This is a genomic window from Acinetobacter lactucae, from assembly GCF_001605885.1.
GTDB classification, from domain to species: Bacteria; Pseudomonadota; Gammaproteobacteria; order Pseudomonadales; family Moraxellaceae; genus Acinetobacter; species Acinetobacter lactucae.
The window spans coordinates 1-57671 of record NZ_LRPE01000011.1 but is presented as its reverse complement, the minus strand read 5'-3'; the positions used below and the strand labels follow the sequence as shown (position 1 = coordinate 57671).

Annotated in this window: 47 protein-coding genes (1 of these 47 running past the window's edge); 19 read left to right on the top strand and 28 right to left on the bottom strand. The window is 39.7% G+C overall.

Annotated elements, in window-relative coordinates; genetic code table 11:
- Positions 1-1240, bottom strand: partial view of a gamma-aminobutyraldehyde dehydrogenase gene (locus AWW73_RS05710; RefSeq protein WP_062849038.1) — the 5' portion only. Its footprint begins 191 nt before the window's first position; the window shows 1240 of its 1431 coding nt (coding positions 1-1240); the start codon lies at positions 1238-1240; its stop codon lies beyond the left edge, outside the window.
- A gap of 328 nt (positions 1241-1568) precedes the next feature.
- On the bottom strand, positions 1569-1991 hold the full coding sequence (locus tag AWW73_RS05705) for an Lrp/AsnC family transcriptional regulator (RefSeq protein ID WP_002120489.1): 423 nt from the start codon (positions 1989-1991) through the stop codon (positions 1569-1571).
- Between the two features lie 135 nt (positions 1992-2126).
- Here AWW73_RS05705 and AWW73_RS05700 point away from each other — a divergent pair, with 135 nt between their 5' ends.
- The 6 genes from AWW73_RS05700 (at position 2127) to AWW73_RS05675 (ending at position 7991) form a co-directional block, all read left to right on the top strand.
- Positions 2127-3362 (top strand): aspartate aminotransferase family protein, encoded by a 1236-nt coding sequence (locus AWW73_RS05700; protein WP_062849037.1) that lies wholly within the window; start codon positions 2127-2129, stop codon positions 3360-3362.
- The gene (gene astA / locus AWW73_RS05695) at positions 3359-4453 is read left to right on the top strand and encodes an arginine N-succinyltransferase (RefSeq protein ID WP_062849036.1); all 1095 of its coding nucleotides are present in this window, start codon (positions 3359-3361) and stop codon (positions 4451-4453) included. Before AWW73_RS05700 ends, astA begins: the two co-directional genes overlap by 4 nt.
- A 400-nt stretch (positions 4454-4853) precedes the next feature.
- Positions 4854-6317 (top strand): amino acid permease, encoded by a 1464-nt coding sequence (locus tag AWW73_RS05690; protein ID WP_062849035.1) that lies wholly within the window; start codon positions 4854-4856, stop codon positions 6315-6317.
- Positions 6318-6589: 272 nt separating this feature from the next.
- A complete protein-coding gene (locus AWW73_RS05685) occupies positions 6590-6925 on the top strand; it encodes a hypothetical protein (protein ID WP_081409515.1) in 336 nt (111 codons plus the stop codon).
- A gap of 73 nt (positions 6926-6998) precedes the next feature.
- Positions 6999-7445 carry a DUF4265 domain-containing protein gene (locus AWW73_RS05680; protein ID WP_062849033.1) on the top strand — a complete coding sequence of 149 codons (447 nt, stop codon included), beginning with the start codon at positions 6999-7001 and terminating at the stop codon, positions 7443-7445.
- 207 nt (positions 7446-7652) lie between these two features.
- A complete protein-coding gene (locus tag AWW73_RS05675) occupies positions 7653-7991 on the top strand; it encodes a hypothetical protein (protein WP_062849032.1) in 339 nt (112 codons plus the stop codon).
- Between the two features lie 178 nt (positions 7992-8169).
- On the opposite strand, the gene AWW73_RS05670 is transcribed toward AWW73_RS05675, so the two are convergent.
- Complete coding sequence (locus AWW73_RS05670; RefSeq protein ID WP_062849031.1) at positions 8170-9630, bottom strand: coniferyl aldehyde dehydrogenase; 1461 nt, start codon at positions 9628-9630, stop codon at positions 8170-8172.
- Between the two features lie 129 nt (positions 9631-9759).
- On the opposite strand from AWW73_RS05670, the gene AWW73_RS05665 reads away from it, so the two are divergent.
- On the top strand, positions 9760-10830 hold the full coding sequence (locus tag AWW73_RS05665; protein ID WP_062849030.1) for an AraC family transcriptional regulator: 1071 nt from the start codon (positions 9760-9762) through the stop codon (positions 10828-10830).
- Between the two features lie 14 nt (positions 10831-10844).
- Here the strand turns inward: AWW73_RS05665 and AWW73_RS05660 are convergent, their stop codons facing one another.
- The 3 genes from AWW73_RS05660 to AWW73_RS05650 form a co-directional block, all read right to left on the bottom strand.
- Positions 10845-11741, bottom strand: a complete 897-nt coding sequence (locus AWW73_RS05660; RefSeq protein WP_062849029.1) for a DMT family transporter — start codon at positions 11739-11741, stop codon at positions 10845-10847.
- A gap of 126 nt (positions 11742-11867) precedes the next feature.
- Entirely contained in the window at positions 11868-13415 is a 1548-nt protein-coding gene (garD, locus tag AWW73_RS05655) for a galactarate dehydratase (protein WP_062849028.1), read from the bottom strand.
- Positions 13416-13485: 70 nt separating this feature from the next.
- Positions 13486-14844: an MFS transporter gene (locus AWW73_RS05650; RefSeq protein WP_016143255.1), complete on the bottom strand. Its 1359-nt coding sequence runs from the start codon at positions 14842-14844 to the stop codon at positions 13486-13488.
- Between the two features lie 284 nt (positions 14845-15128).
- Here AWW73_RS05650 and gudD point away from each other — a divergent pair, with 284 nt between their 5' ends.
- The 4 genes from gudD (at position 15129) to AWW73_RS05630 (ending at position 20214) form a co-directional block, all read left to right on the top strand.
- Entirely contained in the window at positions 15129-16463 is a 1335-nt protein-coding gene (gene gudD / locus AWW73_RS05645) for a glucarate dehydratase (RefSeq protein WP_062849027.1), read from the top strand.
- Positions 16464-16729: 266 nt separating this feature from the next.
- Complete coding sequence (gene kdgD / locus AWW73_RS05640; protein ID WP_009387806.1) at positions 16730-17641, top strand: 5-dehydro-4-deoxyglucarate dehydratase; 912 nt, start codon at positions 16730-16732, stop codon at positions 17639-17641.
- A gap of 30 nt (positions 17642-17671) precedes the next feature.
- A complete protein-coding gene (locus AWW73_RS05635; RefSeq protein WP_062849026.1) occupies positions 17672-19258 on the top strand; it encodes an aldehyde dehydrogenase (NADP(+)) in 1587 nt (528 codons plus the stop codon).
- A 242-nt stretch (positions 19259-19500) separates the two neighbouring features.
- On the top strand, positions 19501-20214 hold the full coding sequence (locus AWW73_RS05630) for a FadR/GntR family transcriptional regulator (protein WP_005042034.1): 714 nt from the start codon (positions 19501-19503) through the stop codon (positions 20212-20214).
- Positions 20215-20281: 67 nt separating this feature from the next.
- Here the strand turns inward: AWW73_RS05630 and AWW73_RS05625 are convergent, their stop codons facing one another.
- From AWW73_RS05625 to AWW73_RS05590, 8 genes are all read right to left on the bottom strand, one after another.
- Positions 20282-22033, bottom strand: a complete 1752-nt coding sequence (locus AWW73_RS05625; protein WP_062849025.1) for a tannase/feruloyl esterase family alpha/beta hydrolase — start codon at positions 22031-22033, stop codon at positions 20282-20284.
- 33 nt (positions 22034-22066) lie between these two features.
- Entirely contained in the window at positions 22067-22456 is a 390-nt protein-coding gene (locus AWW73_RS05620; RefSeq protein ID WP_062849024.1) for a PaaI family thioesterase, read from the bottom strand.
- Between the two features lie 40 nt (positions 22457-22496).
- On the bottom strand, positions 22497-23033 hold the full coding sequence (locus AWW73_RS05615) for a DUF3237 domain-containing protein (protein ID WP_062849023.1): 537 nt from the start codon (positions 23031-23033) through the stop codon (positions 22497-22499).
- A 57-nt stretch (positions 23034-23090) separates the two neighbouring features.
- Positions 23091-24341 (bottom strand): OprD family porin, encoded by a 1251-nt coding sequence (locus tag AWW73_RS05610; protein WP_016143262.1) that lies wholly within the window; start codon positions 24339-24341, stop codon positions 23091-23093.
- Positions 24342-24422: 81 nt separating this feature from the next.
- Positions 24423-25562, bottom strand: a complete 1140-nt coding sequence (locus AWW73_RS05605) for an acyl-CoA dehydrogenase family protein (RefSeq protein ID WP_062849022.1) — start codon at positions 25560-25562, stop codon at positions 24423-24425.
- Between the two features lie 75 nt (positions 25563-25637).
- Positions 25638-27524 (bottom strand): feruloyl-CoA synthase, encoded by a 1887-nt coding sequence (locus AWW73_RS05600; protein ID WP_171254636.1) that lies wholly within the window; start codon positions 27522-27524, stop codon positions 25638-25640.
- 81 nt (positions 27525-27605) lie between these two features.
- Positions 27606-29057 carry an aldehyde dehydrogenase gene (locus AWW73_RS05595; protein WP_062849020.1) on the bottom strand — a complete coding sequence of 484 codons (1452 nt, stop codon included), beginning with the start codon at positions 29055-29057 and terminating at the stop codon, positions 27606-27608.
- A 37-nt stretch (positions 29058-29094) separates the two neighbouring features.
- Positions 29095-29934 (bottom strand): p-hydroxycinnamoyl CoA hydratase/lyase, encoded by an 840-nt coding sequence (locus tag AWW73_RS05590; RefSeq protein WP_171254635.1) that lies wholly within the window; start codon positions 29932-29934, stop codon positions 29095-29097.
- Positions 29935-30182: 248 nt separating this feature from the next.
- Between AWW73_RS05590 and mhpT the strand changes: the two genes are divergently transcribed.
- The 3 genes from mhpT to AWW73_RS05575 all read left to right on the top strand — a co-directional run bounded on the left by mhpT (position 30183) and on the right by AWW73_RS05575 (position 32757).
- Positions 30183-31415 (top strand): 3-(3-hydroxy-phenyl)propionate transporter MhpT, encoded by a 1233-nt coding sequence (mhpT, locus tag AWW73_RS05585; protein WP_016141799.1) that lies wholly within the window; start codon positions 30183-30185, stop codon positions 31413-31415.
- Positions 31416-31485: 70 nt separating this feature from the next.
- Positions 31486-31941 (top strand): MarR family winged helix-turn-helix transcriptional regulator, encoded by a 456-nt coding sequence (locus AWW73_RS05580; protein WP_057106149.1) that lies wholly within the window; start codon positions 31486-31488, stop codon positions 31939-31941.
- A 123-nt stretch (positions 31942-32064) separates the two neighbouring features.
- Positions 32065-32757, top strand: coding sequence for a GntR family transcriptional regulator (locus tag AWW73_RS05575; RefSeq protein ID WP_081409507.1), 693 nt, complete (start codon positions 32065-32067; stop codon positions 32755-32757).
- A 41-nt stretch (positions 32758-32798) separates the two neighbouring features.
- Here the strand turns inward: AWW73_RS05575 and AWW73_RS05570 are convergent, their stop codons facing one another.
- The 5 genes from AWW73_RS05570 to AWW73_RS05550 form a co-directional block, all read right to left on the bottom strand.
- Positions 32799-33743 carry a PDR/VanB family oxidoreductase gene (locus AWW73_RS05570; RefSeq protein ID WP_062849017.1) on the bottom strand — a complete coding sequence of 315 codons (945 nt, stop codon included), beginning with the start codon at positions 33741-33743 and terminating at the stop codon, positions 32799-32801.
- 12 nt (positions 33744-33755) lie between these two features.
- Positions 33756-34832, bottom strand: a complete 1077-nt coding sequence (locus AWW73_RS05565) for an aromatic ring-hydroxylating dioxygenase subunit alpha (protein ID WP_062849016.1) — start codon at positions 34830-34832, stop codon at positions 33756-33758.
- Between the two features lie 234 nt (positions 34833-35066).
- Complete coding sequence (locus tag AWW73_RS05560; RefSeq protein ID WP_062849015.1) at positions 35067-36254, bottom strand: OprD family outer membrane porin; 1188 nt, start codon at positions 36252-36254, stop codon at positions 35067-35069.
- 12 nt (positions 36255-36266) lie between these two features.
- Complete coding sequence (locus tag AWW73_RS05555) at positions 36267-37220, bottom strand: formylglycine-generating enzyme family protein (protein WP_081409514.1); 954 nt, start codon at positions 37218-37220, stop codon at positions 36267-36269.
- Positions 37221-37245: 25 nt separating this feature from the next.
- Positions 37246-38931: an arylsulfatase gene (locus AWW73_RS05550; RefSeq protein WP_061874800.1), complete on the bottom strand. Its 1686-nt coding sequence runs from the start codon at positions 38929-38931 to the stop codon at positions 37246-37248.
- A gap of 372 nt (positions 38932-39303) precedes the next feature.
- Here AWW73_RS05550 and AWW73_RS05545 point away from each other — a divergent pair, with 372 nt between their 5' ends.
- The 3 genes from AWW73_RS05545 (at position 39304) to AWW73_RS05535 (ending at position 44413) form a co-directional block, all read left to right on the top strand.
- A complete protein-coding gene (locus AWW73_RS05545; RefSeq protein ID WP_062849013.1) occupies positions 39304-40650 on the top strand; it encodes an MFS transporter in 1347 nt (448 codons plus the stop codon).
- 31 nt (positions 40651-40681) lie between these two features.
- Complete coding sequence (locus AWW73_RS05540; protein ID WP_062849012.1) at positions 40682-41962, top strand: OprD family outer membrane porin; 1281 nt, start codon at positions 40682-40684, stop codon at positions 41960-41962.
- 252 nt (positions 41963-42214) lie between these two features.
- Positions 42215-44413, top strand: a complete 2199-nt coding sequence (locus tag AWW73_RS05535) for an OsmC domain/YcaO domain-containing protein (RefSeq protein WP_062849011.1) — start codon at positions 42215-42217, stop codon at positions 44411-44413.
- A gap of 63 nt (positions 44414-44476) precedes the next feature.
- Here the strand turns inward: AWW73_RS05535 and AWW73_RS05530 are convergent, their stop codons facing one another.
- From AWW73_RS05530 to AWW73_RS05515, 4 genes are all read right to left on the bottom strand, one after another.
- Positions 44477-46147: a GMC family oxidoreductase gene (locus AWW73_RS05530; protein ID WP_062849010.1), complete on the bottom strand. Its 1671-nt coding sequence runs from the start codon at positions 46145-46147 to the stop codon at positions 44477-44479.
- Between the two features lie 27 nt (positions 46148-46174).
- Positions 46175-47068, bottom strand: a complete 894-nt coding sequence (locus AWW73_RS05525) for an alpha/beta hydrolase (protein ID WP_062849009.1) — start codon at positions 47066-47068, stop codon at positions 46175-46177.
- Positions 47069-47138: 70 nt separating this feature from the next.
- On the bottom strand, positions 47139-47993 hold the full coding sequence (locus AWW73_RS05520) for an SDR family NAD(P)-dependent oxidoreductase (RefSeq protein ID WP_062849008.1): 855 nt from the start codon (positions 47991-47993) through the stop codon (positions 47139-47141).
- 44 nt (positions 47994-48037) lie between these two features.
- Entirely contained in the window at positions 48038-49525 is a 1488-nt protein-coding gene (locus tag AWW73_RS05515) for a flavin-containing monooxygenase (protein WP_062849007.1), read from the bottom strand.
- Between the two features lie 135 nt (positions 49526-49660).
- On the opposite strand from AWW73_RS05515, the gene AWW73_RS05510 reads away from it, so the two are divergent.
- The gene (locus AWW73_RS05510) at positions 49661-50674 is read left to right on the top strand and encodes an AraC family transcriptional regulator (RefSeq protein ID WP_081409506.1); all 1014 of its coding nucleotides are present in this window, start codon (positions 49661-49663) and stop codon (positions 50672-50674) included.
- A gap of 10 nt (positions 50675-50684) precedes the next feature.
- Here AWW73_RS05510 and AWW73_RS05505 read toward each other — a convergent pair whose 3' ends face one another.
- The 4 genes from AWW73_RS05505 to AWW73_RS05490 all read right to left on the bottom strand — a co-directional run bounded on the left by AWW73_RS05505 (position 50685) and on the right by AWW73_RS05490 (position 55078).
- Positions 50685-51560 carry a class I SAM-dependent methyltransferase gene (locus tag AWW73_RS05505; protein WP_062849005.1) on the bottom strand — a complete coding sequence of 292 codons (876 nt, stop codon included), beginning with the start codon at positions 51558-51560 and terminating at the stop codon, positions 50685-50687.
- Positions 51561-51673: 113 nt separating this feature from the next.
- Positions 51674-53197: a flavin-containing monooxygenase gene (locus AWW73_RS05500; protein ID WP_061874757.1), complete on the bottom strand. Its 1524-nt coding sequence runs from the start codon at positions 53195-53197 to the stop codon at positions 51674-51676.
- Between the two features lie 22 nt (positions 53198-53219).
- On the bottom strand, positions 53220-54053 hold the full coding sequence (locus AWW73_RS05495) for an SDR family NAD(P)-dependent oxidoreductase (protein WP_062849004.1): 834 nt from the start codon (positions 54051-54053) through the stop codon (positions 53220-53222).
- 65 nt (positions 54054-54118) lie between these two features.
- Positions 54119-55078: a metal-dependent hydrolase gene (locus AWW73_RS05490; protein WP_016141779.1), complete on the bottom strand. Its 960-nt coding sequence runs from the start codon at positions 55076-55078 to the stop codon at positions 54119-54121.
- Between the two features lie 524 nt (positions 55079-55602).
- Here AWW73_RS05490 and AWW73_RS05485 point away from each other — a divergent pair.
- Positions 55603-56223, top strand: a complete 621-nt coding sequence (locus tag AWW73_RS05485; RefSeq protein WP_062849003.1) for a TetR/AcrR family transcriptional regulator — start codon at positions 55603-55605, stop codon at positions 56221-56223.
- Between the two features lie 78 nt (positions 56224-56301).
- Here the strand turns inward: AWW73_RS05485 and AWW73_RS05480 are convergent, their stop codons facing one another.
- Positions 56302-57024: a pirin family protein gene (locus AWW73_RS05480; RefSeq protein ID WP_062849002.1), complete on the bottom strand. Its 723-nt coding sequence runs from the start codon at positions 57022-57024 to the stop codon at positions 56302-56304.
- Positions 57025-57671 lie beyond the last annotated feature (647 nt).

Sequence of the window (57671 nt, the reverse complement as noted above, 5' to 3'; positions counted from 1 at the left end):
TGGTCCAAACACTTGAAGCTAGGCCATATTCAACGTCGTTGGCTTTTTCAATCGCATCATTTTCATCTGTAAATTTTTGAACAGTGATGACTGGCCCGAAAATTTCATTTTGGATGGCTTCGTCGTGTTGTTCTAAACCACTAATCACAGTTGGTTCAAAATAGAAGCCTGGGCGGTCTGCTTGCTTGCCACCAGTTTCAACTTTGGCGTGAGCAGGTAAGTTATCAATAAAGGCTTTAACATTCTTTAATTGATTGGCGTTGTTGAGTGGACCATAAAGTGCGTCTTGATCATCTGGTTCACCAAAACGTGTATTTTTTGCTGCTTCAATTAATTTACCTAAAAATTCATCGTGAACTGCTTCAGCAACAATCACGCGCGTTGCCGCAGTACAGTCTTGTCCTGCATTGAAATAACCCGTTAAAGCAATCATTTCAACTGCTTTATCAAGGTCAGCATCTTCAAAAACCACGACAGGTGCTTTACCACCAAGTTCAAGATGCGCTTTAGCTAAATTTGCTGCGGCAGAAGCTGCAACTTGTAATCCGGCACGAACCGAACCTGTAATAGAAACGAGTGCAGGGGTTTTATGTGATACAACTTTTGAACCAACCTGAGCCTGACCTAACACTACGTTAAATGCACCTTTCGGGAAAAATGGTGCAGCAATTTCTGCCAGTAAAAGTGTACTTTCAGGCGTGGTATCACTTGGTTTAAGTACTACTGTGTTACCCGCAGCCAAAGCTGGAGCAATTTTCCAAACAGCCATCATGAGTGGATAGTTCCAAGGTGTGACTTGGCCAACTACACCGACTGGTTCGCGGCGAATAGAAGAGGTTAAACCTTCTAAATATTCACCTGAAGCTGTGCCATTGAGTAAGCGGGCAGCGCCTGCAAAGAAACGAACCTGATCTGCTGAGGCACCCACTTCTTCAGATGCAATTAAGTGTTTTAACTGACCGGTATTACGGCTTTGAGCTTCAATTAAACGCTCTGCATTTGCTTCAATCGCATCTGCCAAATTTAATAATGCTTTTTGACGAGTCGAAGGTGTACTACGTCCCCAAATTTTAAATGCTTCTTTTGCAGCAGCATAAGCTGCATCAACTTCTGCCTCGGTTGCATTCGGTGATTGTGCATAAACTTCACCAGTCACTGGGCTTACCAAATCGAAGTAATCAGATCCTTTGCTAGCAACATATTCGCCGTTAATAAAGTGTTGTAGTTGAGTTTTAGCCATTTTTTATACCTTGTCCTTAGGTTTTAACATATAACATATAATACTATATGTATTATGTTTTAAATTTTCTGTCAAATGCTTTGATAAGGGGAGTGGTGGAAAAAGTTGGAATTTAAATCAAATTAGATTTTAAGTTTTTGATTTGATTATTTAAAAAAAATTAAAAATTTATTGAAGATTTTTAGGTAAGGTTGATTGTCTTAATAGCTTTGTAGATTTGAGGAAAGACAATAGAGGAATTTTTATAATCGAGAGCAGTTTGATGAGCTAAACCATATGCTTAGCTCATCAGTTTTTTGTTTTTATGATTTGAAATTCAAACAGATGATTAGGTCTTATGACTCGCAAGCAGAATGCTGGTTTCACTGTTATAAATACCTGAAATATTTCTAATTCTCTCTAAAACTTTATCGAAGTTTTCTAAAGTGTCAGAGCGTAGCTCAACCAAAATGTCCCATTTACCATTGGTTTTATGCAAACATTCCACGGCACTTTCTAGGCGTAGTTCTTTAATTACGGATTGTGCCTTGGTGCCTTCAACCATAATGCTCATCCATGCACGGATGACGTTGCGTTCAGCATTGGGTTTAAACCGTACTGTATATCCGGTAATGATGCCCGAAGACTCTAAATATTCGATTCTCTTTTTGACCGTTGCGCGTGAAACGTGAACTTTTTCGGCTAACTCGGTAACAGACATCCGTGCGTTATCTTTAAGTAAACCTAAAATAATTTGATCAATGTTATCCATATTGTAATTGTCAATTATCAGATTGGTAAAAAATAATTCATTTTTTACTGAATTACAAATTTTGTGAATCAACTTGATTTTGAATAATAGGGTTATCAGTTAAGCCTAATAATTCAATTTAATGGATTAGATAAGATGAATAATTTTGCAGTTTCTCGTAATGACTTTAACGAGTGGATGGTTCCCCTTTTTGCACCGGCAAATTTCATTCCGGTACGTGGTGAAGGTTCACGTATTTGGGATCAAGAAAATAAAGAATATATCGATTTTGCAGGCGGGATTGCAGTAAACGCATTAGGTCATGCGCATCCAGTGGCAGTGAATGCTTTAACAGAACAAGCAACAAAACTTTGGCATGTAGGCAATGGTTATACAAATGAACCCGTTCTACGCCTTGCAAAACAACTCACGGAAAATACATTTGCAGATAAAGTATTCTTCTGTAACTCAGGTGCAGAAGCCAACGAAGCGGCACTAAAACTTGCACGTAAGGTGGGTTTAGACAGCGGCGTTGCTGGAAAAAGCGGCATTGTGGCATTTAACAATGCTTTCCATGGCCGTACTTTATTTACCGTTTCAGCAGGTGGTCAACCTAAATATTCACAAGACTTTGCACCACTTCCAAATGGCATCAACCACGTTGCGTTTAATGATTTAGACGCTGCAAAAGCGGTAATTAATGAGCACACATGTGCAGTCATTGTTGAACCGATCCAAGGTGAAGGCGGTGTTATTCCTGCTGACATTGAATTTTTAAAAGGCTTAAGAGCACTGTGTGATGAGTTCGGTGCCTTGCTAATTTTTGATGAAGTACAAACGGGTGTAGGCCGTACAGGTGCACTTTATGCCTACATGAACTCTGGTGTTATTCCAGATGTGTTAACGACTGCAAAAGCACTAGGTGGTGGTTTTCCAATCGGTGCAATGTTAACAACAGATAAGTTTGCTCCGCATTTTTCAGTGGGTACACATGGTACGACTTATGGTGGTAACCCGTTAGCGAGTGCGGTTGCGGGTGCAGTATTTGAATTTATTAATACGCCTGAAGTGCTTGAGGGTGTGAAAGAGCGTCATGACTACTATAAAAACGCTTTAAATCAATTAAATGAAAAATATGAAGTCTTTAAAACGATTCGCGGTGAAGGTTTACTCATTGGCTGTGCTTTAAAAGCCGAATTTGCAGGTAAAGCAAAAGATATTAATAACCTTGCGGGTGAAGAAGGTTTGCTGAGTCTGATTGCTGGTCCAAACGTTGTACGTTTTACACCATCTTTAATTATTCCATTTGCTGACATTGATGAAGGTTTGCAACGCTTTGAACGTGCACTTGCTCGCTTTGTTGAAATTCAAAAGGATGAACAAGCAGCATGATGATTATTCGCTACATTGAACCTAAAGATGTTAATGACCTTTACCTGTTGGCGCAAAAGGCAGGTTTTGGTTTGACATCTTTGCAGCCAAATATGGAAAAACTTGCTGCTCGTATTGAGAGGGCGTGTAAGACAGTCGCAGGCGAACTTCCAAAGGCAGATCAGGTTTACTTATTTGTTTTAGAAGATACTGAACTTAATAAAGTTGTCGGCGTTTGCGGAATTGAAGTCGCCCTTGGTTTAAAAGAGCCTTGGTATAACTTCCATGTAGGAACACAAGTTCATGCCTCGGAACCGCTAAGTGTTTATAAAGCTTTACCAACACTATATTTGAGTAATGACCACACCAATTGTAGTGAGCTTTGCACTTTGTTTTTAGACCTGGACTATCGCTTAAATAAAAATGGCAAATTTTTATCTAAAGTTCGCTTCTTGTTCCTGTCTGCATTTCGCCAATATTTTGAAGAAACCATTGTGGCAGAAATGCGTGGCTATTCCGATGCAAATGGGCAGTCACCATTTTGGAATGCGGTAGGTCATAAGTTTTTTGATATTGAATTTACCAAAGCCGATTATTTAAGTGGAGTCGGGCAAAAAGCATTTATTGCAGAGCTGATGCCAAGACATCCACTCTATGTCGATATGTTGCCAGATGATGCTAAAGCAGCGATTGGTATTGTTCATCCAAATACTCGACCAGCCTACAATCTCTTGCTAGAAGAAGGCCTGCGCTATAAAGGATATGTCGATATTTTTGATGGTGGGGCGACATTGCAGGCCGATATTGAAAACTTACGAGCGATTAAAGAAAGTCAATCTGTAGTGGTCCAAATTGAACAACCTGAAAATATTGCGGTAGGGGATGAACCTTACATTGTAGCCAATGATGACTATGAAAATTATCGCGCCATTCTTGTGTATAGCAAACCTTATAAAGAAGAGCTGCAATTAACTAAAGAACAGGCAGAACAATTGAATGCCGAAAATGGTTGTTTAGTTCGTGTGCTAAGTGTTCAAGCTAAACACGTTTCCAATCCAAAAGCGGTAAACAAACTCAAAGAGACTGATCATTTGCGAATGGCTGTTAATTAAGCAGGAATACTATACATTTCACCAAATTTAAGAAGGAATACTATATTATCGCTAACGCAAGATTGGTATATGGATAAACACAATCTTGTTCGCTGAGCTGGAATTCATTAGCCTGCCGCTATTCTATAAAAGTCAGACAATTAAAATATTTAATTAATTCATATATTTTAATTCTCTACCGAAATTATATTGATAGAGATCAGGCTAATATAATAATGAAGGAAAGGATTTATGATTAATTTTTATTGTTATAGGTAATAGCTTTTAAAAAGGAATTTATAAGGTTTTAAATGATTTAATAATATTTTTAACATGATTTAATGGACTAAATTGATAATCATATAATTTATTTATTATTAAAACATTTACAACGATTGCTATAAATTGGAGTAAATATTACATGAGTAAGAATAACGGAAAGCAATTCCTGGAAGGAGATCTTCTTGGTAGTCAACATATGACTGAGCAAGAAGAAGAGAAATTGCAACGCTCATTAACCAATCGTCATATTCAGATGATCGCAATCGGTGGTGCAATTGGTACTGGATTATTTATGGGTTCCGGTAAAACATTAAGCATTTCAGGAACTTCAATTGTTTTAACCTATTTAATTATTGGTTTCTTCTTTTTCTTCGTAATGCGAGCAATGGGCGAGTTGCTGCTGGCGAATACTAATTTTAAAACATTCGCAGATTTTGCAACGGCTTATTTAGGTCCGTGGGCGGGATTCTTCCTTGGTTGGTCCTATTGGTGTAACTGGATTATTACTGCTATTGCAGACGTGATCGTGATCGGAGGGTACATGCAGTTTTGGTATCCTGATTTACCCGTCTGGATTCCTGCATTTACTTCATTAGCAATTTTAACCATACTCAATTTTGTGGCCGTTCGATTGTTCGGTGAACTTGAGTTTTGGTTCTCACTCATCAAAATTACTGCAATTATTCTGTTTATTCTGGCGGGTATTTATTTAATTGGTACTGGGTTTACTTCACCAAATGGCGTTAAGGCTTCAATGAGCCATTTGTTTGAAACAGAGTCGATGTTTCCTTATGGCGTTACAGGTTTCTTGGCAGGCTTCCAAATTGCCATATTTGCATTTGTAGGCATTGAACTTGTTGGCACAACTGCTGCTGAAACCAAAGACCCGCATAAATCACTTCCAAAAGCGATTAACTCTATTCCTTTACGCATTTTATTATTCTACGTAGGTGCATTGGTTTGTATTATTGCGGTCACATCTTGGGCAAAAGTTTCACCAGAAAAGAGCCCATTTGTGGAAATGTTTACTTTAGTTGGGTTACCAATTGCAGCAGGTTTAATCAACTTTGTTGTTGCGACTTCGGCTTTATCTTCTGCAAATAGTGGAATCTTTGCGACCAGTCGTATGTTATACGGTTTAGCATTAGACAACGATGCTCCTAAAAGCTTTAGTAAGTTATCTAAAAATAAGGTTCCAATTAGAGGACTCGTATTTTCGATGGCTTGTGTGACGGTGGGAACTTCTATTTTATTTATTGTTCCAAACGTCATGACTGCGTTTACAATTATTTCAGCGCTCACTTCAATTTTATGTATTTTTACATTCATGTTGATTGTGCTTTCTTATATTTCCTATCGTAAAAAATTCCCTGAATTACATATTCAATCCCAATATAAAATGCCGGGTGGATTATTTATGGCATGGTTTACGATGCTGTTTTTAGTTTTCACTATTGTAATTTTAGCTTTAGATCATGATACCTTAATTGCACTTGAGTGTTCACCAATCTGGTTTATTGGTTTGTTTATTGCCTATAGATATAAAAAGAAAAAGATGTTGCAGCTTGATATTTTAAAAGCTCAAAAGATTGATTATATTTAAACTACATAATGAATTTTTTTAAAGCTAGGCAGGAGCCTAGCTTTTTTTATTTTGAAAAGAAGGAACTGATTGAAAGGTAAAACTTAAAGAGATAGATGATATACAATCAAAATTCGAAACGACATATGTATAATATGTGATTGTATACAGACTACTTGTTGAATAACTAATCACTTAAAAATAGTTGAGAAAGAATAATGTTTGAGATAACCCCATACGTGGGAGCTGGTTTAATTAAGTTTGGCATGAAAAGAGAAGAAATAAGAAAGCTTATGTTTGGGTACGAACCTAGAGTATTTGGGGAAAACTCCTCTACTGATGGTTATGATGAACTTGGGGTTAGTTTAGATTATGATAGTGCTGATAAAGTTATAGCATTGGTATTTTATGAACCTGCTCAAGTTATTTTTAATGGTACAGAGATATCTAAGCTAACTGCATCAGAAGCTTATAAGCTAATGGCTACATTAGATAAAGATATTACTATTGATGGGGATAGTCTAACTTCATTTAAATTTGGGATAGGTTTTTATGAACCAAATTATGAAGAAGAACCATTTTTACCAGTTGAAGCAATTATAATATTCATAGAAGGGTATTATGATTAAATCTATAAGGAAAAAATGATATTTAAAAATTTATATTTTTCAAAAAACAGATATGTAAATAAAAGGCGATATAGTGAATAATAAAAAAATTGTAATAGACTATTTAGATCAAAATAATGAGTTGTCAAGAGAGTCTATTTGGGGAGAGATGTATAAACATGATCAATACTTTGTTAGAAGTATTCCTTTCTTTGCACCTAACCTTGCATTTGATGATCTTATTCAGGTTGAAATAGAAGATGAAACGCTCTATTTTGATGATTTAATAAAGCCATCTAATAATTCAACATTAAGAATTGTATTTTTTAATAACGATATTAAATGTATTGAAAAAATATTAAATACTTTGGAGTCTTATTTATGTGGTTGGGAAGGCTTTGAAAGTAGACACTATTATGCAATTAATATACTTGAAAAGGTTAATTATGCTGTAGTTAAAAAATATTTAGATGATAAGAAGGATTTTCTTGATTATGAGGAATCATGCTTGTCGGATAAACATTCAAGTGATTTATTTTAGTTTTTATACTTATTTTAAACTATTAGTAAGTGAAAGAGAGGGGAAAATAATCGTAAATAATATTAATAAGTTAAATAAATAATTTTTTATTTAATCTTAGGTGTAGTAATTTTGGGTTGAATATTTAGGAAAAAATTATATTGATAATGAAGAATTGTGGAATATCATTTGTGAGAGTTAGTTTTTTAATTTTTATGGTACGTAATAATGAAATTTAATATGAAAAAAATACTGATAATAATAGCTTTATTAGCACCACTTATGTTGATAACAAACTATATAGCAAATAGGCTTTCTAAAAATAATGAAATCTATATTGATCAAGTCTTTAAGCAAGATATAGAACTACGTAATAAATATGGTGATATAACACAATATAATTTACGTAAGGCTGGGAAATATTTTGGAGGTGATGGTGGTGAGCAAAGCTATTATTACTATACATATTCTGTTAAAGGAAATATTACTAGCGGATTGATTAAATTGAAACTTTTTGAAAATGACCAAAAAAAGATTGATGGGTATACAATAGAATTTATTAAATGAATTTTAAAAATTAATAGCTGTGGTCTATTTTTTTTAATTATAAAACAGATAGTTGTGCAGTGATTTGCCATTGTTTGGGTGAAGTTGTATGGCTTGGATTTTTATTATTCTTTTAAAAAACCAGTGATCAATTAAAATCCAAAAAAAAAGCCTCATTACGAGGCTTTTTCTATAATGGTTACTTAATATTAGGATCACCTTTTTTTAAGAAGAAGCGAATCGCTAGCTTTTGCAGAAATGTCCCATAAGGAGGGTGGAAAAGCTGAGTTGGGAAGAACCTATGGCGAATAAATACAGTTTTTGCATGAGAAAGTTCACGGAAACCTTCTTCACCATGATATGACCCCATACCTGAGTTGCCGATACCACCAAAAGGAGCATCATGGTTAACTACATGCCAGCCCCAGTCATTGATGGTCACGCCCCCCGAATGAGTTTCACGTAAAATTCGGTCGCGTTCTACTGAGCTATGCGTAAAGCAATAAAGTGCTAAAGGTCGTTCGTCCGATTTCACATAGGTGATTGCATCATCTAAAGAGTCATAAGCCACCACTGGTAAAATAGGGCCAAAGAGTTCTTCTTTCATTATGCGCATATCTGGCGTGCAATTCAGCACAATCTGTACAGGCATTCTGCGACCTTGTTGGTCGAAACTATAAGTATCGCAAGGAATAATGCGGGCACCTTTCTCTTGTGCATCAGTCAAAATATCTTGAATACGTTTTAAATGACGGTCATTCACAATGGATGTGTAATTTTCATTGTTTGTGATGTTCTGACCAAACATTTTTATAAAGCTTGATTTTGCTGCATCCACAAATTCATCAATACTTTCTTTTGGAACCAACGCATAGTCAGGTGCTACACAGATTTGCCCACTATTTGTTGCTTTACCATGCGTAATACGTTTTGCAGCATCGGTAAGCGGGTAGTTGCGGCTTACAATTGCAGGTGATTTCCCACCTAATTCGAGTGTAACAGGTGTTAGATTTTCAGCCGCTGCTCGCATAACGACCTTGCCAATCGCAGGAGAACCTGTAAATACAATATGGTTAAATGGCAAAGTGGTAAATCTAGCTGGATCTGTAATTTCTTCACCAAACACAGCCACTTCATCTTCATTAAAGACTTCAGCAAGCATGCGTCGAAGCATCGCATTGGTATTCGGGGTAATTTCAGGCAGCTTAATCATGACTCGGTTGCCTGCAGCTAATGCGGCAATGAGTGGGCCAAGTGCTAAATAAACTGGGAAATTCCAAGGAACAATCACACCCACCACGCCTTTAGGTTGATATTGCACACTTAAACGGTTTGATAAAAATAAAAGCTCGGTACGGCGTTTACTTGGGCGCATCCAGCGGCGTAAATGATGAATTGCATGATCAGCCTCCAACACAGAGCCAAGCAAATCTAGTAATTTAGATTCATCAAGTGATCTTGAACTAAAATCGGAATTAATCGCAGCAGCTAAAGCATCTTGATAACGGATAATTTGTTTTTTAAGTTGATGCAGTTTTGTGCGGCGTGCTTCAAGGCTTGGGTAAGGATCTGCCTCAAAATTGGCACGTTGTTTGGAAAAAATAAGTTCCATATGTTCAGTGGCAGAGCCGCTATATTCTTTTAAGGTGGACTGTTCCATTATTATTCCTTCCATACTTTTGCTTATCATACTTTATGCTTGAAGCGTCGTATGGTCGATGTTAAATTGAGACAACAAGAGGTAGTTTAGTGCCATTATGCACGTCACTCTAGGGATGGTGTGAGTTAAATGCCTAATAATGTTTATAAAGATACAAATGCTATTATCGAAGGAAATTATGATAATACATCCTTAGGTGCCAATACATATTTGCTAGGTTTGACCAGTTTATTTGATGAAATGGGTTCGCAAGGCCATTCAATATCAGAAGTTCTCTCTGGCACAAATATTTCACCAGATACGATGAATCAATCCTCTTTATATATTTCTCAAGTCCAAAAAATTCAGTTATTTCAAAATATTCAAAAGCTATCACATGATCCACTCATTGGTCTGCGCGCAGGACAAAAGCAGCGATTGTCAGATTTTGGAGTGTATGGCTATGCGTTATATTCCTCACGTAATTTTAGACAAGCAGTCGAGCTTGGCATTCGACACATTAAGCTTGCAGGGCCTATTTTAAAGAAGTCATTTTATATTCGAGATGATGCTGCGATTTTTGAAGGGCAGGACATTATTGCACTTGGTAAGCTTCTGCCTTTAGTGTGCGAGTTTTGGTTTAGCTCCATGCAAACCTTAATTGAACGTGTGCTTGAAGGACCATTTCAAGCCAAGAAGCTTTTGTTGCCCTATCCAGCGCCTGACTATGCAGAAGAATATGAAAAAGTCTTTCATTGTCCTGTTCAGTTTAATGCTGGGGTGATGCAATGGCACTTTGATTTAAAGTGGCTTGATGTACCTTGTCCAAATGCCAACCCGATTACCGCTGATATGTGTAAGTCGTTTTGTGAGCGGATGCTAGGTGCTACTGAACTTGAGGAGCCTGAGTTGGTGAAAACGATTCGTTTAATACTATTGGATGGAACAGGGCTTTTTCCATCGGCCCAAGAAATGGCTGAACGTTTACATATGTCAAAGCGGACCTTACATCGGCGCTTGGCAGGTTTTGATTTAACCTATCAAGAGTTATTAGATGAGACTCGGCGCCGTCTTGCCGATGAGTATTTACGAGAGACGACTTTAACCATAGATGAAATTGCCGAGAGAATTGGCTTTTCGGATACTTCTAATTTTAGAAAAGCTTATCGTCACTGGACAGGCATTTCACCAAATGAGTATCGAATACAGTATCTAAATTAGAATAGGGAGTGTCGCTATTTAAATCGAGAGAGTAACTTTTTCTGCAAAAATGGATTACAGAGCAAAATCGCAAATAAAATAATAAATATGCCGATAATGCTGAATAAATCTGGTAATTCATGCCAAAAAACAAATCCCCATATTCCTGCAAAAATAATGGCAATGTAATTCATTGGGCCAATTTGTCCTGCTGGCGCTAAGCTATAAGCATAAGACATAAATAGTTGACTAATATTAGCTAAAAGTCCTGCGGCAATCAGCAATGCCAGTTCATGCCAAGTGAAAATACGCCAATGCCAGAACATTGGAATAGAGGAAATTAAACTACCAAAAATACAGAAATAAAAAACGATACGTTCAGGTGGCTCTGTACTGGTTAAAGCTCTTACGGTGACAAAGGCCATTGCTGATAAAAAGCATGCACCCAAGCCAATAAAAGATAATGCGTTAAATAAACCTTGGTCGGGTTTAGCGACAAATAAAACTCCAATGAGCCCAATAACTGCGGCAAAAATCATCGATTTGGTAATTTTTTCTTTTAAGAAAAGCCATGCAATCAGTGGAATAAAGATAGGAGATGAATAACTGAAAACCATGGCATTTGATAGCTTTAAGTTTGCAATAGCATAGAAAAAACCATACATTGCGGCAAGCCCAACTAGGCTCCGCCACGTATGCATCCAGAGTTTATCGGTTTTAATAAAGTCTAGACCCTGTTTAAACAGCATCGGAATAAAAATAAATAAACCCACTGCATTTCTAAAAAACACGACAGTCGCATTGTCTACGGTTTGCGAAGCAAAACGAATGCACACTCCCATAATGGAAAATAATAATGCCGATGTCATAAGACAAAGCAATGCTTTTCCAAGTTGAGTTGAGGGGAGGTTTAGAGCAGTCTGATTTTGCATAGAGAAATAGAGTTCTTAATTTTCGATGTTATTTTAGCAGCGATGTTAAGTTTTGGTGAAATGTGTCGTAATTAATATGGGAAATGTGAAAAAGATGAGGCGGTATGCCTCATCTTTTAAACTTTGTTAGGTCACGGGTGCAGGGTTAAATACAGCGAGTGAGTTATGAATACCCCAACGGTCCGACCACGTTTGTTTTTCACCACTAGCCACTTGTAAAATCAGTTCAAAAAGTTCCCAGCCCACTTCTTCAATAGTTTTCTTCCCAATGGCAATATCGCCAGCACTTATATCGATCAGGTCATACCAACGGTTTGCAATATTGTTTCGGCTTGCCATTTTAATGACCGGCACTGCTGCCAGCCCATAAGGTGTACCGCGGCCTGTGGTAAAGACTTGAACGGTAATACCAGATGCCATTTGCTGCGTACCACAGATAAAGTCACTCGAAGGTGTTGCCGCAAAAATTAATCCTTTTTTTGTCGGTCTTTGACCTGGTGCGAGAACTTCTACAATCGGTGAGCGACCCGATTTTGCGATCGATCCCATCGCTTTTTCTACAATGTTATTCAGCCCACCTTTTTTATTACCTGGTGTAGTATTGGCACTTCGGTCGACTTGGCCTGCTGCTAAATAGTCGTCGTACCATTTCATTTCCCGAATTAGGTCTTTGGCAACTTGTTCATTTGCTGCACGTGGAGTAAGTAAGTGAATACCATCACGGACTTCCGTAACCTCAGAGAACATGACTGTACCGCCACATTGCACAATCAAGTCAGCTGCGAAACCAACGGCAGGGTTAGAGGTGACTCCGGAAAATGCATCACTCCCACCACATTGCATACCTACAACTAAATTAGAAGCTGGAACTTCTTCTCGAGTACGTTGATTAAGCTTTTCAAGGTGTTGTTCTGCCACGGTTAAAATATGGTTGACCATACTTTCAAAACCGTTATGACGTTCATCTTGCAACTGAATAATATCTTCGTTTGCTAGGGGAATATATTTGTTTTCTTTAGGAATATTTAAAAGTCGTTCGGGTTGCATTTTTTCGCAGCCCAGACTCACCATCATAATTTCTCCACCAAAATTAGGGTTGAGTGCAAGATTATGAATTGTACGAATAGGAACAATTGCAGCGGGTGCATCGATTGCCACACCGCAGCCATATAAATGGTTTAATCCGACTACACCATCTACATTTGGATATTTAGGAAGTAAATCACGTTCAATAATTTTAACGACATAATCGACAATACCTTCTACACAGTTAACACTGGTCGTAATACCTAAAATATTCTTTGTGCCGACGCTGCCATCTTTATTTTTATAACCTTTAAATGTATAGCCGCTCAAGGCTGGAAGCTTTGGATCAGGACGAGTTGCTAACTCAAGATCATCTAGCTCAGGTGCCTCAGGCATTTGGGTAACGGCTTCATTTACCCATGAACCCGAAGGTAAATCTTTATTGGCATAGCCAATAATTTCCCCATAACGAACAATGGCTTCACCTTGCTTTAATGACTCTAATAAAACTTTATGTCCTTGTGGCACATGATCAACCAAGATGAGTTGGTATTCTTCAATAGGTGTAGAGGCTGGTAAACCGCCGTCATTCACTACAATGGCTACATTATCAAGAGGACTAATTTTTATAAGAAGAGGCTTCAGCATGATCGTTCCTTGTATACATTTGAAGAGAGGTCATAACGCTTAATTTGTTTAAGCGTTATGACTTAAAGTTTTAAGAGGTAGGTTTTAACTCGAAGCGCTGGATTTTGCCTACAATAGCGGTATAGCAAATCACTGCTGCAATCGCATGCACACCGACATAAGTCAATGCAAGGTTGAAAGAACCAGTACTTGCCAAGATATAGCCGATCACAATTGGGGTCACGATTCCTGCCGTATTACCAAACGCATTCATCATTCCGCCTGATAAACCCACCATTTCTTTTGGTGCAACATCAGACATGACTGCCCAACCTAAAGAGCCGATGCCTTTCCCAAAGAAAGATAAAGACATAAAGAATACGATTGCTGCTTGGGAATCGACGTAATTACACATAATGATTGAGGTTGAAACCAAGAATCCGACCACGATTGGGAGCTTTCTTGAAAAGCTTAAGCTGTAATTCATTCGAATTAACTTATCTGAAATCAAGCCACCTAAAATTCCGCCTACAAAGCCACAGAGTGCTGGTGCAACTGCTGCAAAACCCGCTTCTAAAATGCTGAGATGTCTTTCTTTCACAAGGTAAACAGGGAACCAAGTCAAGAAAAAATAGGTCAGTGTATTTACACAATATTGCCCAATAAAAATACCGAGCATCATACGTGAAGCAAGCAGTTGCTTAACTTTACTCCAAGTAATTTTCTCTTTTTTATTATTTTGGCTATTTTCACCCATGTCGAGTAAAGCACCTTCTGAAGCAATATATTTTACTTCTTCAGGATTTACTGTTGGATGATTGGTCGGGCTATAAATGACCTTGAGCCAGATAAAGGAAAGAATGATTCCAAGACCACCCATGACCCAGAAAATAGACTGCCAGTGGACAGTTGCAACCAGCCAGCCCATTAGGGGAGCAAAAAGTACGGTTGAGAAATAAGAAGATGAGTTAAAAATGGCAGCGGCGGTTCCACGTTCTTTGGTTGGAAACCATGCAGCAGCAATTTTACTATTACCTGGAAAAGCAGGTGACTCAGACAAACCCACTAAAAATCTTAGTACAAAGAGTGAAGTAATGATGGTCGCAGTATCACCTAAAATGTCGGTAAAACCGATTAAAACAGTGAATAACGACCATAAAAACAGACTCCAGAAATATACACGGCGAGCACCGAACTTATCGAGTAGCCAACCACCTGGTATTTGACCAATTACATAAGCCCATGCAAAGGCCGAGAAAATATAACCCATGGTGACTGAGTCGATTCCCAGCTCATGAGACATTGGCGTTGCAGCCATTGAAAGGGTTGCACGATCACCGTAATTAAAAGCCGTGACCAAAAAAATCATCGCAAGAATGTAGTAGCGAGTTTTTGTATGTTTGGCTCTTTGCTGAGTTACTACAGCAATATTTGTTTGCAGATTATCCATATACAAACTCTTTTAATAATCGACCTATTTGCATATCCGTGAAATAGGTGACGTCATGTCAAATTCATCGATAGAATAGATGAGAAAACGGAATTTTGTCTCTACTCTATAGTCCTAATTCTAAAACCGCGCCTTTAGATGTATGACATCATATGATTAAAAATATTATTTTGGCAAGTAGGGTCGAAAAATAATTTTTATACGGCTTTATATTGACAAGTTGTCTGATGTCTTATAAGTTTTGGAGATGAAAAAATAGTATCAGAATGCCAAGGAGTATTTTAATGGCGACCTCTACACCTATCGTTAAATCAATTCGAGCAATTCCTGTTGCTGGACATGACAGTATGCTGCTCAATTTGAGTGGTGCCCATGGACCTTATTTCACTCGTAACATACTCATTATCGAAGATAATTCTGGAAATATTGGTGTAGGTGAAATTCCGGGTGGAGAAAAAATTTTAGCGACATTAAATGATGCTAAAGCCTTGGTAGAAGGGCAGCCGATTGGCGAATATAAAAATCTACTCAAGAAAATTCAACAAACTTTTGCTGATCGTGACAGCGGTGGCCGAGGCAATCAAACCTTTGATTTACGGACCACAATTCATGTTGTAACGGCTTATGAGTCAGCATTACTTGATTTGCTCGGTAAGCATTTAAATGTGAATGTCGCAAGTTTGCTTGGTGAAGGTCAGCAACGTAGTGAAGTTGAAGTTTTAGGATATTTGTTCTTTATCGGTGACCGAAAACAGACTTCATTAGACTATGCAACAACACCTCAACATCACCATGATTGGTATAAAGTTCGCCATGAAAAAGCATTAACACCAGAGTCGGTGCAGCGTTTAGCAGAAGCATCTTATGACCGTTATGGTTTTAAAGACTTTAAATTAAAAGGTGGTGTATTACAGGGCGAACAAGAAGCTGAAGCTGTTACAGCTATTGCGCGCCGTTTTCCAGAAGCACGTGTGACGCTTGATCCTAATGGTGCATGGTTTTTAGACGAAGCCATTGCTTTAGGCAAACATCTTAAAGGGGTGTTGGCCTATGCAGAAGACCCATGCGGTGCAGAACAAGGTTATTCAAGCCGTGAAATTATGGCCGAGTTTAAACGTGCAACAGGTTTACCTACGGCGACCAATATGATTGCTACGGACTGGAGAGAAATGTCGCATAGTATTCAATTGCAAGCTGTTGATATTCCTTTGGCTGATCCACATTTCTGGACATTGGAAGGTTCGGTTCGAGTATCGCAGCTCTGCAATATGTACAATTTAACGTGGGGTTCGCATTCTAATAATCACTTTGATATTTCACTTGCGATGTTTACCCACGTTGCAGCCGCTGCCGTAGGTAAGGTTACGGCAATTGATACACACTGGATTTGGCAAGAAGGTACAGATCAGCTAACGAAAGCGCCGCTTGAAATTAAAGACGGTAAAATTCAGGTGCCAACCGCACCGGGACTTGGGGTTGAGCTGGACTGGGATCGAATTAATCAAGCCCATGAACTCTATAAATTAAAAGGTTTAGGGGCTCGTAATGATGCTGATGCAATGCAATTTTTAATACCAAATTGGTCGTTTAATAATAAAAAGCCGTGTTTGGTTCGTTGATATTTTACCGATATTTTTGAAAAATTCGCTTTTTGAGTTTTCTTAATACTTTGCTGTCCATATGGGCAGCTTTTTTTATGTCTAACGATTAGCCTCAAAATTAAGAATTTTAAAATATATTTTATAAAAAAATAGGTTAAATTATTTTTTATAATGAACTTTGATCTTTTTAAAAAATTTAATTTTTCAGAGGAAAAATATATTGATTAAAATAAAATTTATGATGTAAGATGTCTGACAACATAAACATGTATGGATATTTTCTAATGGATGCTCTTGAGTTAAAAAACATTGTTTCTGATGGCCTTCTTTCTTTTCCGGTTACTGACTTTGACCAAAATGGGGACTTTAATAAATCTTCTTATGCAAAACGTCTTGAATGGTTAGCGCCTTATGGTGCAAGCGCATTATTTGCTGCGGGTGGTACAGGCGAGTTTTTCTCGTTAACTGGAAGTGAATACTCTGATGTGATTAAAACTGCGGTCGATACTTGTAAAGGTAGTGTACCGATTATTGCTGGGGCAGGTGGTCCGACACGTCAGGCGATTGAACAGGCAAAAGAAGCAGAGCGCTTAGGTGCACACGGTATTTTGTTAATGCCGCATTACTTAACTGAAGCAAGCCAAGAAGGTTTAATTGAACACGTTAAGCAAGTCTGTAATTCAGTAGACTTTGGCGTAATTTTTTATAACCGTAGCGTTTCAAGATTAAATCTCGATTCAATCCAAAAGTTAGCCGAGATGTGCCCGAACTTAATCGGCTTTAAAGACAGCTCTGGTCAAATCGATATGATGACGGCAGTGACTCAGACTATGGGTGATCGTTTGTCGTATTTAGGTGGTTTACCAACAGCAGAAGTTTTTGCAGCGCCATATAAAGCCTTAGGTTGCCCAGTTTATTCATCAGCTGTATTTAACTTTATTCCAAAGACTGCAATGGAGTTTTATAACGCGCTTCGTAGTGATGACTTTGAAACAACCAATCGTTTGATTAAAGATTTCTTCTTGCCACTGATTAAAATTCGCGACCGTAAATCTGGTTATGCAGTAAGCATGATTAAAGCAGGTGCCAAAATTGTTGGGCACGATGCTGGTCCAGTACGTCCACCATTAAGTGATTTAACTCAAGCAGACTATGAAGATTTGGCTGCCCTCATTGCGACACTTGGTCCGCAATAATTTTAACTGTTTAGATATTGGAGCTTTAAAATGAGTAAAAATAACGGTCGGCAGTTTATTAATGGTCAACGCGTTGCTGCAAATGCGCCAGCCCTAGAAAGTGTAGCTGCAAAAGACTATCAGCCAACAGGTTATGTATTTAGTCAGGCGACTCTTGAAGAAGTAGATCAAGCTGCTCAAGCTGCGCATAACGCTTTTTTAGTTTATAGCCAAACTTCTCAAGAGCAACGAGCTTCTTTTCTTGAAGAGATTGCTCGCCAAATTGAAGCATTAGGTGCGAACCTGCAAGAAGTCGCTTCACTTGAAACAGGCTTGCCACTTGCTCGTCTTCAAGGAGAGACAGGCCGTGTTACTGGTCAGCTACGACTGTTTGCTGAACTTTTACGTCGTGGCGATTTTTATGGTGCTCGTATTGATGTGGCATTGCCAGAACGTAAGCCTTTGCCACGTGTTGATTTGCGTCAATATAAAGTTGGGGTAGGACCGGTTGCTGTGTTTGGCGCGAGTAATTTCCCACTTGCATTTTCAACTGCGGGCGGTGATACAGTAGCTGCTTTAGCAGCAGGGTGTCCGGTTGTTTTTAAAGCACACTCTGGCCATATGGCAACTGCCGAGCTTGTTGCAGAAGCCATTGAAAAAGCAATTGAAGTTTGTGATATGCCTAAAGGCACATTCAATATGATTTTTGGCGGACGTATTGGCGCAAACTTGGTGGAACATCCACTCATTCAAGCAGCTGGATTTACAGGTTCTCTTGAAGGTGGAATGGCGCTTTATAACCTTGCGCAGAGCCGTCCTCAGCCAATTCCATTCTTTGCTGAAATGTCGAGTGTGAACCCTGTAGTAGTTTTATCTCAAGCGCTGAGTTCTCGTGGTGAACAAATCGCTCAGGATACGGTTGCCTCATTTAATATGGGATGTGGTCAGTTCTGTACAAAACCCGGGTTAATTTTAGGCGTACAAGGTCCTGAATTTGACAGTTTCGTAGCAGCTTTAGCTGAAAGCACGCAAAAAGCTGTGCCTCAGGTCATGCTGAATGAAGGAACTTTAAAAAGCTACCGTCAAGGTATTGATGCTCTAAACAGTGAAGCTGGTTTTGAAGTTATTGCGACAGGTCAAGAGGCCGAGCTAGTTTCTCAAGCAAAAGCACATCTATTTAAAGCGGACCAATCTGTTTTACTGTCAGGCAACCCAAAACTACAACATGAAGTTTTCGGACCAATGTCGATTGTGATTGGCGTAGAGGATGAAGCGACTTTGTTAAAAGGAATTGAGGCTTTAGGTGGACAGCTTACGGCAACCATTATTGGTGATGAAAATGAGTTGTCCGAAGCAGGCGAGCTTCTCCATTTGCTAACCGGTAAAGCTGGCCGTGTATTGTTTAATGGCTTCCCGACTGGAGTTGAAGTGTCTGATGCCATGGTACATGGTGGTCCTTTCCCTGCAACTAGTGATGCACGCGGAACTTCGGTAGGTACGGGAGCAATTGAGCGCTTCTTGCGTCCGGTATGTTTCCAAAATACACCACAAGTTTTATTACCCGATGCATTAAAAGATAGTAATCCACTACAGATTACTCGTCTGGTTAATGGACAGTTAAGTCAGGCTCAAATTTAAAAGTTGTGCAGCTCAATCAACGCTATTGAGCTGCATATTTTTTAACTTATTCAACGCATTATTAAATATTAACAGAAGCATAAGTTGCTTACTTTTTTAAATATGTGTGAGGGTTTGATAAGGGAGATAAAATTTTTTGATTTTAATAACTTAGAGGTATAAAAACCGAATATGACTATCGTCTAAGTTTATAGTAAAATGAATTTTCTAATTTTTTCAACATTTCATGAGTTCTTCAGATTATGTCTAGTGCAATTAAACCTAGATCAACAAAAAAACTAAGCCAGATTATTGTAGAACAACTGATCGAAAAAATTCAGTCTGGAGACTTCCAAGTCGGAGAGAAAATTCCGACCGAACTTGAATTAATTGAAACTTTTGAAGTAAGCCGTTCTGTTATTCGTGAAGCAATCACTGAGTTGCGTTCTTTAGGGTTTGTCGAGACTCGTCACGGGATTGGTACTTTTGTAAAAGAGCAGACGGTTGAACAAAATTTTTTGCTGTCTAATGCCAGTTTAGAAACCATTAACGATATTGTTTCTTTACTTGAGCTTCGGATTAGCCTTGAGTCGGAAGCTGTCTTTTTAGCCTCTGAGCGCCGTAAGCAAATTCATATTGATAAAATGAAAGCTGCACTTGAAGACTTTGAACGTCATATTTCATCAGATGCAAATGATGGCACAGTAAAAGCTGATTATGATTTCCATATTGCCATTGCTGAAGCTTCTGAAAATCAATATTTCGTTGATTTTTTAAAGTATCTGGGTGAAAAAATCATTCCGCGTGCGCGTTTAAAATCTATTGAGCAAAGTCCCGAAAACCGTGAAGAATATTTAAAAGCGGTTCACCATGATCATGTCAATATTTATAACGCAATTGTCGATCAGGATGGTTTGTTGGCTCGACAAATGATGCGTGCTCATTTGTCTAAAAGTATTAAAAAGTTTAAGCAGTAAAGCTTGAGCTAAGACTAAGATAAAAAAGAGAGCTTATTTAAGCTCTCTTTTAATTTTATTGGGTGTGTTATTTACAGCTAAAGTTTTCAGCTTTTTCGCTATCACCTTGACCATTGTAACGAGCAATCAATGGGTAAGGGCAAAGTGGACGGGTACGGTCTGGCGCCCAGTCTTGTGGAAGCTCAGTATTAATTTGACCACTTAGATTACCTGCGCCGCGTGCGGTTGCAATGATTTTGTCAGGTGCTTGGCCATATTCCACCCAGTTGACTAAAGCAGTCAATGCGTCAAATTGGTCGGTCGCAATGCCATCACGGGTATGGTTCATGCCTGGAACTCTAAAGAAACGTGCAAATTCAGGCGCTGTACCTTTTGCATCATTTTTATAGTGTTGTAGCAGTTGATCGTACCAATTTTGAGTGTCATCTACAGAGAAAACGCCATCTGCTGTGCCTTGTACCACAATCATTTTTCCACCGTGATTACGGAGTTTATCTAGATTCAATTCATCGGATGGCATCATGAATGACATGGAACTTTCGGTATACACATCATTGGTTGCCGAGAGTTTTGGATAGTCGGTATCGAAGTTAAAATTAAAGGCAAATTGTCTAGAGTTTTGAGTCACAGTTGGGTCTGGTGGAACCTGAAAAAGAATGCCGACTGCAACTGGGTCACGCGCTGTTCCCACAGAAGATTCAAATTTCCAGCTTGCCCAGTTGCTTCCCACTAAACCGGGGTCGAAAGGCTGGGTTGCATAGAGCGCTTGTCCAGCCGAGTTTACAGGGCCGCGGTAAATATTGGCTAATACATCAATTTGTTCGGTACTTAAACAAGTACCATCTCTTGTGCTTGAGCAAACCGGTACATCTTTGTGAATATCAAAAGCAGTACGGCAAGCCTCGACGTCTTGAACTAAGCCATCTGCAACACCGTCTAGAGCATCGCATCGATCTAAAATCGCTTTTGCTAATACTTTACGTTCCGAAAGAGTAAGAGCGGTACTTAAATCATTTTCATCTGTTGCGACACGACGAAGCTGCTGTGCTGTGTAGAGTTGCGCCGCTGCTGCACGAGGTAAGTGAAAACCCGGTGTGCTTGCCAAAATTCCATCATATTGATCACCCAAACGGGTTGCAGCAATCATGGCATGACGGCCACCGTTCGATGTGCCACCTGCATAGGAACGGTCTGGCAATTTACCATATGCTGTTTTAATTAGATTTTTTGCCATAGGCGTGAGTTTGGTGATTGCGCCATAGCCGTAGTTAATTCTGGCTTGAGGGTCTAAACCAAACATTGGATTTTGTGAAGCGTTATGTCCAGCGTCGGAAGAAATAACCGCAAAACCATCATGCAGGGCATTGGTCAGTGGTCCACCGCTACCAACCTGACCTGTTGCAGGGACTAAATTACCATCGGTTCCGCCATTGCCTTGATAGAGAAAACGACCATTCCAGTCTATTGGTAAGCGCATTTCAAAACCAATTTGATAGGTTTGTCCATCGACAGGACTTACACGTTGGTCCATATAACCTTTGACTAAACAATGAGCGCCAATCGGTTCGTTGGCCACAGTCAAAGTACCTGCTTCTTGAAGGGTAGCTGAGCTAATAACGGTATTGTTGTATTGAAAACCGAGTAAGTCTGAACAGCTTCCTGTCATTTTTACGCCAACAGCAGGAGATAACTGCGGTGGTTTGGTTGTTGACGGAACCGTTGTGTCATCATTATCACTTCCACAGCCTGCCAAAGAACCAAGCATGGCCAGTACTAAAGTTGAGTAGGTCAAAATTCGTTTATTGTTGGTGTAATTCATTTATTCATATCCTTATTGAATGAATGGTCGCAATTAATCTAAAATCAAGAAATTAGCTGTGCTTCGTGCAATCATTTTGTTGTTTTGCCAAGCTTCACTTTCGAGATTCAGTACGGTTTTGCCTTGTTTAATGAATCGGCATTTTGTAATGACTTCACCCACAGCACAGGGTCTTAAAAAGTCCATGGTTAAGTTGATGGTGGTGGCAGGTTTACGGCCATTCGCAAGAAATGCAAAAAGTCCCATCACATCGTCAAGCATGGCGCAGATCATACCGCCTTCAACTGTGCCGCGTGGATTGGTAAAGCTTTCTAGCGCTGTGTAGTGGATGGTGAGCTCAGTATTTTCTTTATTCCAATGAATATTGTGTCCACCCAAATGGTGATGGATAGGTGGTAAGTGTTCTAAAGCTTTTTGATCCATAATGAAGGCTCCATCCTTTTTGTAAGTGTTATAAAAATTATTATTTCAGGGTATAGGCATCATAAATAACAGCTTTGCCCAAACGCATTGCACTACCTACTGCAACTGTTTGGTTAAGCCATGAATATTTAGGTGAGCTGGTTTCAAACTGCATGGTAATTTTGAAATAGTAATTTTTCGGATCAACATCTTTGCCTTGGGCAAGCTGTTTTAACGTTTCGGCCGAGCCATGTCTGTAACCTTTGGTTTGAAGATAAATAAGTGCACCGTCATCGGTTTCTAACAGATATCGCGTATCAATAATGGCTAGTCCTTTACTGTCGACAATTTGCCAATCTGCGCCATTATTTAAAATGCGGCCTTTAAGTGATTTCCCTTCAAATGTCCCACCTGTAATCGGAATAATTCGGCGCTTACCAGCATCACTGGTTGTGCCTAATTCCCAAACAGGCGCATTTAAATCAACACTAAATTTTGCTAAAGGCTCAAGCTGAATAGGTGGTGGGTTATATTGCGTTTCGGCATGAGTCAGGCCAATGAGACTAATTCCGCAGAGTAGCGTTACAACTTTCTTCATGATGAATTTCCCGAAATAAAAAGAGGTTCTATGTGTGACAGAACCTCTGGTTTTGAATTATTTAAATTTCCATGTGTAGTCAATGTTGATGCGGGTTTCGTTTACAGGCTTGATGTTGGCTGTAGAGAGCATGTTGTTGTCATAGATGGCATAACGCGCGCGTAGCCCTAGATTTTTTAACCAGCCACTTTGAACGGTGTAGCCTAAATCAAAGTCTGTTTCGCGTTCTTTTAAATTGGTTCCGCCTAAGTTGGGTGCATAAATATTGTGACCTGTGGTGTAACGAGTCATAAAACGTAAACCCGGTACATAATCTTTAAAGTCATATTCATAACGGAAGCTATAGGCTTTCTCTTTCGGGTTTAAAAACTCACCTGGCCATGTATCAATAAGAAGTCCGGTTTCACCGCCAGTCAAATATGGAAAGGCAGTGTCGCCGTGATGTTGGAAAGTCCCAAAAATAAATTTATGGTTTTGATGCTTGAGTTCGAAATGCGCATGATAAAGATCATTATCGACTAAGCCTGCTTTTGCTTGTCCGTCATCTCGGCTACGGTAGTAACGTAATTGAGAGCTAAAGTTAGTAGTGTCATTAATTTTGTGTTGATGTAGTGCGCCGACCATGGTTTGGTTATAAAGGTCATCAACATCCATATAAAAAGCGGTGAGCTTGAGTGCAGGATTAAACTGATAGTTTCCACCTAAATAATAGAGTCCATCAGTTTCGGCACTTTTAAATCGTCCATTCACCCCTGAAATTTTAATTTTTTCATAGTTGGTCGAATCACGATGATTCACTTTATCGAGGTAGGCTGCCTGTAAATCAAAATCTTTAATATCTTTACTGGTCAGTGAAATGCCTCGATAGGTTTGAGGAAGCAAACGAGCAGGTGAAGCCACTAAAACTGGGTTCATCGGCATGAGCGTACCAATACGTAGCTCAGTCTGGCTCATTTTCGCTTTTGCTGTGACCCCAATTTCCCCATAAGAGTCAGCAGGTTCATTGGTACGCGTGTCTCTAGGTAAGTTTCCTGTACCGCCATGCTCTGCGTCGGCATCGAGTTTAAACCCCGCCGTCGCAAGTACATCCAGCCCAAAACCGACAGTCCCTTCGGTATAACCTGAATTGGCTTTGAGAATAAAACCTTGTGTCCAGTCCTTGGCAGCAGGGTAAGCAGATTGCTCTTGGTAGTCGCGGTCAAAATAGAAATTTCGTGTGGTGAGTTCTACTGAACTGTTGTCAATAAAATTGCCAGCCCACACTGAACCAGAGAGCATGAGGGTAGAGTACATCCATAATTTCGACATAGCATTTCTTCCTGAAATAACATTTTTTTGTTTTAAACAAGGCATGGTTGTTATGTCTGCCTTGTTTGGTTTTAAATCGAATTATTTTCCGAGCAGTTCTCGGGCTACGATTTCTTTCATAATTTCATTGGTTCCCCCATAAATTTTTTGTACCCGTGCATCCACAAAAAAGCGTGAAATCGGGTATTCCTGCATGTAACCGTATCCCCCAAAAAGCTGAAGTAATTGATCAATCACTTCACATTGGACATCGGTGATAAAGCATTTCAATGCTGCAACTTGAGTGACGCTTAACTGGTGTTGTTGATACAGCGCTGCACATTGGTCTACAAAAGCTTGAGCGGCTTTTGCTTTAATTTGCGCGTTTGCGAGCACAAAACGAGTGTTTTGCATTTGGCTTAAGGGCTGCCCAAAAGCTTTGCGCTCTAGTACATAGTTTTTAGTGATTTCAATAGCCCCCAAAATGGACCCCAAAGCCATCATGGAGATACTTAAACGTTCGCGAGGTAACTCTTGCATTAAATAAGCAAACCCTTGTCCCTCTTCACCCAAACGCTGAGTTGCAGGCACATAAACATCATCAAAAAACAGTTCGGCTGTATCTTGGGCATGTAGCCCGATTTTTTGTAAAGAGCGGCCTTTTTTGACGCCGTCTAAAGCAGCATCAACTAATAAAATTGAAATGCCTTTTGCTTTGGCTTGGGGATCAGTTTTTGCTATCAGAACGATCAGGTCGGCGTGCAAACCGTTTGAGATAAACGTTTTTGAACCATTCACACGATAGTGGTCATTTTCTAAAATGGCTTGAGTACGTATGGCTTGTAAGTCTGAACCAGCATTGGCCTCTGTCATGGCAATTGCAGTGACGACTTCCCCTGTCACCATTTTTGGTAACCAATAACGTTTTTGCTCTTCAGTTCCAATATTTTGCAGGTAAGGAGAGACCAACTCATTTTGCCCACCAATGGCAACAGCTAAAGATGCAAAGCCCGCTTGAGCAGTTTCTTGAACCAGCATGAGCGAGTAATGAACAGGAGCGCCATAGCCGCCATATTCTTCGGGCACATCAACACACAAAAAGCCATTTTCCCCAAGACGAAGCCATAGATCACGTGGGATAAGGCCATCGTGTTCCCACTGTTCATAATGCGGAGCAACCTGTTCTTTTAAGAACCTGCGATAGCTGTCCCGAAATAGTTCAAATTCTGTATCGTATGGCATGTTGAACCTTTTTTAGGCAAAAGTGAGGCTAAGGCCCAAACCGAAGTTTGAGCTTCCTTTTTTTATTTCAATTGTTTATTGCTTTAAGGTGGGCACTCGGATAATCAGAGGGTTATCAGTCTGCTTTTGATAAATCTCATCAATTAAAGCGGCACGACGCTTGGTAATATTGCTTTGATTGAGGTTGCCTTTATCGGTTACTTCACCTGCATCGAGTTGAGGTGGTTCGGTCATTAAATAAAGCATTGAGACTGTATTTGAACTGCCCGTTGCATCTTTATTAAAGGTCGTTAAAAATTGGCGAAACCACTGCTGAACTTTAGGATGCTGTAATATCTCTGTTGGAGAGTTTTCACCAAGCTTAAGGCCTGCATATTGAGCACAAGCGTCTAGTTTTGGAAAAATCAGAAAACCGACAGCATTCAGGTTTGAACCGGTAATACAAACATCTTGAACCAGTAAATTACCTTGAATCAGTACTTTGTTGCGTAGTGTGCCGACATTCACAAAAGTACCCGTGTTAAGTTTAAAGTCTTCGGCAATTCGTCCGTCATACATCAGACCTTTGGTCGGATCATTGATATCGACTAAACGAACAGCATCACCTGTGTGGAAAAAGCCTTCATCATCAAACACAGTACTTTGCTGGTCCGCCTTTAAGCGCCAATAGCCTTTCATGACATGTTTGCCGCGAACACAGAACTCAAGTTTGTCGCCACATGGAACCAGCTTGATTTCACATCCCGGAGCTGGATAACCAATAAAACCAGCCATCACGCGTGGGCCAGTTGTAAAAGCACAAGAGGGTGCAGTTTCAGTCATGCCCAACCCGCTCATGATGCGAATTTTTTCTCCGCAATGTTGCTGAGCAATTTTATCGAGTCTGTTCCAGCCCGCTTCTGAAAGCGCTGCACCTGCAAAGAATAAAATTTTAACCTTGGCAAAAAAGCGGTCTCTCAATTCCTCATCTTTTTCTAAAGCTTCGGTGAGTTCTTCCCAACCTTTGGGCACATTTAAATAAACAGTTGGAGAAATTTCTTTGAGATTACGAATGGTCTCGTCAAATTTTCCTGCAACGGGTTTACCATCATCAATGTAAATCGTACCGCCGTTATAGAGCGCAATACCGACATTGTGACTGCCGCCAAATGTGTGATGCCAAGACAGCCAGTCAAGTAGGACAGGCGGCGTTTCTTCAAACTCAGGGAAAGTCTGCAACAGCATCTGTTGATTAACACACAACATTAAGTGCGTGGTCGGTACAGCTTTAGGTAATTTGGTTGAACCTGACGTAAATAAGAATTTGGCAATTTGGTTTTCATCAAGGGTTTGGTAAAACTCTTGGACATTTGAAACTGGTGTATCTAACAGCGATTGAAAAGACGTGCAGATATGATCGCCCACAATCCCTTTATTGGTCACCACTTCAATGTCAGGTGTCATACATGCCTGAATAGCTTTAGCAAAAGCCTGCCCATCGCTGGCATAGACCATACCCGGTGTCAGCACTTCAAACACATGTTTAAGTTTGCCAAAATCTTGAGAGATTAAAGAGTAGGCAGGTGAAATTGCTGAAAAAGGCACACCTGCCAGCATGGCAGCCATAGAGAGTGTTAGATGTTCGAGATCATTGCCACTTAAAATGACCAGAGGTCTTTCTTGGTTTAAATTACGTTCATGTAAAGCCTGAGCAATGTGCCATGCACGTTGTAAAACTTCTGCATAACTCAGTTTGACCCATTCACCTTGAGCATTGCGTTTTGCTGCAAAAATATGGTCGGGTTTGGTTTGCGCAAAATGAATTAACCGATCTGTCAGTTTTTGTGGATACGGTTTTAATTGCTCTTTGGGGCTGATATAGAGCGTGTCATCTTTATGGTGATAATGAATATCATGTTGCCCTAATTTTACGAACCGTTCGCGGTCTTGTGATTGAGTGGCATTCATTTGCATTTCTTTCACTCCATGGAAAGCGCATCACTGCGCTTTATTTTTTGCATCATGCAATTTTTATTTAATATGTCTGTGTTCGCATTAGCCTGACTAAATCGGGTAATGACGTGATTGGGTTTGAATGGTAATCCAGCGTAGTTCGGTAAATTCGGCAACAGAGACTTTACTACCAAATCGTCCATAACCACTAGATTTTGTTCCACCAAATGGCATTTGAGCTTCGTCATGTACGGTTGCGCCGTTAATATGACAAATACCCGAATCAATCTGTTTAGCGACTTCTAATGCCTGCGAAATATTTTGGCTAAACACTGCTGAAGACAGACCGAACTCACTGTCATTTGCCAGTGCTACACCTTCTTCAATGCTTGAAAAACGTTGAACTGTGCATACAGGTCCAAATGATTCTTCGCGGTAAAGCAGCATGTCAGGTTTAATATTAAGCACCAGTGTTGGTTGTATGGTGGTGTCTTCAATATGAATGCCTAAAGGTAAGTCAGCACCTTTGTTTTGGGCATCTTCTAGCAAATGCTGAATACGGTTTGCAGCGCGGCGACTTTCTAAAACACCGAGTACATTGTCTTTTAAGGTTGGATTACCTGCCCGAATAGAGCGGGTTTTCTCAATCAGTTTTTCAATAAATTGGTCGGCAATATTGTCTTGAACCAAAACACGTTCGGTCGACATACAGATTTGTCCCTGATTAAAGAATGCTCCAAAAGCAACTGCATTTACGGCTTCATTAATGTCAGCTTCATTTAAAACCACAACAGGGGCTTTGCCACCAAGTTCGAGTAAAACTGGTTTTAAATATTTAGCAGCAGTCTCGGCAATAATTTTTCCGACTTTGGTTGAACCGGTAAAATTAATACGTTTCACGGCTGGATGAGACACTAAACGTTCCACGATTTGTGGGGCATCTTCGGCGGCATGGGTAATCACATTTACTACACCTTCCCCCAGACCCGCTTCATGTAACACTTCACCAATGAGACGATGTGTTGCTGGACAAGCTTCAGATGCTTTTAATACAACGGTGTTACCACAAGCCAAAGGCATAGCGAGCGCACGCGTTGCCAAAATAACAGGTGCATTCCAAGGTGCAATTCCAACAATAACACCACAAGGAACCCGCACGCCCATCGCAAGATTACCCGGCACATCTGATGGAATCAGGCTTCCATCAATTTGTGTGGTCATCGATGCGGCTTCACGTAACATGTTAGCAGCAAGGTGAACGTTAAACCCATACCATGTCGCAGTTGAACCTGTTTCTTGCATTCCAGTTTCAATGAATTGCTCGGTCTTTTGGTCCATTAAATCGGCTGCTTTTAACAAACGTAAGCGACGTTCGGTAGGCGAGAGTTTCGACCATACTTTAAAAGCTTGTTGTGCCGAATCGATTGCACGATCAACATCTTCCAGTGTGGCAGCAGCAGCCTTTGTTGCCACTGATCCATCAATAGGGCTAATACGCTCAAAAGTTGCCTGATTTGATGCATCAACAGATTGACCGTGAATAAGTAACTGTACATTTTGCATGGGTTGCGTCCTTACATTGCCATTAAAGAATCAAAAGTTAACCAGTACGTTTATAGCTCTGTAAACCCGGTTTAATTGATTTTTCATCTAAAAATTGTTTCAAACCTTCTTGGCGGCCATTTTCAGTATCGCGGTGGATACATTGATCGAGCTTGGCATATAAGTAGTCTTCGTTTTGGTCCCATGTCAGTTCGCGGCAACGCTTAAATCCATTTTTAGCGGTACGAAGAACCACAGGGTTTTTCTCAAGTAAGCAATTTGCAAGTTCAGTCACTTCTGCTTTTAGCTGTTCAAGCGGCACGCTTTTATTCACAAGTCCCATGGTCTCGGCTTCTTTACCACTAAAGGTTTTACCCGTCATGATGTAGTACAAAGATGCACGGTGACCCACGGTATCTGCCATTGCTTTACTTACGAGGTTGCCCGGTGGGATACCCCAGTTAATTTCAGATAAACCGAAAGTTGCTTCATCTGCTGCAATTGCGAGGTCACACGCCACTAAAGGTGAGAAACCGCCTCCAAAGCACCAGCCGTTGACCATGGCAATCGTTGGTTTTGAATACATGCGAAGAAGTTGCCACTGCCAGCGACATGAGTCACGGCGAATACGTTCTTGATAAATTTCTGGTTGAGTGTCGACTTCACGGAAATATTCCTTCAAGTCCATGCCCGCTGTCCAAGAATCGCCAGCACCCGTCAAAACTAAAACACGCGCCTCTTGATCAAGCTCAAGCGTTTCGAGCACATCAATCATTTCACGATTGAGTGTCGGGCTCATGGCATTTTTCTTTTCTGGGCGGTTTAGGGTGACCCATGCAATTCCATCTTCAACTTTAACATCTACTGTTTCCCAGCGGTTTTCATAACTCATCTTCATACTCCTTGAATGATTTTTTGCTGTTCTGGGATTTAATCTAATATCAGTTAAACTTACATTCAAGTCTTTTTTATAAAATTTCATAAATATTTTATAATTCATTGTATTTTAAATATTAATTAATTTTATTGATTATTTGATATAAAAATGTGTTGATTTTTTAGTAAGTTTAACTGATATTTTTGATGTGTTTAAACAACAATACACAAAGGGCTAAATGGAACGACTAGTCAATAAAGGACAACACAATGGAAAAAATATCAGGACAGCCTTCAAGGGCAAAAATCACATTGCTACTGTGCTTTGCCATAGCAATTTTTGAAGGGTTTGATCTTCAATCAATGGGGGTAGCCGCTCCACGAATGCGGGCTGAGTTTATGTTAGACAATGCCCAAATGGCGTGGGCATTTAGTGCTGCAATTTTGGGAACACTACCAGGTGCCATATTAGGCGGTCGGTTTGCAGATATTGTCGGGCGTAAGAAAATTCTGATTTTTAGTATTTTACTTTTTGGAATTATGTCTTTGCTAACGGCTTATGCTGCTAACTTTAGTTTGCTGTTACTCATTCGTTTTTGCACTGGTTTAGGAATGGGTGGAGCATTACCAATGATGATTACACTTGCCTCTGAAGCTGTACCTGACCAGCACAAAGGTACTGCTGTTAGCATCATGTATAGCGGCATTCCTTTTGGCGGATTACTCACTTCTGTTGTCGCCATGTCATTGGCAGGTGATGCAGAGTGGCGCCATATTTTCTATATTGGTGGAATTGCACCTATTTTGCTGATTCCACTGATTATGCGCTTTTTACCCGAGTCAAATGATTATCTGCAACGTAAAGTTCAAGCACAAAAAACGACACCATTCTTGGAAGTTTTGTTTGCGAAAGAGCGTCGTATGTCGACCATTCAGCTTTGGATAAGCTTTTTCTGTACGTTGGTGGTACTGTATTTCTTGTTGAATTGGTTGCCGTTACTGATGGGCGCACAAGGCTTATCGAAACTACAGGCAAACTATGTACAGATGGGATACAACGTTGGCGGAATTTTAGGTTCGATTCTCATGGGTGTATTGCTTGATAAATTACGCATGAGTTTTGTGATTAAGCTGATTTATCTCGGTATTTTATTTTCGCTGTGCTGTTTGGCAGTTTCTCCGACAGTGGCTTTACTTGCACTTTCGGCAGTGGGTTGTGGCTTATTCATTGTGGGCGGACAATCGGCATTATACGGTTTGGCTGCCATGTATTATCCAACAGAAATGCGTGGAACTGGTGTAGGTTCAGCAGTTGCAATTGGCCGTATTGGTTCATTTGCAGGGCCTTTAATGGCTGGGTTTTTACTCTCGCTTGGACAAAGCTCGACCATTGTGATTGGTTCAAGTATTCCAGTGATTTTAATTGCAGCGATCTCTGCATTACTTCTTGTCAAAAAACCTAAACAGCCTGTACATTTAGTACAAAGCTCAGGTGCTCGCTAAGTTTTAACGAAAGTATGGGGTTAGAGCCTCATACTTTCATTACAGATTTTCTTATGATGATTGAAAGGTTATGGTACGTTCGAATTTAGTTCCAAAAAAAGTAGAAGATGAGCCTAAGTTAAGTTACATGATTGCTCGTGTTGACCGAATTATTAGTAAACATTTATCAGAACATTTAAAAGAGCTTGAAATTACCTTACCGCAATTTACTGCACTTTCTGTTTTAGCTTCAAAAAGTAATTTATCTAATGCCAAACTTGCTGAGCGTTCTTTTATAAAACCGCAATCAGCCAACAAAATTTTGCAAGATTTACTGCTTAATGGTTGGATTGAGAAAAAACCGGACCCAACCCATGGCCGCCGTATTTTAATTACACTGACTGAAAGCGGTGTTGATAAGCTGAATAAATGCAATGAAGTGGTTTTAAAAGTCGAAGAAAAAATGCTGGAAGGTATTGATATTAACTTGGCTTATTTAATCCGGAATAACCTCGATATTATGGTGAATAATCTTAAAAACCTTTGATAAAAGGTGGTTGGTAATTTAATTTTTTAAAATCTACAGAAATGCTTAAGCACTGATTCACACAGAAAATTTATTTCATTTTACAAATGAACTTGCTAGCATCGAAGTGACGTTTTTGGTGATGTGTGGCAGCGAATGTCTTCAGGACAACAAGTTTTACTTAAACTAAGAAAAATGATTATTTCAGGGGAACTTGAAGGCGGTGCCAGAATTGCCGAAATTCCGACTGCCGAGTTGCTTGGCGTTTCAAGGCAGCCTGTTCGTATTGCCTTTAGGTTGCTTGAGCAAGAAGGCCTCCTCATTAAAAATCCAACTCGTGGTTACACGGTTCGTGAAATTTCAGAACAACTGGTTCATGATGCGCTTGAAGTGCGCGGGGTGCTGGAAGGGTTGGCTGCGAAAACCTTGGCAGAACAAGGCTTAAGCGAAGAGCAGAAAAAGACGCTGCAACATTGCATTCAAGAAACTGAAAAACTATTTAATGATAAAGACGAATTCGGCGATGTTGAACTAGAACGTTATCACCATTTTAACGTCATCTTTCATGACACCATTATTGAGGGAGCGCAAAACGTTGCGCTTATCCAAGCCTTAGCAAAAAACAATCAATTGCCAATGGCTTCTGCCCAAGCCATTACCTATGACCAGAACCAAGCTTTATCGGAATATCGCCGTTTGCACTATGCGCATTTACAGCATTGTTCGATTTTCGATGCATTGGTAAATCGTCAGGCAGGGCGTGCTGAAACATTAATGCGCGAACACAGTAGTGTAGTTATTTTGGGTGAAACGCTCAGAAATGTTCTCAGCGCTTAAGGTAAAATGTTCCTTTATTTTTGAATAAAGGAACATTCGAGTTAAAGCTCAATCACAAGATTTTTAGTTTTTGCACGAGAACAGCAGGGCGTAAACTGATCATTTAGAGCATGTTCTTCATCGGTCATAAACATATCGCGATGATCAGGCGTACCTTCTACAACGCGGGTAATACAGGTGCCGCAAATGCCTTGTTCACATGAAACAGGAATATCAAAACCATTTGCAATTAATGCCTCAGTAGCAGTCTGCTCTGGTAATACTTCAATTCGACGGCCCGTACCTTTCACTTCAATCGTAAAAGCTTCATCTTTAGATGTATCTACTTTTTGAGCGACAAAATGTTCTTGATGTAACTGTTCGCTATGCCAACCCGCTTGTTCAGCCGAGCTCATGACAAACTGCATAAACCCTGTAGGTCCACACACATATAAGTGTTTATCAGGTGAAGCTTGGCCCAAAACCTCTGCCATATTACATTCGGTGTCTGGTTGGTCTTGAATGTGAAAATGGACTTGCTCACCAAAATGCTTGGTTAAGTTGCCATAAAAGGCAATCATTTCATGACTACGAATGAAGTAGTGCAATTCAAAAGGAATATTGGCCGACTTAAGCCGATATGCCATCGATAAAATAGGGGTAATACCAATACCACCCGCAAATAAAACCGCCTGTTTGGTTTGAGGGTGAATTTCAAATAAATTACGCGGCTCACCAATCTTTAAATGGTCACCTTCACGATATTCTGTGTGGATACAACGTGAGCCACCGCGTGAATTGGCATCATGTAAAACACCAATCACATAACGATGTTTTTCAGTGCAGCAGTTTGAAAGTGAGTATTGACGGGTGAGGCCGTTTTTCAGATGCACATCAATATGTGCACCTGCTTCAAAACTTGGCAGCTCCGTACCATTTGCTGCAATCAATTCAAAAGCACGAATGGTCGGGGTGAGTTGGTGAATTTTTTGAATAATAACGTCCATGTTCATGCTCCTTTAAATAATCCGAATATTTGGAAACTTCTGCGCGGACGTTTCAGGAGGTGTTTTATTTTCTTCGGCAAGTAGTCGCTCAATCACTTTACGAGACTGTACACCGCCTGCATCGATATTGAGCATCAGTAACTTGCGATGTGGGTTGTTTAAAATATTTTGCTGCTGTTGCTCAAGCATTTCTAAATCTTCAGTAAAGATTTTGCCTTGGCCTTCACGAATTTGATCGGTGAGTTCAGCATTATCAGGTTGGAAGTTGCGTGCCATTCCCCAGAAATACCAATGTGAGGTTTCAGTTTCTGGTGTAATAAAATCGACCACAATTGAAGACACTTTTTTGTCTTTCGGTGCGTGATAACCGCCATGTCCAGCATGCGCGACACCAACTTCAATGTGAACATTACTTGGCGCAAAGAAGTGACAACGCTGCCAACGGTCCACAGGTACGTCATCTGCCAAATGATTGCCGCGAAGGGCCATTTGCCAAAATGGAGGTGCGATCACATTTTCCATATAGCGTTCGGTAATGACATGGTCGCCGTCAACTTTAGTGACAGGTAATGATTCATCAATCTCTTTTTGTCCGATGCTGCTTGAGTGAACATAGGTTTCGTGGGTTAAATCCATCAGGTTGTCGACCATCAGGCGATAGTCACACTGAATATGAAACAGGCCTCCGCCATAGCTCCATTCAGGATGATCTGCCCATTCTAAAGTTGGCAGTTTTGCTTCATCAGCTAAGGCTTTCTCACCCGGCCATATCCAAATAAAGCCGAACTTTTCAACAACTGCATATGCTTTGTTACAAGGGAAACCATTTACACGTTGGGCTGGCATTGAAACAGTTTTTCCGTCACAACCCATCACTAAGCCATGATAACCACATACGAGGTTGCCATCTTCGACATAACCAAGTGAGAGTGGAGCACCGCGATGCGGACAAAAATCTTCAACGGCTGCAACTTGGTTTTCTTTACCACGATAAAAAACAATTTTTTCACCACAGATCGTACGACCTAATGGTTTATCTTGGATTTCTTCTGGGCGGCAGGCTACATACCAAGCATTTTTAATAAACATTGTGACGACTCCTTATCACTTATTGGATCCAATTTATAATAAATAAAAATAATGGTCAATTGATAAGCAGTATATTTTTTTAAAAATATTGTTCTTTGAAATTGATGGAATTATATTATTGTGTTTACTAATAAGGGATTTTGTATTTATTTTGAATTTCAGGGGTGAAATTTTAATTGGTTTATTTTGGATCCATAATGGCTATGGTTGAGGCCATTATGGGAGTGTGAATATTTAGAAATTAACCGTGTAGTGAAGCATCATGCGCTGTTCATCCAGGCTTTTTCCATGTTTGGTATCGTAGTTAATATTTAAGAACAGGAATTTAAGATTTTTAATCCAAGCATTGAGATCATACTGAACCAGCACATCACTTTCTTGCTCAAAATCATTTTGTTTCATGGTCTGAAATGAATCGCCATAAATATATTTATAGGTCACTTTTAGACCCTTGATATAGTCTTTAAAGTCATATGAGGCAACGAAATGATAAGACTTTTCATCTGCTTTGGTAAACGCGCCTAAGGTCCAGTTCACCATATGCGGGATGGGCATATTGTCGAGTTTTGGAATACCATCTTTGCCAAAGTTTTCTTGGTAGCCAATTCCAGTTGTAAAGTTGCCATGTTTGATAAAATGCATGGCCCCTATAGACGTGTTGTCATATTCACCAAGCTTTGATTTCCCGACATCGTCGTGGCGAAACACACGTAATTTTGTGATGTGTTGCTTTGTCCATTGATAATCAAAAGCAAGGTAACTTTGATTGATGAGGTCGGTTAAGTAACCATTATAAAATTTCCAATGGTATCGAGGTGTTTTGCCATCCCATTGAAAAAAATAGAGTCCGTCAGACTCATATTTTGAAATGGCCAGTTTGTGGTAGTCCTCCTCATTTTTTGGGGAATAACGGTTAATCAAACCTAGCTCGAAATTTTGTTGCGTTGTCTTATATTTTAATTCCAAGCCTTTATAGTTCACGCGCAATTGATGTGTATCCACTTGTGGCGTAAGTGGTGAATCAGGTGTGATTTCACCTATATTCATCCGAAAGTTTTGATATTCAACTCCAGCACCTAAGCCATATTTAACTTGATCTTGTGCTTGTTTCTTAGTGTTAGGGTCAAAGGGTATGACCATATCATTGGTGTGTTGGTCGCTACTTAGGCGATAAGCATATTGAATGCTTGGATTGAGGTGTAGCTGGACCTCATTAAGTTTTGTTGTCCAGTCACCACGATAAATCAGACCTTGGCTCAAGCTATGAGTGTCGGGACTATTGCCATTTTCATATTGTCTGTCGAAGTTGAATGTTTTGAGTGTGAGTGTATTTTGAAAATTAACATCTATTTCGCTATGAGCGAAACAGCAGGCAAGGGTTGTCCCTGAGAATAAAATCCCATAAATAAAAATATGCTTCATTTTTAAATCCGTTTAAAAGCGTTTTACTGTTCTAAATCCGACATGGCTTGTGGCAAGGTCGAGTTCCTGTGGATGCCTCGCGGCAGCACGATAACGCGCGCAATAATTGGTTGCGCACAAATAAGATCCACCTTTAATGGTGTATTGCAAAATCTGTTCGTGACTTTGCCGATACTTCGACGGATCTCCCATATGATGATCTCGTGGGCCTGTATAGGATGTTTGCGTCCATTCCCATACATTGCCAATCAAGTCATATAAACCAAATGGGTTTTTACTAAAACAGCCAACAGGGGCAACATCCTTAAAACTATCTTCCTGAATATTTTTGTATGGAAATTCACCTTGCCAGAAGTTGGCTACAATATGTCCTTCATGAGTAGGGCCAATATCGGAGTTTTGCTGAAAACCTTTGGTTGCATATTCCCACTCAAGCTCGGTCGGTAAGTCGTGACCTAGCCAGTTTGCATAAGCGTAGGCATCATTCCATGTCACCATGCGAACGGGCTCGTGAGGCGCGGGTTGTTTTGGATTATTTAAACCCCATGGGTGTTTCCAATTGGCGCCTTTTTCAAATTTCCACCATTGTAGCTCTTCAACTTGATGATCTGGCTGTACAAACATTGCTGCACCACCTTGCTTTTCTGCATCGGTGACATAACCTGTTTGTTTAACAAACTCTTGAAATTGAGCATTGGTGACTTCAGTTGCATCAATTAAAAAAGCGGGTACTGAAGTTGCTTGTAAGTTTAATGGGCGTTCATCGTCATAACCTTGTGTGGTGCCTAAAACAATTTTTCCTTGCGGAAGCTTGACCATGCCGGCTTCTTTGTTTTTAGGCCAACCCGAAGGAAGGCCCGAATAAGAATTACATTTAGCTTTGCTGCCTAAGTCGGGCAAGGTGGTCTGTTCTAGTTGAGGCGTGGTTTTTTGGCATGCACAAAGTAAGAGGAGCGATGAAAGCATCATGATCTGTTTCATCTGGTTTTCCCTACTTTTTGTTGTATTGCTCAAAATCCACGACACCATTTTCATCGGCATATCTTAAATATTTATCGTTTAAGACTTTGGCGATCTCGCGATGTTCTGCGTAAACATTACGCTGCTCATTAAAATCTGTTTTTAAATTGTAGAGTTCCCAACCATGGCTTTTAAATTTAGAAGGTGAGTTTTCAACGAGTTTCCATTCATCAGTTTTGGCGTAGCGGCTGCCATGTAATTCTTTAAAGTCATAATAATTGACTGGTCGAATGCGGGCCTTATTGTTTTTAAAAGCAGGAATCAAGCTAAAGCCCGACGGTTTAATTTTAGTGCTTGAAGTTGGATAAATTTGATTATTTTGAATACCTGCTAGTTCCATAACAGTTGGGAAAATATCTCTAACTGTCGCAAAGTTATTGTTGATTCCACGTTGTTTAGAAATTTGCACAGGCGATTTAACAATAAATGGAACTCGCACACCGCCTTCTGAAGCAGCTGACTTCCAGTGAGTGAATGGTGTGCTGCTCACTTCGGCCCAGCGTGGGCCTATGTAAAGATATGAGCTCGCGTTGCCTATATTTTCATAGCGATTGTCAGCATCACCCATTGGGAAATTATGATCACCACCTTCAGCGCCGTTATCTGACATAAACACAATCAAAGTGTTGTCATATAAATGATGCTTTTTAAGATATTGAATGACATCACCCACGCGATCGTCTAACTGAGTGACCATGCCCGCATAAACTTCCATTTTACGCGCTTCGTATTTGCGCTCTTGTGGTGTGAGTTCATTCCAGCTTTTGGTACTTAAAGCTTGATTGCCACGCTCGACTGGGTATTCTGCATTTGCAGGAATTAATCCTAATTGCTTTTGCTTCTCAAAGCGTTGTTTGCGAATTGCATCGTAGCCTTGATCGTATTTGCCTTTATATAAGTCTCTATAATGAGCAGGTGCTTGTAGTGGCCAGTGTGGAGCGGTATAGGCTAGATAGGCAAAAAATGGTTTCTGCGCTTTATTTTTGTCTAAGTACTCAAAAGCTTTTTTTGTAAAAAAGTCGGTTGAATAGTAGTTGTCAGGCAGTGTGACCTTTTGACCATTTTCCGTGTATTGAGTGTTGCGCGGATAGTTCTTAGGTTGGTCTTTAAAGTGTAAATCGAAGCCATCGAGTAGAGCAAAAGATTGATCAAAACCACGGGCTTTAGGGTTTTGGTCGGAAGCATAGCCTAAGTGCCATTTACCGACCATGAAGGTGTAATAATCTTTAGTCTTTAAAATTTCTGCGAGTGTGTAAGCATTTTGCGTTAAGTGACCTGAATATCCATCAATTTTGAGTAGTGCGCGTGGGCTATCGGCTCCAACCAGTTTTTCTTGTCGTTTTGAAGTTTCATACATGGCACCTAAACCGACCAAGTGATTATCTGCACCCGTCATAAGCTGCGCACGAGTAGGTGAACACATTGATGAAGCATGAAAATTAAAAAGCATTTTTCCTTGCTTTAATAGGCTATCAATATGAGGAGTTTTAATCTCGCCACCATAAGCACCGATGTCTGAAAATCCAAGATCATCGGCCAAAATAATCATGATATTAGGTGGTTGTTGATTTTTTGGAGGTGCTGCTTGCGCTGTGTAAAACAATTGGCTGGCAAAAAAAAGTCCCAATGTAAGCTGGCTTACTCTTTTGAGTTTCATAACAACAATCCTTTGAAGTTTTAAAAATGCATCTTGCATTCCATGAAAATGAACTGAGCTTTTTTGGCTAAAAAATGCTCTGGAATCGATCATAATAGATTTTTTAATATGGATCCATAAAAATATTCAAGCATCCTAATTTTATGTTTTTAATAATTTTATACTTATATAATTTATGTGTTTATATACTTTTTAATAATCCATTTATAATTTTAGTTGATTTTTTGGATCCAAATATTCAGTATAGAAAAAGAGCAGGATGCTCAAAGAAGAAATATTCCTCTAGGTCATTATGGATACGGATATGCATAACCACCCAATCGCTCATATCAGCAATGTCGTGTGTATGTCTTATCCAAGGGAGATACACAAATGGAAAGAGACGTTCTAAGTGAGATCAATCAAAACAACATGAGCCGCTACCAATGGTTCGTCATTTTGATCTGTATTTGTCTCAATATTATTGATGGCTTTGACGTGATGGTAATGGCATTTACCGCTCCATCCGTGTCTGCGGAATGGTCACTTTCAGGCGCACAAATTGGTTTATTACTCAGTTCAGGCCTTTTTGGAATGGCTGCCGGTTCAATTTTTCTCGCACCTTTAGCCGATAAAATCGGCCGTCGTTTACTCATCTTAGTCTGTCTTGTGATTGCAGGTCTTAGCATGTTGGGCTGTGCTTTTGTACAAAACCACGGCATGTTAGCAGCACTTCGGTTTATTACCGGAATTGGGGTAGGTGGGATTCTTGCCAGCAGTAATGTGTTGGCGAGTGAATATGCCAATGCTCGTTGGCGTAGTCTCGCAGTGAGCTTAATGTCTACAGGTTATGGAATTGGCGCGACACTTGGTGGAGTGCTATCACTGGCTTTGATTGAACATTTAGGTTGGCGCTCAATCTTTTTAGCAGGTGGCGTTACTACCATTGCAATGCTGCTGATCAGCGCATGGTTATTACCAGAATCTTTAGATTATTTACTCGCGAAACGACCAAAACAGGCACTCGAACGGATTAACACAACGGTAAGTCGTATGGGGCTTAACCAACTGCCAGTTATGCCACGTTATGAAAAAATCAACACACAAAATGGTAGTGAACTGGGCAAGTTATTTGCAGGACAACAGGGATTTCAAACACTTTGTCTTTGGTTTGCATTCTTTTTAGTGATGTTTGGTTTTTACTTTGTCATGAGCTGGACACCAAAAATTCTTATTTCAATGGGGATGTCACCAGAGCAAGGTGTAAGTACCGGTATTTTAATTAGTATTGGTGGGATTTTTGGGGCAGCCATTATTGGTTTATTGGCATCACGTATGAAAATCTTCTATGCCTTAAGCCTGTTTTTAGGTCTAACGTCTGCATGTGTTTTCCTATTTGTCGCAGTCTCATCTCAAGTCAGCATTGCACTCATGGTGGGGTTATTGCTTGGCACACTTATTAATGGCTGTGTAGCAGGTTTATATTCTATTTCTCCAACAATTTATGATGCCGAAATTCGTAGTCGCGGTGTGGGCTATGCCATTGGTTTTGGACGAATTGGAGCAATTTTATCGCCAACGGTCGCAGGCATTTTTCTGGATAAAGGGATAGCACCCGCAACGCTGTATGCCTATTACGGTGTGGTCTTTATTTTGGCTATTTTCCTGATTTTAAGTTTGGGTAATGCTTTTTATCGAAGTAAGAAAGAGCAGAACTATTCGCTTAAAACAGCGCCTTAATCCATTAAAAATTAAATAGTTGAGATAAAAAATGAAAAAGACACCATTGTGGGTGGGGATATGCTTGTGCCCATTATTTAGTCAAGTTGTGCATGCCGAGTTTATTGCAGATAGTAAAGCTGAGCTGACACTACGTAATTTTTACTTTGACCGAGACTATAAAAAAGACCCATATCCCTATACAGCAGGTAGAGATTGGGCGCAGGGTTTAATTTTTAAAGGGCAGTCTGGTTATACCGAAGGGACAGTTGGTTTCGGAGTTGATGTACTGGCAATGGCGGGTTTTAACCTGATGGGAAGCCGTGCTGATGACTATGCGCGTAGTGGTCTATTACCAGTGAATACCGATAACTCGCGTGATGATTATTATGGAAAAATAGGTATTACAGGGAAGGCTAAATTTAGAAAAAATGAGCTTTTTGTGGGGGACTTGGTTCCGCAATTACCGACCATATTTTCATCGCCAGCGCGTTTGTTTCCGCAGACTTATCGTGGCATTCGCTTTGTTTCAAATGAAATTCCAAATCTTCAACTTGAAGGATTTTATGTCGACGAAGTGCGCCAACGTGATTCGATTCGTTATACCGATGTTGGAACGGACAATATCAACCATCGTTTCGACAAAGCGGCAACTACCGATTCTTTTTATACATTAGGTGGAAGTTATCAGTTAAAGGATTATCGTTTACGGGCTTATCATGCTGAACTCAAGGACATTTACCAGCAACAGTTTTTAGGTTTTAACGGGAAGCAGCCTTTAAATGATCAGCTTAATTTTTTAAGTGACGTGCGTTTTTTTAATAGTGAGGAAACAGGTAGTAAAAAAATAGGAGAAGTCGATAACCGACATGTGAGCGGTATATTTGGTTTGAACTATCAAAACCATACGGTTTCTTTGGGCTATATGCAGTCATTTGGCTCGACTGGTCTGCCTTTTTTGTCTGGAACAGAAAGTCCTGTTGTGCTTGATTTTATGAGTTCGGACTATTCAAATAAAGACGAAAAAGTCTATTCGATTCGTTATGAATATGACTTTAAAAATGCTCGAGTAGGTGATGTTTCATTAAACGGACTGCGCTTTATGAGTCGCTATGCAAAAGGCGAAGACATTGATTTGTTGCAATACGGCGATCAGCGTTTTAAAGAAGAGTCGATGGAATTTGATTTGGGTTATAAAATTCCTGAAGGTAAGTTAAAAGGTTTGGGAATGCGAGCCCGTTTTTCTCACTATCGCAACGATATGCCAAGTAATATGACATTTCATTCGACAAATGAAACGCGGTTAAATGTCGATTACACTTTTAAGTTTTAATGTTCAATATTTAACTAAATTCAAGACAAGTTAAAACATTGAGAGCAGCAATGTTTTAACTTTAGTTATCAACTGCACAAAATCCCTCTATAATACCGCCAATCTTATTAAAGCCAATTGAGTCGTTCATTAAACACATGGCTTTAATCTCTCATTTTTTTAAGTCAATTTCTTCGCTGTGATTCGGCTTATTTTTCAATATTTAGAATTTTATGTGTCTGTGCTGACACATAAAAATATTTAGGTGCCAGCATGGAAATCAAGGTTAATTATCTCGACAATCTTCGACAGGAAGCTAAGTTCGATGACTTTACGGTAATTGCCGATCAACCAATTCGCTACAAGGGTGACGGTTCGGCACCGGGCCCATTTGACTACTTTTTAGCATCGTCAGCATTGTGCGCAGCGTACTTTGTAAAAGTGTATTGTGCCGCTCGAGATATCCCAACCGATAATATTCGTTTATCGCAAAATAATATTGTTGATCCTGAAAACCGCTATAAGCAAACCTTTAAAATTCAAATTGAATTACCAGCTGATATTTCAGAGAAAGATCGCCAAGGGATTTTACGTTCGATTGACCGTTGTACTGTTAAAAAAGTGATTCAAACGGGTCCCGAATTTATTATTGAAGAAGTTGAAAGCATCGATGCAGATGCACAAGCATTGTTATTACCAAGCTTAACTTCAGAAAGCCATACTTATATTCAAGGTAAAGACCTGCCATTAGAAGAAACCATTGCCAATATGTCAGCTATTTTGGCAAATTTGGGCATGAAGATCGAAATCGCGTCTTGGCGTAATATTGTCCCAAATGTATGGTCATTACACATTCGTGATGCACAATCTCCGATGTGCTTTACCAATGGTAAAGGTGCAACTAAAGAAAGTGCTTTAGCTTCTGCATTAGGCGAGTTTATTGAGCGTTTAAACTGTAACTTCTTCTATAATGACCAGTTCTGGGGTGAAGAAATTGCCAATGCTGAATTTGTGCATTATCCAGATGAAAAATGGTTTAAACCGGGTCCAAATGGTGAATTACCTAAAGAAATCTTAGATGAATACTGTCTTGAGATTTACAACCCAGATGATGAGTTATTGGGCACACATTTATATGACACCAACTCAGGCAACGTAGAGCGTGGCATTTGCTCACTACCTTTTGTGCGCCAGTCTGACGGTGAAGTTGTCTATTTCCCATCAAATTTAATTGAAAATTTGTACTTAAGTAATGGTATGAGTGCAGGCAACACTTTGGCAGAAGCCCAAGTTCAATGCCTGTCAGAAATTTTTGAACGTGCTGTTAAACGTGAAATTTTAGAAGGTGAAATTGCGCTGCCGGATGTTCCTGAAGACGTATTAGCGAAATACCCAAGTATTGTTGCTGGTATTAAAGGTTTAGAAGAGCAAGGTTTCCCTGTATTAGTGAAAGATGCATCGTTAGGCGGTCAGTTCCCTGTAATGTGTGTAACTTTAATGAACCCACGTACGGGTGGAGTGTTTGCATCTTTCGGTGCGCATCCAAGTTTTGAAGTTGCGTTGGAACGTAGTCTGACTGAATTACTTCAAGGCCGTAGTTTTGAAGGCTTAAATGATTTACCTCAACCGACTTTCCAAAGTAATGCGGTCACTGAGCCGAACAACTTTGTTGAGCACTTTATTGACTCAAGTGGTTTGGTATCTTGGCGCTTCTTTAGTTCTAAATCTGACTATGACTTTGTTGAATGGGATTTTTCTGGTGAAGGCGAAGAGTCGAATGCAGAAGAAGCTGCAACATTGTTCGGTATTCTCGAAGAGATGGGCAAAGAAGTGTATATGGCAGTCTATGAGCACTTAGGTGCGACCGCTTGCCGTATTTTGGTACCGGATTATTCAGAAATTTATCTCGTTGAAGATTTGATTTGGGACAATACCAATAAAGCACTTTCATTCCGTGAAGATATTTTAAATCTGCATCGTTTGGATGATGAACAACTCGAAGCGTTGGTTGAGCGCTTAGAAGAATGTGAGCTAGATGATTACACTGAAATCACCACACTCATTGGCATCGAGTTTGATGACAATACAGTTTGGGGGCAGCTAACAATCTTAGAGCTGAAATTGCTGATTTATGTTGCTTTACAACAATTTGAAGAAGCAAAAGAGTTAGTCGAAACTTACTTGCAATATAACACCAACACCGTTGAGCGTGGCTTGTTCTATCAGTGCATGAATGTGGTGCTTGAAGTGATGTTAGATGAAGAATTAGAGCTCGAAGACTACCTGACTAATTTCCGCCGTATGTTTGGTGATACACGAATGGACGCGGTACTAGGTTCTGTCGATGGTAGCGTTCGTTTCTATGGTTTAACACCAACAAGCATGAAACTAGAAGGACTTGATCGTCATTTACGTCTGATCGAGAGCTATAAAAAATTGCATGCAGCTCGTGCTAAAGCCGTGGCGATGTAATTTAAAAAGCGAAAGAAAAAGCCTATTCTAAAATAGGCTTTTTTTATAAAACAAAATTCTAAATTAAGCAGAAGCTTTAATGATCTCTACGGTTTCTGCCTCTGCTATATGACCTTGTTGATCATCCAAAGTATGTTTAGCTGGAATATAAGACATTGCACGTTCTGCAAGAGCTGTAATGGTGAGACTTGGATTAACCCCCAAATTTGCACCTAACATTGAGCCATCTACAACATATAAGTTTTTATAGTTAAAGACACGGTTTTGTCCATCTACCACGCCACGCTCTGGACTGGAAGCAATTGCACAACCACCCATACAGTGGGCTGTAAAAGGCACGTTAAACAAAATTTCGGTAATGGTCGTCATTGGGTGACCATTAAACATTTTGGCAACTTTTTCGGTAAATGCATTGGCTTGCGGAATATAAACCGGTAGCTTTTTACCTTCGCTCGATAACACCTTACCAAAAGGCCAGAACCAATTACGTTTCAAGCGCATGTTAATTGAGGCATCAGCTGTTTGCATCACCAAGAAAATTAAGGTCTGACGCGCAAAACTGACAGGATTACTCATGCGAAGGAAAATAAATGGATGACAGATAAGTGCCCATAACCAAAAGAAGATACGTGTCCAACCCGGTTTGCCTTTAGCCATATAAGTGCACATAAGACCCATGGCATCTGAACCAGTTTGGTAGCGGGTCGCTTCAATGTGAGTGTCATGGTCAATGTAAATACTTGAACCAATGGCAACACCTTTACTCATGTCGACATCTTTACCAAAAAAGCGAACACCTAAAATCGACTCGGCATTAGTACGAACCCGATTACCCAAATCATCAGAAATATTTGGCAGAGAACCGGACTGCTTTAAGCGGAACAACATCTCTTGCGTGCCCAAAGACGATGCCGAAAAAATTACGTTACGAACATGCCATGTACGACGCTGTTTGTTAAACCATGAGCTTGAGCATTCGGTAGTGACTTCATAGCCATCGCTGCCATCGGCTTTACCATTGAGTGGTTTAACGTCAACAACTTTGGTTTCTTCATAAACCTTGGCACCATTTTTTTCAGCAAAGTACAAATAATTTTTATCTAAGGTATTTTTTGCGTTGTGTTTACAACCCGTCATACAGCCGCCACATGCGGTACAGGTTCCGCGGTCTGGACCTTCGCCGTTAAAATACGGGTCAGGGTAGGTCTTGCCACCTTGTTCACCTTCGGGGGGAAAAAACGTTGCAACACGAGTCGGTTTAAACGTATGCCCAACACCCACTGCATCGCCCATTTTTTTGAGCATATGGTCGGCTGGACCGAAGATTTTATTATCCGTCACCCCAAGCATACGTTCTGCTTCAGCATAGTGCTGTGGCATTTCATTTTTCCAGTCCGCTGCATCTGCCCATGTACCTTCATCCCAGATATGTTCAGGTGGAACCAGTAGGGTGTTTGCATAGGTAATTGAGCCACCACCTACAGCGTTCCCGCAAATAATGGTGACATGGCGAAAAAAACGCATGTTGAAATAACCGAAAAGTTTCATGCCTGGGCGCCAAATCCAGCGTTTTGTATTCCAGTTGTTTTTAGCAAAATCTTTAGCTTCCCAACGTCGCCCCATTTCCATTACAGCAACTGAATAGCCTTTTTCGGTTAGACGGCAAGCAGAAACACTACCACCAAAGCCTGAACCAATAATGAGGTAATCATAGTCATAATTGTTTGTTGTCATGCCGAGGACTCCTCTCTGGCGATATTTTTATATTGACTGTGTATGTTTATCAATGAATTGCCCAATGCGCTCAATCGAGTCATTAGATTCATTTAGTATACCCGCGTGGAACTGAAAAACATGTCCGACTCGGTCATAAACCTTCAAGTTCGTCGGAATGCCGTATTCTTCGGTTTGTTCAGCGAGCCGTTTTGCATCGTCTAATAAAACTTCTTCGGTACCGACATGAATCAAAATAGGCGGTAATCCACTTAAATCTGCATAGAGTGGAGAACAAGTTGGATCGATTAGCGATTTTTGGCCGCAGTAGTTTTTTGCACACCAAGCTAACCAATCTTCTGAAAGCATTGCATCTTGAGCAGTATGAGTTTTCATTGTGCTTCCAGAAAGGCTTAAGTCAACCCAAGGTGAAAGTAAAACTAAAGCCGCTGGCAAGGGTAACCCTGCATTCTTTATCGCAATTGCAGTACTTAAACTCAGTCCGCCGCCAGCAGAGTCGCCAGCGATCACGAGTTTTTCTGGGGCTTGTCCTTGAGCAAGTAAAGCTTTATAGACTGCAATGACATCTTCAATAGCAGCAGGACTTGCGTGTTCTGGGGCTAGGCGATATTCAGGTAACCAAACTTGTGCCTGAGCTGCGTGTCCGATTTGAGCAGCAAGTTTAGTGTGACTTTTTGAGCTGCCAACTACATAGCCACCACCATGTAAATACAAGATACCGAGCCCTGATTTAGTCGTTTTAGGCTGAATATGGACTGTCGGTACTTGAGCGATGGTTTGCTTTTTTGTTTTATAGCCACGTGGACCAAGCACAATAGCACTGGCTGCATCGCTACAAAAACGCTGAAGCTTTAATGGTGTTTTAGGGGATAAAGCTGGACGTAGCGTGGTACGAATAGTCCATGCAAGAAGCTGCTTCATAATAAGGACTCATACTAAGCCTAATATCAGTCAGCACCTCTCAAAATTAAGCGTATGCTGACCACTATTTTTATTTTGCTGATTTATTGAGTAGACGAGTTTGCAATGCCGTCGCAGTTGCAAAAATCTTTTGGTAACCCTGTGGAAGAATACGTTGAATGACATCAACGGCTTTCGCATCGGCTCCGATCAGTAAGCGGCGACGGTCTTTACGAACAGCTTCTAAAATTTGTTGAGCTGCATCGTCAGCGGGGGTGCGAAGTAATTTATCAAAAGCATCCTGACTTTTTAAAGGATCCATTCCTAAAGACTGGACACTATTATTCATGCGGGCAGCTTTGGCAATATTGGTACGAATACCACCCGGATGCACACAGGTCGCACTCACTCCAGCATTTTGTAGATCGAGTTCTTGGCGCAATGATTCAGTAAAGCCACGAACGGCAAATTTACTAGCATTATAAGCACTTTGAGTCGGTTGAGCTGTTAAGCCAAACATACTGGAAATATTAATAATATGCCCATCACCACTTTGCTTTAAGTAAGGTAAAAATTCTTTGGTGCCATAAACTACGCCCCAAAAATTAATCCCTATGAGCCATTCAAGATCTTCATAGCTCACACCTTCAGCCGTGCTACCAATTGCGACACCCGCATTGTTAAAAATTAAATTAACTTGACCATGTTCATCTACAACAGCTTTTGCCCAAGTTGCAACCTCATCACGTTTAGCGACATCAACTTTTTGAGTAGTCACTTTGATAGTATAGGGTGCTAACAGCTCGACTGTTTTGGCTAATCCAGCTTCACTGATATCGGAAAGTGCCAGATGGCAGCCTTGTTTGGCGAGTGCAATGGCAAGTGCTTGTCCAATTCCAGAACCTGCACCTGTCACAGCTGCGACTTTATTTTTAAAAGACTTCATAAAATTCTCCGTTTATTTTTCTCATTTCCTATGGTGAAGCTTGTTTAAGAAATAGCTGAAACCTGAGTGTAGTTTTCAACATCGAAGCGACGAGTACGTTGACGATATTCAAGAGTAAAACCTGGCCAGTTATTGGTATTTTTACCATCCGCAGTCTGATACCAACTGGTACAACCTTGCGCCCAGACAGTTTTTTTCATTTTTTCTTGAATGCTTTGATTAAACTCATGTTGAACTTCTGCACGAACATTGGTGAACAAAAGTTTGTTTTGTAGGGTTGTCTGAATAGCATCTAAAATATAATTCACTTGGCTTTCAATCATATAGACGATTGAGTTGTGCCCAAGATTAGTGTTTGGTCCATACAACATAAAGAAGTTTGGAAAGCCGCTCACAGTTAAGCCAAGATAAGCTTCTGCACCATCTTTCCATGTGTCTTTTAAGGTGCGGCCATCAAGACCTGTAATCTGCATTGGCGCCATAAATTCAGTTGCGGCAAAGCCTGTCCCGTAAATAATGGTATCGACTTCACGCAGATTTCCTTCCGTATCTAAAATACCGTTTTCGGTAATCTCTTGAATGCCTTTATTAATCACATCGACATGAGGTTGGGTCAGCGTTTCATACCAATGGTTAGAGATTAAAATACGCTTACAGCCAATTGGATAATCCGGCATTAAACGATGGCGTAACTTCCCATCTTTGACGACTTTACGAATGTGACGCTGGAATAAATATTCCACCAAAGGCATTTCATTGAGTGAAGTAGTAAAGGCCAGTAGGCGAATTTCATGATGACCATATTGCAAAGCTCGATCCAGACTTTGCAAAATTGGCAATTTACGGAAAGCCTTTTTCTCTAAAGGTTGGTAAACCCGATCTGGTTTAGGAATCACGTAGGGTGCAGAGCGTTGGTAAACATCGAGATGGGCAACCTGTTTTGCAATTTCAGGTACGAACTGAATTGCGCTTGCACCTGTACCGATTACCGCAACACGTTTGCCAGTTAAGTCATAGTCATGATCCCAACGCGCTGAGTGGAATGCTTTACCTTTAAAGTTTTCAATACCTTTAAGTTTTGGATAGGCAGGGCGGTTAAGCTGACCCACCGCACCGACTAAAAATTCAGCTTCAAACTGTTCACCAGTCGTACTTTGAATGTGCCATACGCCCTGTAGAGCATCAAATTCGGCACTGGCAATTTCAGTATTAAATTGAACATGCGGACGAATATCATATTTGTCGGCACAGTGGCGTAAATATTGATAAATCTCTTGAGATGTTCCGTAGCGATTTTTCCAGCCCAGCTCTTGTTCAAAAGAAAAAGAATACAGATGAGAAGGTACATCACATGCAGCACCAGGGTAAGTATTGTCACGCCATACACCGCCGACATCAGCAGCTTTTTCAAAGAGCGTAAATTGTTCAAAACCTGCTTGTTTGAGACGAATGGCAAGTCCTAGACCACCAAAACCAGTGCCAATAATGGCGATGCGTACATTTTTATTTGAATTAGACGACGAATTAAACATGGGCTGCTCTAAATCCTTAAAAACAGTGAGCGAAAAAATCGCAATTTCCTGTATGCAGAATAGACGTTTATTTGCTTGATTTAGAGGATGGATGAGGACAAAATATTGTGATTCGAGGACATTCTGAGCAATACAGTGAAGTATGCATGGGCTTTTGAACGCAGTGTACATAGTGTTCGGTTAATGGCTGATTTCGCGGTTGAATCAGGCGTTTCTTATCAAACGATTTTAAAAGGGACTGGACTTAGCCAACAACAATTACTTGACCCTAATATGGTGGTGACAGGCCATCAGGAATTACAGCTGATTCATAACTTGGTTGAGCAACTAGGAGGCAGACCGACATTAGGCTTAGAAGTGGGCATACGCTATCATTTCACCACATTTGGGCCATTAGGTATGGCTCTGATGAGTAGTGCTAGCATTCGTGAAGCACTGGATTTGGCTTTAACCTATTTTACTTTAACCTTTGCTTTTACCCGCTTTGATGTATCTGATACATCACAGGGAGTTCGCATCGAAATTGATGAGCAAGATATTCCCTTATCAGTGCGTCAATTCATTATTGAACGCGATGCCGCTGCACTCATTACGGTACAGCGAGATTTGGTGCAGGACAATTTTTGCCAGTATTTGGCTTTTTCTTTCCAACTCAAAGGTGATGGCGAGCCTTATCAGAACTTATTTGGTGTGATGCCAGAATTTGATGCAGCTAAAAGCTTTGTAATTCTTGATCCGCAAAAAGTAGATCAAAAGCTACTTATGGCAAATGATTTGATTTTACATACAGCCGAAGAACAGTGCCGTCAAATATTAGAGAAACGCCAATCACAAAATAAATTTACAACCTTAGTGCAACAGCAACTTATGAATGTGCGAGGGGAAATGCCTTCTATGGAAATAGTTGCTGATCGATTGCATTTAAATGCGCGTACCCTACGCCGTCATTTGGCATTAGAGGGAATGACTTTTATTCAAATTCGTGAAGAGGTCAGGCAAGTTCTAGCTGAGCAGTATTTGGCATTACCAAAAGTTTCGGTTGAGCAGATTGCCGAGTGGTTGGGTTATGCAGAAACAGCCAGTTTTATTCATGCTTATAAAAGATGGCATGGAAAAACACCTCATGCCATGCGCTTAAACAATCAATAATCAACATATTTTATTTTGCTAAACGCAAATGTAATAAACGCGTTGCTGAAGTGTGGCGAATTTCATCAATTCGCGCATTAAAATATCGTTCAGTAATGGCTTCACCTGAAAGATCTTCGACTACTTCAAATCCCATCTGCTCCACGGCTTGATGTAAATCTTTTGGTTTAAATTGACCTAATAAAGGTTCTTTCAGCAAATAGGTAAATTGTGCAACACCCATGCTTCCAAGTCGCTCAATACCGTTTAATTCCTGAAAATCAGTCGAATAGTCGAGTACAACTTCACTACCGTTTGCAGCAAATTCAGCAATACTCTTTAAAGTTTGCAAAGTGGTTTGAGGGTTTAAATAGTGTGTTGTGCCTAACCACGAAAAAAATGCAGGAGCGTTTGGCTCATAGAGGCTTCTAGTCAAAGCTTCCGAAATAGACTCTTTTTCAAAGTTAATCGCTACAAACTCAACGGTAGCAGGAATATTTCCTAGTTTTTTTAGCTTGGCCTGTTTGGCAGCTTGAGTATCAGGATGGTCCACTTCAAAAATTTTCAAAGTAGGGTAATGGTGTGATTCACGTAGTGCAAAAGAGTCTAGGCCAGCACCCACCAATACATATTGTTGAGTGTTCTGTTGAACTGCTAGATCAAGTAAATCTTCGGCATAACGAGAGCGTCCGACCACTTGTCCAGTAAGTAGACCTAAAGTACGGTTTAAAACCTTAGAATTCATGACTTTAACAATAAGTGAGCTAGAGAGAAGTTTTTTCCAGCCTTTACTGGTTAGTTCAAAAGCATAAGGATCTGAAAATACAGGGTTCTGTGTATTTTGAAAATGATTGGCCCGTAATGCAGCAGCAGCCTCGGCGGTACGACTTGATTGACCTTCTTTCATCTTTATCCTGTTTTTTTATTTCTTGAAGATATTCAACGAAGAAGGCAGTGTATTTCATGAAAGTCAAAAATACACTGCCTGTTTCTTACAACTGATTTGATTGAAATTACAAATTAGTGAGTCTTTGTCGTCTGATACGTCACTTCATAATCTTTCAAATCTACTTTTTTCAAACGTTGTTTCAGCTTTTTCAATGACCAAGGCCATGCGGCAAAGTTACGTCCGTTTGCATCAAGGTAGTAACTCTTACATCCGCCGCTATTAAATACGGTCGTTTGCAAGTGCTTTTGCACTAAATCGTTATGCTTTTTAACCACATCAGATTTAACATTTAATTTGCTAATTCCTTTGTTTTTAATTTTCAATAAGCCATCTACGATATAGTCTAACTGCGCTTCTGCTAGACCAATGAAAGAGTCATAGACCAATACGTTAGGGCCCAAAACTAAAAATGCATTTGGTACATTTTCAATGTTGGTACCCAAGTAAGCCTCTGGTGAGCTATCTTTCCATATATCTTGTAAACATTGACCTTTTTCATTATGGACACGTTTACCAATTGGCGGGTGAGATACTTCAAAGCCTGTACCCCAAATAATCACATCAACTTCATGGCGTTCACCATTAGCAGCAACCACCGTATTGCCTTCAACTTTAACTAAGCCATGAGGAATCAGGGTGGTGTTTGGTGCTTGTAGCGCAGGGTAGTAATTGTTAGCAAACAAAATACGTTTACAACCAATATCAAAGTTTGGCGTTACGTTTTTACGTAGCACAGGGTCATTAATTTGCAATTTAAGTAATTGCTTACCCAAAACATTTACTGGTTTTAGTGCAAGTGGGTTACGTAAACCAAAGTTAATTGCATTTAGCGTTAACGCTACACTTTTACGCCAGCTCGCCTGAATAGCCGGATATTTAGCAATGACTGATTTACTAAACTCGCCCAAATCGGTATCTGGTTTTGGTAGTACCCAAGGTGCTGTACGTTGGAATACAAAAAGCTCTTTCGCTTTTGGTTGAATTTGTGGCACAAACTGAATAGCAGATGCACCAGTACCAATCACGGCAATGCGTTTACCAGTTAGGTCGTAATCATGATTCCATTTTGCTGAATGGAACATTTCACCTTTAAATGTTTCTAAGCCTTCAAGACGTGGAATTTGAGCTTCGGTAATTGGACCTGTGGCAAAAATAACGGTTTTAGACAAATATTGACCAGTTGTGGTATCCAATACCCACACGTGACGTGAGTCATCCCATGCCGCATTCAGCAATTCATTATTAAATTCGATTTTAGAGGTAACATTAAATTCGTTACTCACATCTTCCAGATAACTTAAGATTTCTGGTTGGCGTGCAAATAAATGGCTCCATTTTGCACTTGGTGCAAATGAGTAAGAATAAAGAGCAGAAGGTACATCACATCCACAACCTGGGTAGGTATTTTCACGCCATGTTCCGCCCACGCGGCTAGCTTTTTCAATAATCTTATAATTGGTATAACCAACTTGATCTAGGCGAATGGCAGCAGCGATCCCTGAAATGCCCGCACCCACAATAAAAGTATCGAAAATATGGCTTGGTGATTTGACAGCTTTTTTTGCTGAAGCATTTGTTTTCATTTGCGCAGTCATATGTGTACTACCTATAAATTTCTTATTTAAATAATTTGTACGATGTACCAAGGAACTTGGTATACAAGCTTGGAGATGCACGTTTCATGAGCCAGAATAACTTCGCATCAATTTGAGGAATGGTATAAAGCTCATCTTGATCAAGGCGATTAAGCGTTAATCTTGCAACATCATCACTTGTCGTTAAGGCATAGTTCATGAGTGCATGGTCTGCAAGCTTTGAATAGCGTCCAGGAATTCGACCATTTTTAATGATATTGGTGGGTACCAGTGTTGGGCAGAGTACATTCACTTTAATATTAAACTTACACAGTTCAGCAGAAAGCGTTTCTGAAAGCGCGCGTACACCCGCTTTAGTCACGTTATAAGCAGTCATTTCTGGTGCAGCCGTATACGATGCCGCAGATGCCACATTAATAATCGCGCCGTAACCTAACTTTTTAAACTTTGGAACAAAGGCATGACAACCGTGAATGACACCCCAAAGGTTAATATTCATGACCCAGTTCCAGTCTTCTAGACTGAGTTCATCAAATTTACCACCTAAACCTACACCCGCATTATTAATGATGAGTGTTACTGGATGATCAAGTAACTGTTCTGCTTGATCAGCCAAAGCCTGAACTTGTTCTGCTTGCCCCACATCACATTTTACAGCAAATGCTTTTTGTCCTAACTGTTCAATTAACTTTACGGTTTCTTCAGCAGCTTCCAGATTAATATCTGCACACACTACGTTGCCACCACGTTTTGCCAGTTCAACTGCAAAACTTCTACCAATCCCACTGCCTGCACCCGTCACTACGGCATAAGCTTTTTGGCTTGGTTTAACTTTCTTTTTGCCAAATAAAATCATGATTCATCCATAAATAGCTTGAAGAGATACCAGCTATCTATTTGATAGCTGGAAATGCAGGACGATTAAGACATGCGTACTGGTGGGGTAAATTCTTTAACAAAGTAAGGAGCTATTGCACCGCCTTCGGTCAGCAATTTCTTTTTGTAATACTCAAGATATTCAGTTGTATCATGATCATTCGGATGAAAGTCTGGACGTAAGTAGTCAAGAATTTGACCAATCGTACTACCGAAAACCCCATCTTTTGGACCAAAGATTAAGCCTACACCGCGGCGAGCATCTTTCCAGAATTTTAAAGTCAGCATCTCTTGCGGCTTTCTTAATACTGGCACAAATAACGTAGTGGCTGGGATTAAACCTAAAATGGTAAATAGCGCAAGGAAGAAACCAGATGCGCGCAGTGGATAGCTACCATTTAAAAGTTGATAGACATCGTAGGCAATATCTTTATGTTCAGATTCTTCAAGCATGTGCCACATCCACAACGCACGGCTTTTTGCATCATCTGAATAATAGAAGTTCTTTTCATGCTTCATCATGTATTCAGCAAGTACAGCCGTAAAATGCTCAATACCCGCCATCATTGATAATTTGAGTGGTTGTGGAAACTTTAAGAAAACATATTTAAAGAAGTTCGAGCCAAGAAAACGATAGAGCGCAACAGGATATTCGGCATCTTGAAGGGCATCGTTATATTCATTGTGCAATTTTGAATGAATTGCCTCTTGGCCAATCAGCGAAGTAACGCGCTGTTTTAAAATTGGATCTTTAATAAATTCGCGGTGATGACGAGCGGTTTCAATCACTAGATCTTCACCATAGGTTAAAAACACCGAAAGTGTGGCAAAAAACAAAGTAGCAAATTGGTTGTCCATATAGAATCTAACATCAATTTCCTTACCATCAAAACCAATATTTAAATGACGAATTGGAATTGAACTTTTGCTAGCAAAATCGGGTAACTCAATTTCACGCTGAAATGTAAGTTTTTTGAATGATTTTTTAACTGCGGTCGAGATCATGGCTACACCCTGAGGCAAAGTAGTGGTGCATTTTGATGAAAATCAATAAACTCAATGATCAACAAAGCACTATAAATTTCCATTTTCAAAAACAGATGATTCTCTGCATTGACTACGGTGTTGTTGCTCCGTTATTTGTTTGATTATTTGGCTGAATAACGGAAAGAAGAGCCGATATAGACAAGAGCTACTTAATGAGTCTTCTTTAATTTTTTCATATTAATCTGACATTATGTTCGGATTCAATTCGGGTAACTTCTTAAATATCTAAAAGTATTTTAGAAACATTTATTGCAATAAATTTTTTAATTAATTTGGTTTTATATAGTTGAAAAATAATAATTTAAATTTTTGTTTTTCTCAGAAATTAATAAATTAAACTATGTATTAATTGAGAGATTAAGCTCTAATTTTCTGAACTTTTCCACTTAAGTTTGACAACTATTCGGATTTTGTTTTTTTATTTCTAACGAGTCAAATTACATGCTAATCTGACTTTATGTTCGGATTATTAATTAGATCGTATGACTACGCGTAAACCTCGTCAAACTCGAGCCAAAGTCACTGTCGACACGATTATTGAAGCAGGTTTTATTGTAGTGGCACTTCATGGGCCGAGTGGTACTACAACACGTCATATTGCAGAGATTGCAGGGGTGAGTGTCGGGTCTTTATACGAATATTTTAAAAATAAAGAAGAAATTTATGATGCGATGAATCACTTTTTTGTTCGGGAAATTCTGGACATGATTACAGAGCTTACACCGACGATTTTACAGTTGGAGTTAGAACCTGTTATTGAAATGATTTTTTATACTTTTAGTGATTTATTAAAGAAAAATAACGACCGCTATTTGACTGTTTTGCGCTATGCAGGAGAGTTACAGTACGACAAATATATTCCCAAAATTGAACAGGCTTTAATGGAAGTCATCATGAAATATATGATGCATAATCCTAAATACTTAAAAATCAATAATTTGCCTGTAATTACCTATATCTGTATTAATAGTGGAATTTTTAACGTCGCGCGGCATCTTATTTTGCCAAACCCTTATATTAGTTTTGACGAAATGGTACAGGGATTAACGACTATGATTATGAGCTATATCAATACAGAGATGGCGCGTTCAGAAGAGCATTGAGCAGAGATAGAATTCTTATAAGTCCAAGTAACGATAAAAAGCCCCCACATAAAAGTTTATATGAGGGCTTGATTGATCTTATGGCATGGTTGGAACTTCTTCTGGGCGCATATCGAAAATCAAAATTTCGGCATGATCACCATTGGTAAACGATAAGCTGCTACCTTCACGAATACGTGCCGCATCGCCAGTGTTAAAGGTTTTACCATTTACATCGACACGACCTTTAGCAACATGTAGGTAAACATATCGACCGTCAGGAATCACAAATTCAGCAGTTTCTTCACCATCAAAAAGACCTGAGTAAATATTAATGTCTTGTTTGATCGACAAAGTTTTTTCACCACCTTTCGGTGAAATGATCAAATGCAATTTACCGCGTTTGTCTGCTTCATCAATATGGACTTGTTGATAGCCCGGCTCTGTATTCACTTCATTTGGAACAACCCAAATTTGCAAGAAATGAACGCCTTCTTGAGCTGAATGGTTAAATTCACTATGAGCAACACCACGACCTGCACTCATCAGCTGAATGTCACCAGGCACAATCACAGAGCCTGTACCCATCGAGTCTTTATGCTCTAATGCACCTTCAAGCACATAGGAAATAATTTCCATATTACGATGAGGATGGGTACCAAAGCCTTTAGATGGAGCAACGTTATCATCATTAATTACAAGTAGGTCTGAAAAACCGACTTGTTTAGGATCCCAATAGTTAGCAAATGAAAAGCTATGTTTTGATTGTAACCAACCATGATGTGCTGCACCACGCTCGTGAGATAAACGCATATCAAACATGATGTATTCTCCTGATTTAATTTTTTATCTAAGTGCATTTTATCGTAGCGTTTATGGGAATAAATCTCTGAAAATGGAAAGCTTGGTGCGATTTATAGAACGATAAAACTTGGACATAATTTTGCTAATCAACCAATAGCATTAATGAAGAAAAATATTTTTAAATAAGATGAAGATTTCATTGAGATGAATTTTTATTTTGAAAGCTAAACATGAAACATAGAAAATTAGTCGCTAAAGAAACAATTTTAAAGAAAAGTACATTAACGAAAATAGCTCCTTTTATTTAATTTAAAGCTTAGCAAATAAAAACAAATTTCAAGCCGTATACACATTTGTCTATGCTCTATCTTTAAAATAACTTAAGAGTTAAAACCGATAAAAAGATAATATTAAAAATAACTAAAATAAGCTCTTATTAAATAAAGTTACTTTTCAATGTAAAAGTTTAGTATTTATTAGGGTTTTTAATGATATTTTTAAAATAACTTTTATTTTCAATAATTTGAATAAGATTGTATTATTGTAAGTAAATGTGAAAATATTCACAAAGCTATAATTTTTTGTTAAGATCATTAACATTAAAAACATAGAGATAATAATAATGATCAATAAAGTATTAATAGTGTTGTGTGTAAGTATTGTCT

Coding starts and splice junctions, on each gene's coding strand:
- AWW73_RS05485 (WP_062849003.1), top strand. CDS start 55,603: ATGACTACGCGTAAACCTCGTCAAACTCGAGCCAAAGTCACTGTCGAC.
- AWW73_RS05570 (WP_062849017.1), bottom strand. CDS start 33,743: ATGGACGTTATTATTCAAAAAATTCACCAACTCACCCCGACCATTCGT.
- AWW73_RS05545 (WP_062849013.1), top strand. CDS start 39,304: ATGGAAAGAGACGTTCTAAGTGAGATCAATCAAAACAACATGAGCCGC.
- AWW73_RS05610 (WP_016143262.1), bottom strand. CDS start 24,341: ATGTCGAAATTATGGATGTACTCTACCCTCATGCTCTCTGGTTCAGTG.
- AWW73_RS05565 (WP_062849016.1), bottom strand. CDS start 34,832: ATGTTTATTAAAAATGCTTGGTATGTAGCCTGCCGCCCAGAAGAAATC.
- AWW73_RS05595 (WP_062849020.1), bottom strand. CDS start 29,057: ATGCAAAATGTACAGTTACTTATTCACGGTCAATCTGTTGATGCATCA.
- AWW73_RS05665 (WP_062849030.1), top strand. CDS start 9,760: ATGCCTAATAATGTTTATAAAGATACAAATGCTATTATCGAAGGAAAT.
- AWW73_RS05670 (WP_062849031.1), bottom strand. CDS start 9,630: ATGGAACAGTCCACCTTAAAAGAATATAGCGGCTCTGCCACTGAACAT.
- mhpT (WP_016141799.1), top strand. CDS start 30,183: ATGGAAAAAATATCAGGACAGCCTTCAAGGGCAAAAATCACATTGCTA.
- AWW73_RS05605 (WP_062849022.1), bottom strand. CDS start 25,562: ATGCCATACGATACAGAATTTGAACTATTTCGGGACAGCTATCGCAGG.
- AWW73_RS05685 (WP_081409515.1), top strand. CDS start 6,590: ATGTTTGGGTACGAACCTAGAGTATTTGGGGAAAACTCCTCTACTGAT.
- AWW73_RS05495 (WP_062849004.1), bottom strand. CDS start 54,053: ATGATTTTATTTGGCAAAAAGAAAGTTAAACCAAGCCAAAAAGCTTAT.
- AWW73_RS05555 (WP_081409514.1), bottom strand. CDS start 37,220: ATGCTTTCATCGCTCCTCTTACTTTGTGCATGCCAAAAAACCACGCCT.
- AWW73_RS05700 (WP_062849037.1), top strand. CDS start 2,127: ATGAATAATTTTGCAGTTTCTCGTAATGACTTTAACGAGTGGATGGTT.
- AWW73_RS05620 (WP_062849024.1), bottom strand. CDS start 22,456: ATGGATCAAAAAGCTTTAGAACACTTACCACCTATCCATCACCATTTG.
- AWW73_RS05590 (WP_171254635.1), bottom strand. CDS start 29,934: ATGAAGATGAGTTATGAAAACCGCTGGGAAACAGTAGATGTTAAAGTT.
- gudD (WP_062849027.1), top strand. CDS start 15,129: ATGGCGACCTCTACACCTATCGTTAAATCAATTCGAGCAATTCCTGTT.
- AWW73_RS05690 (WP_062849035.1), top strand. CDS start 4,854: ATGAGTAAGAATAACGGAAAGCAATTCCTGGAAGGAGATCTTCTTGGT.
- AWW73_RS05530 (WP_062849010.1), bottom strand. CDS start 46,147: ATGACAACAAACAATTATGACTATGATTACCTCATTATTGGTTCAGGC.
- AWW73_RS05625 (WP_062849025.1), bottom strand. CDS start 22,033: ATGAATTACACCAACAATAAACGAATTTTGACCTACTCAACTTTAGTA.
- AWW73_RS05705 (WP_002120489.1), bottom strand. CDS start 1,991: ATGGATAACATTGATCAAATTATTTTAGGTTTACTTAAAGATAACGCA.
- AWW73_RS05490 (WP_016141779.1), bottom strand. CDS start 55,078: ATGATCTCGACCGCAGTTAAAAAATCATTCAAAAAACTTACATTTCAG.
- AWW73_RS05675 (WP_062849032.1), top strand. CDS start 7,653: ATGAAATTTAATATGAAAAAAATACTGATAATAATAGCTTTATTAGCA.
- AWW73_RS05480 (WP_062849002.1), bottom strand. CDS start 57,024: ATGTTTGATATGCGTTTATCTCACGAGCGTGGTGCAGCACATCATGGT.
- AWW73_RS05505 (WP_062849005.1), bottom strand. CDS start 51,560: ATGAAAGAAGGTCAATCAAGTCGTACCGCCGAGGCTGCTGCTGCATTA.
- AWW73_RS05580 (WP_057106149.1), top strand. CDS start 31,486: ATGGTACGTTCGAATTTAGTTCCAAAAAAAGTAGAAGATGAGCCTAAG.
- AWW73_RS05535 (WP_062849011.1), top strand. CDS start 42,215: ATGGAAATCAAGGTTAATTATCTCGACAATCTTCGACAGGAAGCTAAG.
- kdgD (WP_009387806.1), top strand. CDS start 16,730: ATGGATGCTCTTGAGTTAAAAAACATTGTTTCTGATGGCCTTCTTTCT.
- AWW73_RS05515 (WP_062849007.1), bottom strand. CDS start 49,525: ATGTTTAATTCGTCGTCTAATTCAAATAAAAATGTACGCATCGCCATT.
- AWW73_RS05615 (WP_062849023.1), bottom strand. CDS start 23,033: ATGAAGAAAGTTGTAACGCTACTCTGCGGAATTAGTCTCATTGGCCTG.
- AWW73_RS05520 (WP_062849008.1), bottom strand. CDS start 47,993: ATGAAGTCTTTTAAAAATAAAGTCGCAGCTGTGACAGGTGCAGGTTCT.
- AWW73_RS05560 (WP_062849015.1), bottom strand. CDS start 36,254: ATGAAGCATATTTTTATTTATGGGATTTTATTCTCAGGGACAACCCTT.
- AWW73_RS05540 (WP_062849012.1), top strand. CDS start 40,682: ATGAAAAAGACACCATTGTGGGTGGGGATATGCTTGTGCCCATTATTT.
- AWW73_RS05550 (WP_061874800.1), bottom strand. CDS start 38,931: ATGAAACTCAAAAGAGTAAGCCAGCTTACATTGGGACTTTTTTTTGCC.
- garD (WP_062849028.1), bottom strand. CDS start 13,415: ATGCTGAAGCCTCTTCTTATAAAAATTAGTCCTCTTGATAATGTAGCC.
- AWW73_RS05660 (WP_062849029.1), bottom strand. CDS start 11,741: ATGCAAAATCAGACTGCTCTAAACCTCCCCTCAACTCAACTTGGAAAA.
- AWW73_RS05630 (WP_005042034.1), top strand. CDS start 19,501: ATGTCTAGTGCAATTAAACCTAGATCAACAAAAAAACTAAGCCAGATT.
- AWW73_RS05500 (WP_061874757.1), bottom strand. CDS start 53,197: ATGACTGCGCAAATGAAAACAAATGCTTCAGCAAAAAAAGCTGTCAAA.
- astA (WP_062849036.1), top strand. CDS start 3,359: ATGATGATTATTCGCTACATTGAACCTAAAGATGTTAATGACCTTTAC.
- AWW73_RS05635 (WP_062849026.1), top strand. CDS start 17,672: ATGAGTAAAAATAACGGTCGGCAGTTTATTAATGGTCAACGCGTTGCT.
- AWW73_RS05650 (WP_016143255.1), bottom strand. CDS start 14,844: ATGGATAATCTGCAAACAAATATTGCTGTAGTAACTCAGCAAAGAGCC.
- AWW73_RS05525 (WP_062849009.1), bottom strand. CDS start 47,068: ATGAAGCAGCTTCTTGCATGGACTATTCGTACCACGCTACGTCCAGCT.